This window comes from Nocardioides sp. (assembly GCF_036274455.1).
In the GTDB taxonomy this organism is placed as follows: domain Bacteria; phylum Actinomycetota; class Actinomycetes; order Propionibacteriales; family Nocardioidaceae; genus Nocardioides.
Genome location: NZ_DASUFR010000082.1, coordinates 1 through 56434, shown reverse-complemented (window position 1 = coordinate 56434; position 56434 = coordinate 1). Strand labels below are relative to the sequence as shown.

Below are 56434 nucleotides of genomic sequence, written 5' to 3'. Positions count from 1 at the left end.
GCCACCTCCTTCTCGAGGGGCACGTTGTCACTGAACAGGAGCACGCTGAGGTTCTCCGACAGGGCCTCGTGGGCCGCCAGGGCCGCGTAGTCCCCCGGCACCGAGACCACCGCGACGTTCGACCGTGGCTGTGCCAGCACCGCGTCCCGCAGCGACGATGGCGCATCCCGCCGACCGACCTCGCTGGGAGCCGAGCCTGTCGAAGCGGCTGCCGACTCGCCGGCGGCCAGCGCCTGGGCGGCGATCGAGTCCGTGGCGGCCCGGACGACGAGGACGAAGTCGTTGGCACCCGCATCGGCCAGCTGTGCCGGATCGACACCTTCGCCTCGAAGCGTCTCGACGTTCGCCGGCGTTGCCATGGTCGCGTTCGCCCAGTCGACACCGTCGACGTCGCGCATCGCTCGCATCCCGCGGAGCTGGACGACCGAGTCGACGTAGGTGTCGTGGAAGAGCCTGATGGCGACAGTCACGCGGACCCCTCCCTCCATGGATGTCGGGTCTCGCGAGCACGACCACGCTCGCAGTCAGACGTATCGCATACTCTGTTGTCGTATACTATACTAAACGTCAGGGCCCCGGTGAGGACGCCGGGCTCCGGGCCCGGATCGTCTTGTCGAGCAGATGCCGGAGGGCGCTATGAGCATGGGTGTTGGGTCGTCGGCTGTCACATCACTCGAGTCGCCCGCGACCCCGGGCGTGGCAGCCGAGGCGCTGGCAGCGCTGGTCGTGGACCTGCAGGCGCGTGGCCTTCGGGTCGAGGTCCCGCTCGAGCGTCGGATCGGGGGCGCCGGTCCATCCGACTCCGGCATGCTGTGGGTGGGCGGCTTCCCCCTGACGGTCCCGACCGACAATGCCGCCGCAGCCGACTCGCCCTATGCGCTGAGGGCCGAGGACGACGGCTACGCGATCTTCGAGGGCGATCGGAGACTGGCTGGCGCCTCCACCCAGCAGCGCCCTCGCTTCTACGACCTCAGCACGGCAGATGGGACTCCGTACTGGAAGATCGGGCTGATGCACCTGGACTCGTTCGCGAGCACCGTGGTCCAGACCTGCGCCTACTGGGGCAACGACGACCAGTGCAGGTTCTGTGGGATCGGGGTGTCGCTGGACTCCGGTCGCACGATCGTCAAGAAGAGCCCGGAGCAGCTCGCCGAGGTGGCGCTGGCTGCCAAGGAGCTCGACGGCGCAGTGGACGCGACACTCACCACTGGAAGCTCCAACGGAGTCGACCGTGGCGCTCGCTACGTCGCCCGATGCGGACATGCCGTGCGCGAGGCCACGGCGCTGCCCGTCGAGGTCCAGTTCGAGCCGCCGAGGAAGCTCGAGGTCATCGACGAGGTGGCCGACCTCGGCATCGACTCGGTCGGCATCCACGTCGAGTCCTTCGACCCCGACGTGCTCGCGCGCGTCGCGCCCGCAAAGGCTCGGACCGGTATCGACCAGTACTTCCGGGCCTGGGAGCGCGCCGTCGCACGATTCGGTGAAGGCCAGGTCTCCACCTACGTCATCCTCGGCATGGGTGAGGACCCGGAGATCACCGTCGAGGGCTGCCGGCGGGCGATCGACATCGGCGTGTTCCCGTTCGTCGTGCCCATCAGGCCGGTGGCGGGAAGCCTGATGGCCGACGTCGTTCCGCCGGACCGGCTGTACACCGAACGCATCTATCGCAAGGTGGCCGCTCACATGGCCAAGCGCGGCATGGGCTCCGACATCGCCAAGGCCGGCTGTGCCCGCTGCCAGGCGTGCTCGGGCCTGCAGAGCGTCCAGGCGCTCCTCCAGATCGGCAAGCCCCCCGCGCAGACGTCGCATGCAGGCTGACCGGGGGCTCGAAGCGCCCGCCCTCGCGGCCCGGACCGGGATCGTGTGCACACGCGCTCGAACGGCCAGCGAGCGCGCCGACCACCTCGCCATCCGTCACCAGGTCTTCGTCGACGAGCAGGGGGTGTTCGGCGACTCGGACCTCGACAAGCACGATCGGGACCGATCCACTGTCGCACTGATCGCCTACTGCGACGAAGTCGTCGTGGGCACCGTCCGGCTGTTCCAGCTCGACCCGGCTGCGGGCACGTGGCAGGGCGACCGGCTGGCTGTGCTCGCGCCGTACCGCACCCGCGGCGTGGGAGCTCCGCTGGTCCGATGCGCGGTTGCGACCGCGGCCACGCTCGGTGGCCGGGTCATGACCGCCCACATACAGCTCCCGAACGTCGACTTCTTCGAGCGGCTCGGCTGGACCCGCACGGGGGGGACCGAGCTCTATGCGGGACTCCCCCACCAGCCCATGCGCATCGTCCTGCCGAGCCGGAGCGAGGCCCTGGCGCTGGTGAAGAGGCTCGAGGATGGGGTCAACGAGCGAGGCCAGTGACCTCTCGGAGGCGGAGGTCGATCACGGTGGCCTGAGAGCGTCCCGAGCGCAACGCCAGCAGCCCGGACTCGTCGACCACACCCACCACCGCAGCCTCGAGGCCCCGGGTCTGGAACGCCGAGAGGCATTCGTCCTCGCGCCCCGGGGGCGCGCAGAGCAGGAATGCGTACGCCGGGAAGCAGGTCAGCCAGTCCTGCATCGACAGGCCGACCGGAGCCGGGAGCCGTTCCAGGTCCAGCGTCACCCCCAGCCGGCTCCACTCGAGCAACATCGCCAGCGAGCCGACGAGCCCGGCCATGCTGACGTCCTTCGCTGCGACACAGGCACCCGAGCCCGCAAGAGAGGCGAGGACGCGGACATCGCCGCCCATCCTGCCGACGCGCTCCTCGAAGGAGCGGAAGAACGGAAAGTCGGGACGCAACGTCCCCGTCGTGCAGGCGGCCGCGATCAGCGACTGACCCGGAGCGACGTTGGTGGTGGACAGGACTGCCGCGGCTCGACCCACCCCGAAGGCAGAGACTGCCGGAGCGCCGTCGTGCAAGGTCAGGTGCCCACCGGCCAGCACCACGTCGTACCACCCGCAAGCGTCGCTCATGCCGCGCAACGTCTCGCGGGCCAGCTCAGGGCTACCGACGATCGTGTCGACGATCGCTTGGGGAACGGCGCCCATCGCGGCCAGGTCGTTGACATTGGCCAGCACCGCTGCGATGCCGGCGCCGTAGGGGTCGGCGGCGACGAACGCCGGAAGCAGAGCCTCGCCGCAGGCGATGACGTGCTCGCCGTCCCCGCCGAGTGGCGAGGACCCGGCGGGGGGACCCACCACCGCGCCGTCGTCTCCTGGGCCGTGGACCCAGCTGGCAGCGCCCAGGACCTCGCTGACGAGCTTGATCTCGTTCTTCGCCCTCAGAGCCGGGTGCGACTGCAGGAAGCCCGCCAGCTCGGCCAGCTCGCGCTCGCCCATCCCACCGGTGCTCATGGACATCCTCCACAGGTTGGTGAGTGCCGACCCAACGGCCGACCTGTCGGAAAGTGAATGATCTGTATAGTATAGGCAATATGAGCTCTCCCGCGTTCCTCGCCCTGCCGGAGCGCAGCCCCAAGCCCAGAACGGTGGGCCTGACCCATGTGCTGGACAAGGGGCTGACCCTGGAGGCGGCTCGGTCGGCGCTGGCCGCGGGGGCACCCCACGTGGACATCTGGAAGTTCGGCTGGGGCACGGCCTACCTGGACAAGGCGCTGCCCGCGAAGCTGGAGCTGCTGAGGACCTACGGGATCCGCTCCTGCTTGGGCGGGACGCTCCTCGAGGTGTCCTGGGTCCAGGGCAAGGTGCAGCAGTGCCTGGACTGGGCTGCCGACGTCGGGATCGACAGCGTCGAGGTTTCTCGCGGTGTCGCCGCCATGACCCTGACCGAGAAGCACGAGCTTCTCCGACGGGCCGCGCAGCTTTTCGTCGTGATCTCGGAGGTCGGGAGGAAGAACCCCGAGCAGGTGCTCACCGCCGAGCAGTGGACCCATGAGGTGGCCGGTGACCTCGCCGCCGGAGCCCGCTGGGTGATCACCGAGGGCCGGGAGAGCGGGACGGCCGGGATCTACCGGAACGACGGCTCGATCCGCACCGACGCCGTCGCCGCCGCAGTCCGTGGCGGTGGAGTCGACCGGCTCCTCTTCGAGGCCCCCCGGAAGGACCAGCAGGCCTGGCTGATCCGCACGTTCGGTCCCGAGGTCAACCTCGCCAACATCGCGACTGACGACGCCCTGGCTCTGGAGACGTTGCGGCTGGGACTGCGCGCCGACACCTTCGACGGCGCCCGGCGACGGCTGCCGGCGTGACCGAGCGGAGGGAGGCGCTCAACGCGTCGGGGACGAACGTCGTTCCCGGCGCCTATCGGGGGGTCGCCGTGGCCTCGGTCGGCTGCGAGCTCGACGAAGCATCGCTCCGTCGGCACTTCCTCGGGCTCGAGGCCTACCGCCGCACCCGGTTCATCGTGGTCCGCAACGGTGCCGAGACGGCCCTCGTCGCCGTGCAGAAGGCGTCGTGGGACCCACTGTTCTCGCCCATCACGGCTCTTCGGCTCCTCGTCGACGCCTCCGAGTGCGTCTACCTCGAGGAGCCGGACGTGGACACGTCCATCCCGGGCGCCCTGGCCAGGGCAGCCAGGACCCATGCACCCGGCAAGCGGGGTGTCGTGGTGCAGGGCAGGTACAGCCACGTCAGCTTCATCATCGACCCCGCTCCGCTTCGGGTGACGGTTCGAGAGGTGGTGCCGCCGTACCCGCCGAAGCTCCTCGACCAGGCCCAGCACGTGCTGGACGTCGCCGAGCACCTACCGCCCATCGAGCTGGTTCCCGACGCCGTCGAGCTCGACCAGCTGGCGCGGTCCCGGACGTCTGCGAACTACCTCCTGCCCTGCCGTGGGGGTGGCGTCTCGATCCAGGGGGCGACCACCGACTACCTGGACGAACGTCCTGACCGGCGAGAGTGGACGCTGGTCGGATGTGAGCGGTCCCAGCAGATCCACGAGTGGTTCTACGGCGAGCGCGCCGAGCAGGTCGACATCTGCCCGCGCAAGAGGGTCGGTGGCACTGGGGCGGTCCTCGCCAAGTGCTGCCTGCTCGAGACCGACCTCGAGGTCGACGACGACCGCGTGATCGTGCCGTGGGGCGCCACCCTGAGCCAGGTCTCCGAGGCACTGACGATCCTGACCCGCGAGTGGGAGCCGATGTGGGCACCCGCCTGAGCGAGTCGCAGCAGTACGGCCACCTCTGGGGAACCCACGAGCTGGCCGAGGTCTTCGAGGAACGCGCACGACTGCAGAGCTGGCTCGACATCCTCGTCGCCCTCGCCGCGGCCCAGGCGCGACTCGGCATCATTCCCTCCGAGGCGGCGGCGCAGATCGCCCTCAACGCGCGCGCATCGCAGCTCGACCTGGAGCTCGTGGCCAGCGAGACCCGGCGCACCTCCCACTCGATGCTGGGCCTGATCCGCGCGCTCCAGCAGGTCCTCCCCGACGAGGCCCGAGAGCACGTCTTCGTGGGCGCCACGGTCCAGGACGTCACCGACACCTGGTTCGCCCTGGTGATGCGCGACGTCGGGTCAGTGCTGTGGAGAGACCTGCGCGCGATCGAGGACGTGCTGTTGGCCATGGCCGTCGAGCATCGCGACACGCTCATGGTCGGACGGACTCACGGCCAGCCGGGCTCGCCGATCACCTTCGGCTTCAAGGTCGCGTCCTGGGCCGACGAGGTCCGGCGCCATCTCCAGCGCCTCCTGGAGGGACGGCCGCGATGGCTGGTCGGCCAGCTCGGTGGAGCAGTGGGCACGTTGGGGTTCTTCGCGCCGTACGGCGTCCAGCTGCGCGCCGAGTTCTGTGCTGGGCTGGGACTCTCCGAGCCGCCCATCTCGTGGCTGACATCGAGGGATCGGATCGCGGAGTTCGGCGCGCTGCTGGCCACGATCTGCGCAACCTTGGCCCGGATCGGCAACGAGGTCTACGAGCTGCAACGTCCGGAGATCGGCGAGCTGCGCGAGCCGACCACGGAGGACACGGTCGGGAGCATCACGATGCCTCACAAGCGCAATCCCGAAGGCGGCGAACACCTTGACACCCTGGCGCGGCTGGTGAGGGCCAACGCCCAGGTGCTCACCGAAGGGATGGTCGTCGGGCACGAACGCGACGGGCGCGGGTGGAAGGCCGAGTGGATCGCCCTCCCCGAGGTCTGCCTACTGACCGGCGCTGCTCTCGAAACTGGCCTCCGTCTGCTGTCCGGTCTGATCGTCGATGTCGAAGCGATGCGGAGCAACCTGGACGGTCACGGCGACCAGCCGGCGTCCGAGCGCATCCTCGCCGGGTTGACCACGAGGATCGGCAAGCACAGTGCCCAGCGCCTCATGCACGATGTCCTTGCACCCGGATCACGCGACGTCCACCACGTGTTCGACGCATTGGTCGCCGCCGGTGAGGCCACGGAGCACGATCGAGATGCGTGGATCAGCTGGGAGGTCGGCGACGCCGGCATCATGGTCGACGCGGTGGTCGACCGCGCGCGGCAGGCCCGGTCGTCGGAGCCGGAGGCATGGGCATGAGCCTCCCTCGGATCGAGCTTGCACTCCTGCCGACGCCCTTGGTGCGCGCCACGCGGCTGGAGCGTGCTCTCGATGCCGGGCCGATCTTCATCAAGCGAGATGACCTGACTGGCTTCGGCATCGCCGGCAACAAGGCGCGGGCCCTGGAGTTCCTGATCGGCGCTGCCGTGGACGAGGGTGCCGACACATTCGTCGCGGCCGGCAGCCCGTCATCGAACTTCTGTGCAGCTGCGGCGATGGCTGCGCGTGTGGTCGGGATGGACTGTGAACTGCTCTTCCCCGGCGCCCCGCTCTCGGCTCCGGCACCGAACGTCGAGCTGGCGCGCGCGGCGGGTGCGCACCTGCTCTTCGGCGCCGTCGAGACGCGCGACCAGCTCGATGACGCCGTCCTCGAGCATGCAAGCCTGCTTCGCGCACGAGGACGGCGCCCTTACGCGGTCCCGCGGGGCGGTGCGACGGCGACTGGCGGCCTCGGGTACGCCCTGGCAGCGAGGGAGCTCGCCGAGCAGTGCCAGGCAGCCGACGTCTCCGCACGGACGGTGGTGCTGGCGACCGGCTCCGGCGGAACCCAAGCGGGGCTGGTCGCCGGCACAGTCGGGTTCGGGCAACGATGGCGGGTTGTCGGCGCCAGCGTGAGCAGGCCGGCTCAACCGATGGCGGAGCGGGTCCTCCGACTTGCGCGGGCATGTGCAGCGTCGATGGGTCTTGACGAGCCGTGCGGGGACCAGGTCGACGTCCGTGACTGTCGGGGCCCGGGTTTCGGTCTCACCTCGGACGAGGATCGGGTCAGCTCCCACCTGGCGCTGGCCCACGAGGGGCTGTTGCTCGACGACTACTACGGGGCGAAGGCCATGAGCCTGTTCCGGGCAATGCTGACCGCCGGCGCCGAGACCCCGGCGGTGTTCTGGCACACCGGAGGAGTTGCCGCAGCGCTCGCCGTCCTGATGGGAGGCAGCTCATGACGCCGCCGATCCGACGCAGCGGCCCACCTCAGGCTGGGCCGTCGCAGGAACTCATCGACAGCGGGTTCGCCCTGGAGAGTGCGGATGCACCCTTCCTCCATGGGGGCTTGAACCTCGCCGACCTGGCACACGTGCTGGACCTGCTGCGACGCGAGATCGTCCCGGCACCAGCGGCCCGTGACCTGCTGCGCCTGCTGCTCGAGGTGCAGCAGATGCCGGCCGAGGACTTCCCGTACGACCCCTCGTTCGGTGAGCCCTACAACTCCCGCGAGCACTTCTTCGTCCAGCGACTCGGCAAGGTTGCGGGGTGGCTCCATGCCGGCCGGCCACGACGGGAAGCAGCCCGGATCGCGTTGCGGATCCACGTCCGGGATCGGCTCCTCGAGCTCGTCGAGGCGGTGGTGCAGCTGGCCCGCCAGACCACTGCGCTCGCCGCCCGGAACATCGACACGTTGATGCCGGACCAGACCTACCTGCAACAGGCCCAGCCGTCGACCTTCGGCCACTACGTGTTGTCGTTCGTCTACCCCGTCATACGAGACGCCCATCGACTGCTGGGCGAGTTCGACGACATCAACCGCAGTCCCGCCGGGGCCGGCTGCGTCAACGGAACCCGTCTCCTCGACGATCGAGGGTTCGTCGCGGCTGCCCTGGGCTTCGACGAGGTCATCGAACACACGCGCGACGCGATGTGGGAGATCGACGGGTTCATCCACGTCCTGGCCAGCGCGGCCAGCCTGCTGTCCACGCAGAGCAAGCTCGCCGAAGACCTCGAGATCTGGTCGAGCAGCGAGTTCGACTTCGTGGATCTCGCGGACGCCTACACCCGGTCGAGCATCCTGATGCCGCAGAAGCGCAACCCATACTCGCTGTCGATCGTGCGTGGAGCATCGGGGGTGCTGATCGGGCGCCTGACCGGGTTCCTCGCGGTCGCCAAGAGCCCGTCCGCGCGGAGCGACAACCTGATCTTCGCCTACGGCGAGGTGCCGCGGGCGCTGGACCTCGCGATCCGTGTCACGCGTCTGATGACCGGGGTCGTGCGCACCCTGCACGTCAACGCGGAACGGATGGCCGACGGGCTCGACGCGGGCTATACCCAAGCCACCGACCTCAGCGAGTTCATCGTCCAGCGTTGCGGCGTCGACTATCGCAGCGCCTATGAGGTCGTCGGCAGGGCAGTGCGCGAAGCCAGCAGGCACGGCATCGCCGGCCGAGACATCACCGGCGTGATGCTCGATGAGGCTGCCACTGCCGAGACGGGGAAGCCCTGGGGACTCGCAGCCATGGACCTGACCTCGGCTCTCGACCCCCGCGTGATCATCGAGAGCCGCAAGGGCACAGGTGGTGCGGCCCCGAGCGCGGTCGCGTCGATGATCCGCCAGTGCGAGCAGGACGCCGATGACCTTGCCGACGTCGTGCGGCAGCGTCGTCAGGTGCTCGACCGGGCCGAGGAGGAACTGCTCGACCGAGCCAGGTGCACGACCGGAGAAGTGGAGGGTACCCATGGCTGATCCAACCCGCGCGATCGCGCTGCCGGACGAGGTGGCCGTGGTCAACGTGGGCCTTTCGTTGTTCGCCGACGCAGTGCGGGACCAGGCCGCCTCAGTGGAGAACGTCGACTGGCGGATACCGGCCGACGGACGGCTGGACCTCGTCGGCGACCTGGAACGGCTCTACGGGCCGCGCGCGGCCGGCATCGACAAGGCCAACAGCGAGGCAGTGCGGAGACTGGACGAGAGCGTCGCACTCCTGGTGGGCATCGGGCCGGCCGAGAGCCTGGTCCCGGGGCTGCCCGACCGAACACTGCTGCACTGCGGTCCAGCCGTCGAGTGGGCGGACGTCTGCGATCCCCTCCGCCGCTCGATGCGGGCCGCGACCGTTGCCGAAGGGTGGGCCGGGTCCGTGGAGGAGGCGGACCTGATCCTCTCCGACGGCGCGGTGACGCTCCGGCCGGCATACCAACACGACACCGTAATGCCCATGGCGAGTGCGATCGGTCCGTCGGCACCGGTGTTCGCAGTCGACAACCGCGACGGTGGGACTCGCGCCTTCGCACCGATCAACCAGGGACCAGGCGAGACGGCATGGTTCGGCCGCGATACGCCGGCGGCCATCGCCAGGCTCGAGTTCCTGCGTGCGGTCGCGGGGCCGATGCTGAGCAGCATCCTCGAATCCTCGGGCCCGATCGACATCTTCGCTCTCGCTGCCCAGGGGGTTCAGATCGGTGACGACGTGCACATGCGGACGCAGGGCACGACCAACCTGCTGATCCGCAACCTGCTCCCGCAGATCGCGGATCTCCCCGCCCCAGGACGGGTGGAGCTGGCGCACTACCTGTCAGGGAACCACCTGTTCTTCCTGAACCTGGCGATGGCAGCTGCGAAGGCCGCAGCGATGTGGGCTGAGCAGGTCGAGGGATCGAGCATCGTCACGATGATGTGCCGCAACGGAACGTCGTACGGCATCCGGCTGGCGGGCTCTGACGAGGTCTTCACCAGCGCGGCCCCGGCCGTCGAAGAAGCGATGTACTACCCCGACTTCGGACCCGAGACGAGCGCTCCCGACATCGGCGACAGCGCGATCCTCGAGCTGGTGGGGCTGGGCGGCGCGGCCGCGGCGGGCTCACCAGCGGTCGCCGGCTTCTTGCCCGGCGGGATGGCCGATGCGGTCAGGATGACCGATCGCATGGCGTCCATCTGCGTTGCGAGGAGCACACGCTTCAAGCTACCCACCTCGAACTACCGGGGAACCCCGGTCGGGGTCGACGTACGACGGGTGGTCGACCTGGACACGACGCCCAAGGTCACCACCGGAATCCTGCACGCGAGCTCGGGGGTCGGCCAGATCGGGGCCGGGGTGGCCACGGCTCCCGCCGGATGCTTCCGCGCGGCTGTGCGGGCCCTGGCAGCCGACCCGTCCACTTCATCCGACAGGGCGACGTGACAGGGGAACGCCTTGGCCGACCGCATGGTGACCACCCGGTGGACCGGTGGGATGCGAGCCGTCTCCGACATGAACGGCTTCGAGGTCGTCGTCGACGAACCAGAGGCCCACGGTGGCACCAACACCGGGCCACAGCCGACCGACCTCCTGCTGGCGTCGTTCGCCTCCTGCATCGCCCTGTCAATGGCGTTCGTCGCCAGGAAGCGTGGCATCGAGCTGCTCGACCTCGAGGTGAGGGTCGTCGGAAGCTACAAGGGCCTCGAGTTCGAACGAATCGCAGCAACGATCACATCGGACACCCCTCGTGCTGTGCTCGAAGGGCTGCTCTCAGAAGCCGAACCTCTCTGCTACGTGTCGAACACGCTGCGGCACCGCCCTGCGCTGGTGGTCGGCATCGACTGAGCCGGCCCGCCTGGGCGTACGCCCGACGTTCGTCGACGGTCGCGTCTGCGTTGCCCGTCTCCGGCAACCAATGCCGCACCTTGACAGCCGATCGGTGCCGGCGACTCGAGGAACCATCGCCCGGCATTCTGAGCGGAGGAGCTCGATCCTCGATGCGACGACACCTCGGTCAGGTGAAGCGATGACGATCTACGCGAAGCTGTGGCCGGCCATCTGCGTGCCGCTGACCGCGGTTGGCTCGGGTCCGACCTGCACTCTCCCCCTTCCGGAGGGTTGAGGTGGACTGGGCGGGCTGGGCGTTGTTCGGGCTGTTGGCCACCGCTGTCCTGACCGCAGTGATGATCGCAGCCCAGCTGGGCGGCCTCAGTCGCCTTGACCTGCCTCTGGTCCTCGGCACCGTGGTGACCCCGGATCCCGACAAAGCCCGTGTCGCGGGCTTCTTGATCCACCTTCTCGTAGGGCAGGCCTTCGCTCTCGGCTACGGCGCGGCCTTCGCACTCCTCGGAGAGGCGACCTGGTGGCTCGGTGGTCTCTTCGGTGCTGTGCACGGCGCAATCGCCCTGATGGTCCTCCTCCCCACGCTGGCGGGCATCCATCCGCGGATGGCCTCCACCCGCGCGGGTCCCGAGGCAACCGCCGTGCTGGAGCCGCCAGGACTTCTCGGTCTCAACTACGGCCCGCAGACGCCCCTCGTCGCCATGACCGCCCACCTCGCGTACGGCATCGCCCTGGGCCTGCTGCTGGACCCACACTGAGGCACTTGCAGATGGTCGCCGCGCCCCCTCCTTCCCCGGCATCGCCGACGTCTGGCGATGGTCGCGGTGCGGCCGACGTCCCGATCGAGGACTATGGCCTGCTCGGAGACACCCGAACAGCCGCGCTCGTCAGCTCCGACGGCTCCATCGACTGGTGGTGCATCCCCCGCTTCGACGGGCCGCCGGTGTTCGGTCGCCTGGTTGGCGGACCCAGTGCGGGCAGCTTCCGGCTGGCGCCTGCCGGCTCCGCCACCGTCATCTCTCGCAGGTACCGTCCCGACTCCGCCACCCTCGAGACGACCTGGCAGACCCACGACGGGCGGCTCACGCTCACCGAAGGCATGGTGGCCGACGTCGCTGGCCGGCTTCTCCCTTCCACCATGCTGGTGCGTCGGCTGACCGCCATCGACGGGCCGGTCGCGGCCATCGTCGAGTTCGATCCTCGCCTCGGCGAGCGGCGCCTCCGACCGCGGGCCGAACGCCGAGGCTGGCTTCTGGTCTGCAGCTGGTCCACCTCAGCCGTCGCCTTGAGCACGACCCCCGCCATCAATGTTGAGCCGGGCTGTTCCCAGGTGGTGGGCCTGACCCCGGGCCACCCGTTGACCGTCGTGGTCTCCGTCGCCGACCGCGAGCCGCTGGTGCACGTCAACCCGGCGTCGGCGTGGCAGGCTCTCTGCAACGACGAGCTGAAGTGGCAGGGATGGTGCACCGGCATCGACCAGGACCTGCCTCACCGTGACGCCGTCGTCCGGAGCCTGATCACCCTCCGGCTGCTGACCTACTCACCATCTGGCGCGCCCGTCGCCGCGCCGACCACATCACTCCCGGAGGTGCTCGGGGGCATGCGCAACTGGGACTACCGATACGCCTGGCCACGGGATGCCAGCATCGGCATCGCTTCGTTCCTGGGGGTCGGCAAACAGGACGAGGCCCGATCGTTCATGGCCTGGTTGCTCAGCGCCACCAGGCTCGATCGTCCGCGACTGCCGGTGCTGCTCACCCTCCACGGCAAGCACCCCGCGCGCGAACACGACCTTGACGGCTGGCCTGGCTACGCCCACAGCACACCGGTGCGCGCCGGCAACGCGGCTGCTGATCAGCACCAGCTTGACGGCTACGGCTGGGTTCTTGACGCCGCATGGCGTCTGACCGACGCCGGACACCGCCTGTACTCCGAGACATGGCGGACCATGTCGGGCCTCGCCGACACGGTCGCGAACCGATGGCGAGAGCCAGATGCCGGCATCTGGGAGGTACGTGCCGACACCGCACACCACGTGCACTCCAAGCTGATGGCTTGGCTCGCGCTCGATCGCGCGCTGCGGATCTCTGTCCATCACCGGACCCCGACGCGGCGCACACGCAGATGGACTGCCGAGCGGGCGGCGCTGCGCGAAGAGATCGAGAGGCTTGGCTTCGACACCGAGACGGGTAGCTACACACGCAGCTACGGCTCCCGGGACACCGACGCTGCCCTGTTGATCCTGTCCCGGCTCGGCTTCGAGTCCGCCGACTCGCCACGGCTCCAGGGAACGATCGACGCCATCGTCCGCGACCTTGGTGCCGGTCTCCCGTTGGTCTATCGCTACCCACCCGGTCACGACGGTCTTCCCGGCACCGAGGGTGCCTTCCTGCCGTGCTCATTCTGGCTCGTCGAAAGCCTTGCCCGCAGTGGACGAGCGAAGGAAGCCTCCGCACTGTTCCGCGATCTCCTCGCACTGGCCAGTCGGGTCGGGCTCTACGCCGAGGAGATGGACCCCGTCACCCGCCACCACCTCGGCAACTACCCCCAGGCCCTGACCCATGCCGCCCTCGTCCAAGCAGCCCTGGCGCTGCGGGACGCCGAGGTGACGTAGTCCACGCGGTCCCTGAGCTGCTCGCGCGCGCGGCCCGTGGCCACAGGCCGTCAGGCCGCTCCACCGGCTGCACACGGGACGCACACCGGCGTCCACGGACGCAGCTCGAGCCGTTCAAGCGGGATCGGAGTCCCGCAGGTCTGGCAGGTGCCGAAGCTGCCGGCGTCCAGTCTCTCTTGAGCCGCGCGGATCTCGGCGAGGATCTGCTCGAGACCTTGTCGCTGGGCGTCCGCGACCGGGTCAGTGTGGAAGGCAGGCATGTCATCCAGCTGCCGCTGACGCCTGGCTGCGGCACTCTCGAGCGAGATACGGATGCTGTCGAGCAGCTGCTCCTGGTGGAGTCGCGACTGGGTGGTGGTGTGCACGGTCATGTCAGATTCCTGTCGTGGTGTCTGTTGGATGAGGGAGCGGCGCTCACGCGCTTGCAGGCGACGCGGCGAAGTCACCGTCGCGTCGAGTGGGTCAGTGCGATCGGCATGCCGCAACCCGCGCAGGCGCCGTAGATGGCGTGGCCGCGGCGGTGCCTCGCTGAAGCGACGCCACTCGCATCTCGATGGGTGTCGAACCCGCGGTCGGTACTTGGGAACCGACGCCCCAGACCCCTCGCCGCACGGGGTGACTGCGACGGGTGCTTCGTCTTTCGCGCACGTCGCGAGAGACGGCTCACGAGGCCGGCCAGGGTCGCGTGGGCGACGACTGTGAAGAGAAGGACGACGAGCACAAGAGCGTGAACGCGAGTCATGGGATGCTCCTGATCCGAAAGGGGTGGGACGGCAGCGGAGGTCGGGACCGCCTGCAGGGTCGTCACGATCGGTCAGCGCGCTACGTCGCTGACCACCTGTCGACGGCGATTCGCGGCCGACGTGACTGCTAGGAGCAGGCGGAGGCCGGCATCGTCGCCGTCACGTGGCGCATCAGGGCTGGTCCGAGAGGAGTGAGCAATACGGACAGCGCAGCTCCTGGTTCAAGGCTGCGCAGAACCCACTCGTGCTCGAAGACCGCCACGTTGGCGACAGGCGGAACCTTGACCGATCCGGTTGCCGGGAGAACGGCCTGTCAGCTGAACGAGGGGGGAGCGCGGTCGACGCTGCGACGCAGCACGTCAAGACCACGGATGCCGCGCGCGATCTCACTCAGCTCCAGTGCCAGGAGGGCGGCACCCGAGGGCACGTGAGACGGCTCGCTCGTCACCGTCTGCGTCGCAGCCCGGTGCTCGTTCATGTGGTCACCATAGGCGACCGCTCAGAGGTTTCCCAGCCCGCCCACGGGGAGCTACCCGACCCGCGACGCGAGTTGCCCGCCACCGGCAACGAACTCCGGCTCCTGTTGGCTCACGGCTCACGATGACCTCGCAGAGGCTCCGCGGCATGATGAGGTCAGACCCACCTACCTGCAGACATAGGTATGCCTCGACCCCCCGTCTTCTCGCGTCGGGGCGTGTCGCAAGCGGTGGCCCGGCCCAACGAAGAGAGCTGTTTCCACGCGCTTGAACGCCGGGCCCTCGAGACCGAAGGCGGATGCACGTGGCGACCACCCCCAGGCACAGAGACCCCCTCAGCTCCACACACCGCCCGGACGACCGGCCCGCCGTTGCTGGGCGTGACTCACGGCCCAACGCACTGCAGCGTCTCCACGTCGAACGAGGACAGAGTGCTTGGCTGGATCTCCTGACTCGAGGAGCCCTCAAGGACGGCAGCCTGAGCCGACTGATCGCCGACGGCATCCGCGGTGTGACGGCCAACCCAGCGGCCCTCAACAACGCAATCGGCGACTCACCGGCCTACGACGAACAACTGTCCTGGCTCTTCTCGAGGGGTTGGTCGCCCGACAAGGCCTACCTGGAGCTGGCCGCGACCGACGTCCAGGCGGCGTGCGCCCTCCTGCTCTCGACGTACGACAGGTCTCGAGGCCTGGACGGCCTCGTTTCTCTAGGGTTGCCATCTGACCCGTCGCGACGCACGCAGGACGCCGTCGTGACTGCTTGCCGCTTCCACCGACGAGTCGACCGACCCAACTTCGTCCTTGCGATCCCCGCCACCTCGAACAGCATCCCCGTCATACGAGCGATGATCGCGGCCGGTCGCAGCGTGAACGTCACATCCATCTTCTCGATCGATCGCTACTCCACCGTGATCGAGGCCTATCTCTCGGGCCTGGAGACGTTCATCGGCCGCGACGGGGATCCCGCGTCCGTTCACAGCGTGGCCTCGTTCCCTCTCAGCATGGTGGATGCAGCGGTGGACCGACGGCTCGAGCGACTGGGAGACGTGCGCGCACTCGAGCTACGCGGCCTCAGTGCTGTGGCCCAGGCCAAGCTCGCCTATCGACAGTTCGAGGAATGGTTCGACAGCGATCGGTGGTCGCGACTCGCGCGCGCCGGCGCCAACCCTCAGCGGCCACTCTGGACCTCCTCTGCGCCAGGCCACGAGACCCGCTGCGTCAGTCCCTACGTCGAAGACCTGGCCGTGCCGAACTCGGTCCATGCACTCTCTGAGTCGACCGTGACCGCCCTGCTGGAGAACGGCAAGGCGCTGCCCTCGCTTGGCATCGACACGCGAGGTGCCGCAGGTGTCCTTTCGGAGCTCGCCGCCAAGGGTGTCGATCTGCGCTTGGTCGGCGCCGCGCTGGAGCAGAGTAGTGCTGCCACCAGCCGCGAGTCGTTCTCGCGCGTGCTGAGGCGGCTGGCCACGCGACGGCGAGACCGTTGAAGACCTATCGAGTCCTCCGCCTGTACCGCGGTGGGCGCCATCATCCGCGCAGCGCAGAGACACAGGGCCTCCCTCCACGTGTCGACGGACTAACGCGGCTGAGGGGCGGCGGACTTGGCCTCGAGGCTGCCCAGCACGTGGGCGACGGAGGCGTCGAAGGCGGCGACGCCCTGCACTTCCAGGGTCTGGCCGACATCATCCATGTCGACGCCCAGTGTTGCGAGCGCAACCATGACGTCGAGAGCGTCCTCGACGCCTGTGTCGATCGTCCTGGCCACGGTGCCGTGGTCAGCGAACGCCTCCAACGTGCTTTCGGGAAGCGTGTTGATCGTGTCCGGCCCGATGAGGCTGTCCACGTAGAGCGTGTCCGGATAGTTCGGGTTCTTGGTGGAGGTGGAAGCCCACAACGGCCGTTGCACGCGGGCGCCTTGGTGCGCGAGGTGTTCCCAACGTCGGCCCGAGTGGGCCTTTCGGAACAGCTGGTAGGCGAGCTTGGCTTGCGCAATCGCGGTCCGTCCCCGCAGGCCCAGCGCCGCTGAACTACCCGATGCGTCCAGCCGCCGATCCACCTCAGTGTCCACTCGGCTGACGAAGAAGGACGCCACGCTGTGCACCGCGGAGAGGTCACCACCGCGCCGGGACAAGGTTTCGAGGCCGGAAAGGTAGGCGTCGAGCACCTGGACGTAGCGGCGCAGGGAGAAGACAAGGGTGACGTTGATGCTTCGTCCTTCACCAATCATGGCTGCGATGGCGGGGACTCCCTCAGCGGTCGCGGGGATCTTGATGAGAAGGTTCGGTTCGCTGATGCGCTCGGCCAGGGCGCGGGCGGCCGCAGCGGTGGCTTCGGTGTCGTTCGCCCAGCGAGGTGCCACCTCGATGGAGACGAACCCGTCTCCGCCATGACTGCGGTCGAACGTGGGCCTCAGTACCTCGAGTGCTCGGACGACGTCGGAGATGACGAGCTCCCAGTAAGCGTCCTCGATCGTGTGGCCGGCGGAGAGTAGGGACTCGAACTGCTCGTCGTAGGCGTCTGAGGACTCGATGGCCCGCGCGACGATCGTGGGATTGGCGGTCACCCCCCGAATTCCAGCGGCGACCAGCCGGGACAATGTGCCGTCGCGCAGGTACGGGCGGGTGAGGTTGTCCAACCACGGGCTCTGGCCCTGCTCGTCGAAGATCCGCGCGAGTGTGTTCATCGGTCGGTGGCCTGACCGCCGATGAGCTCATGCCGGTCGATCTGCCGCTCGAGCCGAGATGCGGTCGCGAGCAGCAGCGCACTGTCCGGCGTCCCTGCATCACAGGCGAGCCATGCCCGTCTCCCACCCTCTCCAGCACCAGCCGAATCGATCCTCACGAGCCCAACCTGCCGCGCCGCCATGCACCTCGTCAGTGCGCCACATCGGTCGACATGTGCGACTTCCGGTTGCCGAGGCCCTGCAACTCAGATCCGAGCGCCGTCGGGCGGAGCCCGACGATGCAGTTGACCGGACTGGCTGGCCACCCGCAACGACGAGCTGCGCCTCGTGGTCCTCCCCATGGTTCTCGCAGCGGGCGAACGTCTCTTCGGCGACACGGTGGAGACCGTGACGATGCGACTCCTCGACGTGCGCGGGCTGGGGCACAACCTCGCCTTCGCGTCCTACGCCGTCACCCAGTGACGGTCGCTGATGGCTACGCTCCACCGATGGCTACGCTTCAGGACGTCGACCGGATCATGGACGAGATGCCCGAGGTGGCCGAGGGCGAGCACCACGGCCACACGACCTGGTCGGTGCGCGGCAAGGGCATCGCCTGGCTGCGCCCGTTCAGCAAGGCCGACCTCAAGCGCTTCGGTGACCAGACGCCGCCGGCCGGGCCGATCCTTGCGGTCAACACCAAGGACCTGCACCAGAAGGAAGGCGTGCTCGAGGCCGGTATCCGAGGCGTGTTCACCATCCAGCACTTCAACAACTACCCCGCCGTGCTCGTCGAGATCGGCGCTGTCGACGAGCGAGACCTACGCGACCTACTCGTTGACGCCTGGCTCACCATCGCGCCAGCCGAGCTGGTCGAGCGCTTCGAGGGCTGACCTTCAGACTCCCGAGGAGACCCTTGTCGAAAGGGCCGTGACCGTTGGTCTCGAGCGCCTCGATCGGGGTGTGGGAGCTCGGGCACCAGCAGCTCACCACCGCGTCGCGATGAGGGCCGACAAGGCTCGGGCTGATAGCGTCGCTGCGTTGGAGGAGCACTTGTTGCTCCCGGTCGCTCCCAGTTCGGTGGCGACCAGTCAGTTTGCTGGTTCTTGATCTTCGGTCCGCTGGACGTCAGGCATTTTGCTCGATGACTCCGGCTGGCAGCGCGGACGCAGTGTCACGCGCTGAAGAGAAGAAGGACAAGCAGATGGCACAGGGAACTGTGAAGTGGTTCAACGCCGAGAAGGGCTTCGGCTTCATCGCCCAGGACGGCGGTGGCGCTGACGTCTTCGTGCATTACTCGGCGATCCAGGCCAACGGCTACAAGTCACTGGAGGAGAACCAGAAGGTGGAGTTCGAGGCGAGCCAGGGCCCCAAGGGTCCCCAGGCGGACAGCGTCCGTCCGGTCTGAGCCGCACACCCGCGATCGGCCCGTCACCACTCACGCAGCGGTGACGGGCCGAGTACTTTCTGACCCGCACTTCACCGTTGTCGTCCCTGAACGCAGCCGGTGACATGCAGACGTCGGCTACTGTCAACTGCACCTCGCGCCCCGCCGTCTGCGCACCCGGCGCCGCTCGCCAGGCACGCTGGGAAAGGGGCAGCTGTGCATCCACCACCGAGGCATCAGCGCGACGAGGCCCAGCTCACCGCCCTGCTCCACGAGGTGAACCGCTGCCGGGCCCAGGTGCGGGCCGGGCGCAAGACGTCTTCGTCGTCGGTCAGCGTCGGCGAGCAGTCGCAGCGTTGCGCACGCCTCGCTGACGCAATGGAGGCCTACGCCGACGCGGCCGCGCTGTCGGGGGTCCCGCTGCCCTACCGCTACCGGGACGAGATGCGACTCTACCGGGCGATGGCTCGATGAGGTGTGCAGCGGGGACGGTGACGGTTCCCGACCACGGCGCAAGCTAGCCCACGAGGTACGCCGGAGGCCCCTCCGGCTCGAGCGCACCGCCGCTCAGCCAGTCAAGCATCGCCTGCGGCTCGCGGCGCTCGAGCTCGTCGAGCAGTGCGGCGCGCGCAGCCACGATCTCGGCGCGATCGGCGGGGCTGGCGGACGCCAGCAGGCCGGCCATGCTCTTGCGCCACAGGGCGCAGAGCTGGGCCATGCTGAGGTGCGCGAGCGGCGCCCGACGCTTGAACACTTCCCACCTGCCCGAGATCCGAGGGTCACTGCCGCCCACTGCGGCCGGGACAGACTAAGGAACAGGTAGCGGTCGAGGTCAATCCCGGTTGCAGCCCGAGATGGTGACGATTCGGCCAACTACCCGCGCGAGCCATAGACGAGAACACGTTCTAGTTGGCAGAGTGTCGGCGATCACACGGGCCGCGGAGCCGCCCCGGTGCTCTCGAGGAAGCACGGACTTTGGGAGAGGGACCTGATGACTTCTGTGCGCAAGCGCACCCGGGGGCTCGCCGTGGCCGCCGCCGTCACCCTGCTGCTCGGGCTGGCCGCGTGCGGCGGCGGGGACGACGACAAGAAGGAGAGCAGCTCCGGCCCGCCCACCCAGGACCCCAACATGAAGTTCACCGGCGACCCGGTCACGGTGATGACGATGTCGACCTACGACACCGACACGCTGAACGCGAAAGCCGTCCTCGACGTCGCCCAGGGTGCCGTCGTCCAGATCAACAACGCCGGCGGCCTCGGCGGCCACGAGCTCAAGCTGATCACCTGCAACGACAGCGCCGACCCCAACAAGGCGGCCGACTGCGCACGCCAGGCCGTCGACGAGGGCGTCGCGGCGATGGTGGGCGGGTTCACCGCGAACGGCGACGCCGTGATGCCGATCCTCGAGCAGGCCGGCATCCCGTGGTTCGGCCCGCCCGGCATCTCCGCGGCCGAGCTTTCCAGCGCCGACAGCTACCCGATCACCTCCGGCGTCCTCGGCCTGGCCGGTCTCGGCCAGATGGCTGCCGAGGACGGCTGCGACAAGGTCGCCTCGGTCAACTACGACCTGCCCTCGGCGGGCCAGATCGCCCAGCTCGTCGACCTCGCGCTGACCAACGCCGGCCACGACAAGTCCACGCTGATCAAGGTGCCGCCGACGACCACCGACTTCAGCACGATCGCCCAGGAGACCAGCGACTACGACTGCGCCGTGGTCGGCACCCCACCGCAGGCGTTCCTCGGCGTCGCCGCAGCGGGCGCCCAGCTCGGCAGCGCGACGACCTACTACGTGGTCCCGGGCGGCCTGACCGACTCGGTCGCGCGCGACGGCGGCGATGCGGTCGAGGGCACCAGGTCGCTCTCGAACTTCCCCGACATCGACGACCCGATCTGGGACGACGCCAAGAAGTACTCCGGCGTCACCTCGGAGGAGGAGAACGGCGGCCTGTCCGGGCTCTACTTCCAGAACACCTGGGTCGCCTACCGCACCTTCCTGTCGCTGATCAAGAACAACGACGACTTCAGCGCAGCCGGTGTCAAGGCCACGCTGGACGCGACGACGCAGGTCGACACCGACGGGTTCACGCCGCCGTTCAGCTTCGCCGAGGACTTCCCGGCGCCGGGGCTGAACCGCGTGTTCAACTACCAGGAGCTCACCTTCGAGATCAAGGACGGGAAGCTCCAGCAGGCCGGCACCGACTACAAGGACATGCGCCTGGCGCTCGTCCCCGCCTCGTAGCCGTGACCACGACTGCCACGCCCGGACCGGCCGACGCGCCGGTCCGGGGCGGCGAGGTCGTGGTGCAGGCGCACGGGCTGACCGCCGGGTACGGCGGCACGCCGGCCGTCCACGACATCGACCTCGAGGTGCGCGCCGGGGAGGTGGTGGCTCTGCTGGGCGCGAACGGCGCGGGCAAGACCACGACCCTCCTGGCGCTCGCCGGGGAGGTGCCGCCGATCTCGGGGACCATCACCTTCCATGGCGACAGTCGGCGACGCCGGCTGCACCAGCGGGCCCGGCGCGGGCTGGGCTTCGTCACCGAGGAGCGCTGCGTCTTCATGGAGCTCACCGGCTGGCAGAACCTCAAGCTCGGCCGGGGGCGTCCGGAGCGCGCGCTGGAGCTGTTCCCCGAGCTCGAGGACCACCTCGGCAAGAAGGTCGGCCTGCTCTCCGGCGGCCAGCAGCAGATGCTCGCCTTGGGCCGGGTGCTCGCGGCACGACCTCGCGTCCTGCTGGCCGACGAGCTCTCGTTGGGGCTGGCGCCGATGGTGGTCGAGCGGCTCCTGGCGGCCGTGCGCGCGGCCGCAGACGACGGCGTCGCGGTGGTCCTCGTCGAGCAGCACGTCCGGTCGGCGCTCGCGATCGCCGACCGCGTGCAGGTGCTGCGCCGCGGACGCGTCGTCCTCGACCGGGTAGCCGACGACCTGCGCGGTGACGCCGACGCGATCGCCGCCCACTACCTCACCGGTGACGAGACGTGACCGACCTCGTGCGCTTCGGGCTGCTCGGCCTCGGGACCGGCGGCATCTACGCCCTCCTCGGTCTCGGGCTGGTGGTGATCTACCGCGGGTCGGGTGTCATCAACTTCGCCCAGTCCGGTTTCGCCCTGGTCGGCGCCTACGTCACCTACCGGCTCCAGGTGCAGGACGGGCACGGGGCCGCGTTCTCCGTCGTGGCCTCCGTCGTGCTCTGCGCTGTGATCGGGGTGCTGGTGCACTTCCTCGTGATGCGCCCGCTCCGCTCGGCCAGCCCGCTGGCCAGGGTGATCGCGACCCTCGGCGTCCTCACCGTGCTCAGCCAGGCGGTGGTGCTGAAGTTCGGCGCGAAGCAGGTGATCACCGAGTCGCCCATCCCCACCGACGCCGTGCACCTGCCCGGCGACATCGTCGTGGGCCGCTACGGCTTCTACCTGGTCGCGATCGCCGCGGTGCTGGCCCTGCTGCTCACGGTGACCGCCGCGCGCACCCGGTTCGGCTACGCGGTCTCGGCGGCCGCGGAGAACGCCCGCGCGGCGTCCGCGCTCGGCTGGTCGCCGGACCTGCTCGCCGGCGTGACCTGGGCCGTGGGCGGCGGGCTCGCCGCGGTCGCCGGCTCGCTGATGCCCGCGACCACCGCCGGGTTCATCTCGCCCATCACCTTCAGCATCCTGATCATCGGCGGGCTGGCCACCGCGCTGCTCGGCGGCTTCAGGTCCTACCCGCTGGCCCTGGTCGGCGGCGTGTTCCTCGGCGTCGCCCAGTCGCTGGCGACGTACTGGAGCAACGAGCTCCTGGACGCCCCACACCGGCCGGGCATTCCCGACGCGGTCCCGTTCCTCGTGATCATCGTGGTGCTCGTCATCCGCGGGCGCGGGCTGCCGCTGCGCGGGAGCATCACCGACCGGCTCCCCCGGGTCGGCACCGGGCGGGTCCGGCCCGGCCTCGTGGTCGTCGTCGCCGGAGCCGCCCTGCTCTGGGTGGCCTTCGGGGCGTCGTCGGACTGGTACGCGCCGACCGTCATCAGCGCGACCTTCGCCATCGTCGGCCTCTCCGTCGTTGTCCTCACCGGCTACACCGGCCAGCTGTCCCTCGCGCAGTACGCGCTGGCCGGGATCGGCGCGTTCGCGGCGGCCAAGCTGGTGGCCGGGCACGGGTGGCGGTTCGAACCGGCGCTGCTGGTCGGCGTCCTGGTCGCCATGGCGACCGGCTTCCTGTTCGGCCTGCCCGCGCTGCGCACCCGAGGCGTCAACCTGGCCGTGGTCACCTTCGGCCTCGGTTTCGCGGTGCACCAGCTGGTCTTCAGCAACAGCGCCTACACCGAGGACGCGCGGGTGCAGCCGACGGACCTCTCGCTGCTCGGCTGGCCGATCGACCCGGTCGGGCACCCGCGCAACTACGCCGTGGTCTGCCTGGCGTTCCTGGTCCTGGCCGCGCTGGCCGTCGCCAACCTGCGCCGCGGTCGCGGTGGCCGGCGGCTGCTCGCCGTACGCACCAACGAGCGCGCGGCAGCCGCGATCGGCGTCAACGTCTTCGAGGCCAAGCTGTACGGCTTCACGCTGTCGGCAGGGATCGCCGGGCTGGCTGGTGTCCTGCTCGGGTTCGGGTACGGCGCGATCCTCTTCCAGGCCATCTTCCAGCCCGGCGCCTCGATCAGCGTCCTGACGCTGACGGTGATCGGCAGTGCCGGCTACGTGGCCGGCCCGATTCTCGGCTCGCTCCTCGCGTCGGGCGGCCTGGTCACGCTGACGTCGTCCGGCGGCCCGGTGAACGCCGCCGTGGAGGACACCTCCACCTGGCAGCAGTACCTGCCGCTGCTCACCGGCGTCCTCCTGCTCGTCGTGCTCATCCTCAACCAGAACGGCGTCGCCGAGCGGCTCGACGCCCTGACCCGCGGGTTGCGCTCCCGGATCCCGGGGCTGCGGGACGCCGCGCCGGAGCCCCTTCCGGCCGTGGTCCGCTCCACGGTGCCGGCCCGCACGCTCGCGGTGTCCGGGCTGACCCAGCGGTTCGGCGGGTTCGCCGCGCTCGAGGACGTCTCCCTGCGCGTCGAGCCCGGCGAGGTGGTGGGCCTGCTCGGCCCGAACGGCGCCGGCAAGACCACGCTCATCGACTGCGTGGCCGGCAACAACCGGCTGAGCGCGGGTTCTGTCACCTTGGACGGGCACGACATCACCCGCTGGGCGCCGTACCGCCGGGCCCGGGCCGGGCTGTCCCGATCGTTCCAGTCGCTGGAGCTCTTCGACGACCTGACCGTGCGTGAGAACCTGCTGGCCGCGGCCGACCCGCGCGACCGGCGGGCCTACGCCACCGACCTGGTCCGGCCCGGCCGCGCGCCCCTGCCGGCGCCGGTGGTCGCGGCGGTGGAGGAGCTCTCGCTCGCCCCGCTGCTGGACCGGCGCGCCGAGGACCTCTCCTACGGCCAGCGCCGGTTGGTGGCGATCGCCCGGGCGGTGGCCAGCAGCCCGTCGGTGCTCATGCTCGATGAGCCGGCAGCCGGGCTCGACGAGACGGAGAGCGCCGAGCTCGGCCGGCTGGTGCGCCGGCTCGCCGACGAGTGGGGCATGGGCGTACTGCTGATCGAGCACGACGTTGCGCTGGTGCTCGCGCATGCCGACCGGGTCGTCGTCCTCGACTTCGGCCACAAGATCGCCGAGGGTACGCCGACCGAGGTGCGCGACGACCCCGGCGTACGGAAGGCCTACCTCGGCGAGGAGGCCGAGGCCACCGCCTAGGAGACTGCTGAACGATCGCGCGGCGCCTGCGCCGCGCGATTGTTCAGCAGACTCCTGATAGCCGTCCCGGCGCCCGCGGTCAGTGCTGGATCATCGCGGCGGGGTCGACCGGCTTGGCCTGCGGCTTGCGCGGCAGGAACCAGACCGGTATCAGGCAGAGCGCGACGAGCACCACGCCGACCGTGAACGACGTGGCGAAGGCGTGCGACATGTCCGAGAACGCCTTGGCCAGCGCCTCGGGACCGCCGGTGAACTGGTTCCCGCTCTGGGCCGCGTCGCGCAGGGCGCTCGCCTCGGGGCTGTCATTGAACCCGTTGGTCAGCAGCACCGAGAACAGCGCGGTGCCGATCGAGGCCGCGACCTGCTGGTTGATGTTCATCAGCGTCGAGCCGCGCGCGATCTGGTGGTCCTTCAGCGTCGCGAGAGCCGAGGACATGATCGGCATCATCGTGGCGCCCATGCCGAGCCCCATGACGAACAGCGAGCCGAGCAGCCAGGGGTAGGACGGGGTGTCGATGCTCACGCCGGATTGGCTGACGGCGACGTCGCTCACGCCGACGCCGACCTGGGTGAAGCCGAGCATGCCGACCACGATCACCGCGATGCCGGTCAGCACGATCTTGCCGGGACCGATCCGGTCGGTGAGCGTGCCGGCCGCCGGCATCGTCAGCATCGCGCCGATGCCCTGCGGGGCGAGCAGCAGTCCGGCGGAGAGCGTGTCCTCGCCGCGGACCAGGAGGAAGTACTGGGGGAACAGCAGGCTGGCGCCGAAGAACGCGATCGCGAACAGCGCCATCGCCACCACCGCGATCGTGAGCCGGGCGTTGGTGAACAGGTGCAGGTCGACCAGCGGGTGGTCCCGCTTGGCCGACAGCTCGCGGAAGACGAACACGACGATCAGCGCAACACCGATGGCCGCGGAGACCAGCACCCGGGAGGCCCAGACCGTGCCCTCGCCCGGGATCGACGAGACACCGAACAGGAACAGCGCCAGACCCGGTGACAGCAGCAGCATCCCCGGCCAGTCGAAGGTCTCGCTGGGCGAAACGTGGTCCTTGGGCAGCACCCGCCACGCGTAGACCAGCGCCACGGCCCCGATCGGGATGTTGATGAGGAAGATCCAGTGCCAGCTGGCCGCGTCGATCAGCCAGCCACCGAGGATCGGGCCGAAGATCGGGCCGAGCAGCATCGGGATGCCGAGGACGGCCATCACCCGGCCGACGCGCTCCGGCCCGGCGGCACGGGTCATGATCGTCATGCCGACCGGCATCAGCATGCCGCCGCCGAGCCCCTGGATGACCCGGAAGGCGACCAGCATCTCGATGCTGGTCGCGAGCGCACAGAGCGCCGAGCCGGCGGCGAACATCAGCACGGCGAGCATGTAGAGCCGCTTGGTGCCGAACCGGTCGGCGGCCCAGCCGCTCAGCGGGATCACGCTGGCCAGCGCCAGCGTGTAGCCGGTCATCGTCCACGCAGCCTCGGCCGGAGAGGCGTCGAACTCCTCCTGGAACGTCGGCTGCGCGACGGAGACGACGGTGATGTCGAGGATCGACATGATCGCGCCGAGCACCACCACGCCCGCCACCAGCAGGACGCGGGCGTCGAGCTTGTCGTCGTTGGTCTGCGGTTGAGCCTGGGGGCCGGTCTCGGTCGTCACGCACTCCAAGGTAGGCGCAGGCACCGACCTGCTTCAGGTGGTTTTGCCCGGACGTCCTTGGCGGTGATCGCGGTCACACCGCCTCCGGACGCCCGCGGGCAGGCATGATGTGCGCCATGACGACCCCCGTCGAGAAGTCGTTCGCTGGTCAGGGCGGGACCACGATCGTGTACGACCACTACGAGCCGCCGTCTGCGCCGGTCGGGCTGGCCCTTGTCGCGCACGGCGTGGCCGAGCACGCCGGCCGCTACCACCACGTCGCCGACGTCCTGGCCGGCCTGGGGCTGCGGGTGGCGATCCCCGACCACCGCGGCCACGGACGCTCCGGCGGCAAGCGCCTGGTGGCGCGCGACCTGTCGGAGTTCACCGTGGACCTCGAGACGCTCCGGGGGCTCGAGCAGGTCGAGGGCCGGCCGACGTACCTCGTCGGGCACTCGATGGGCGGTGCGATCGCCCTCGACTACGCCCTCGACCACCAGTCGTCGCTGGCCGCGCTCGTCCTTTCTGCGCCCGCGGTGCTCCGGGGTGACGACATCAGCCCGGGGCTGGCGAAGCTCGCCAAGGTGATCGGGCGCTACGTCCCCTGGCTGCCGGGCCAGAAGCTCAGCTCGGCCTCGATCTCCCGCGACCCGGCCGTGGTCAAGGCCTACGACGAGGACCCGCTCAACTACCGCGGTGCGATCAAGGCAGGCGTGGGTGGCGCGCTGCTGCGCACGATGGACTCCTTCCCGTCGCGGCTACCGTCGCTCACGCTTCCGCTGCTCGTCATGAGCGGCACCGACGACAAGCTGGTCAACCCGGAGGGCGCAAGGATGGTCGACCGGCTCGCCGGCTCCACCGACAAGACGCTGAAGATGTACGACGGGCTCTACCACGAGGTCTTCAACGAGCCGGAGAAGGACCTCGTGCTCGGAGACCTCGCTGACTGGCTGAAGGCGCACCTGGCTGGTTAGGGCCCGCCTGGGTCCTTCGCGATGGGGAGGGATCCCACGTTCTGGTCGGTCGTCATCTCCACGACGACGAACTCCGGTCGGCCCTTGGGCGACATCCGTACGTCGAGCGCCCTGCCGACGAGCCGCTCGGCGACGACCGGGCCGCAGTAGAGCGCTCGGTCCTCGCCGTCCACCGGAAGGTCGTGCGGGCCGGGACGCTGCACGACCGCGACGGTGAGAGCGTCGGACCTCGGCCGTCTCGTGATCAGCAGCAGGACGTCGTCCCCCGTCCTGGTTCGCACGCCGGCGATCCCGGCGCGGGCTCGCTCGGTCATCGCCACCTGCACGGCTCCACGCTCCTCTCAGAGACGACACCGTTGACCCATTGACGTCACCTACAGCCGAGAGTACTCAGGTCTTGACGTCACGAGTGCCGAACGACGTCGGAGCGGGCCTCGTCGCGGAGCCCGCGCCAGCAGGGCCAGGCGGTCCCACAGACCGTGCAGAACCCCTGCGCCGAGTGGTGGCGGTGCTCGCCGGGTCGTGCGTTGCGAGTGGTGCGGGTGATGAAGGTGTCCATGATGGCTTCCTCCGGTCCGGCCGGCCCGACTGCCGACACCTCCCATCGTCGTCGTCCGGCCGGCGCCGAGCGATCGGGCTGACCGCTCGGAGGGCGGTGGAGACCCTCGACTCACGCGGGGTCGATTCCACCCCGGTGTGCGGTTCACCGCCCCCGGGGGTGTGGCTGGCCGCACCCCGCCGGTCACGGCCGGAGATCGGGCGATGATTCTGGTGCCGCCGGTCGGTCCGTACCTCGCACCGCTCCCTCGCACTCGACCAGGAGGCACCCCGTGAAGCTTCTTCTCACGTCCGGCGGCGTCACGAACGCGAGCATCCGCAGCGCGCTGGTCGGCCTCCTGGGCCGGCCGATCGCCGAGTGCAGCGCGCTCTGCATCCCGACCGCGGCATACGCGCACCCGATGGTCGGCCCCGGCGTCCGGCCGTGGCGCTTCATCGCCGGGCATGAGGGCGGCAACCCCATGGTCGAGCTGGGATGGCGCTCCGTGGGCGTGCTGGAGCTCACCGCGCTGCCCAGTCTCGACGAGCAACTATGGCTCCCTGTGGTGCAGGAGGCCGACGTGCTGCTGGTCGGCGGTGGCGACGTCCTCTACCTGTGCCACTGGATGCGGGAGTCCGGGCTGGCCGACCTGTTGCCGTCGCTGAGCGACACGGTGTGGGTGGGGCTGAGTGCCGGGAGCATGGTGATGACCCCGTGGGTCGGGGATGACTTCATCCAGTGGCGGCCGCCCTCGGGAGACGACTCCACTCTGGGCCTCGTCGACTTCTCGATCTGCCCGCACCTGGCGCCCGACGGCATGCCCGGCAACTCGATGGCCGAGGCGGAGGAGTGGGCGGCCGGCTGTCCCGGGCCGGCGTACGTCATCGACGACCAGACCGCGATCCAGGTGGTCGACGGCGTGGTCGACGTCGTATCCGAAGGGCAGTGGAAGCTGCTCGCCTAGCCTCGGGACAGCGACCCGTCAGTCCCGCTCGACGTCGAGGACCGGCGCCGGCTCGCCACGGGCGAGGACCTCACGCACCTCGTGCACCGGGCGCCAGCGGTCGTGCAACGTGGTGATCAGCGAGATCAGGGTCAGGAAGAACAGCGTGTCGTAGCCGTCCAGCCGGGCGTTGTGCCGGCCGAGCAGCGGGTCGGCGATGAGGACGAGGGCGACGTTCATCGCCAGCCGGGTCAAGAAGGCGAGCGCGGTGGAGCGGATCGTCCAGCGACGGCGGGCGGCGGCGAGGGTGATGCCGGCGTTGATGACGACGACCGCGGCGACGCCGATGAAGACATCGGTGGTCGAGCCGGTGAAGTCCGGGAGCATCTGGGAGAAGATCACCGAGACCAGACCCAGGAGCATCACCTTCTCGAGGGTGCCCGTGGACAGGATCGCGTCGAAGCGCATCCGCCACGCGGCCTGCTCCTCGGGCTCGTCGATCTCCACGGGGAGCGGTGCGGGCCGGAAGGTCCAGCTCCAGTCCGGGGGCCAGAGCCGGGGGCGGACCAGCCTCTGGAAGGCGAGATAGAGGCCCAGCAGCACGACGATGATGAGCCCGATCAGCCAGCGGTGCCTGCCGATCTCGTCGGTGACGTCGAGCTGCGCAACGTGCAGCCAGTACTCCTGCGGCAGCTTCACGACGACCCAGATGATCGCGGCGGCGCTGAGCCACCAGCCGACCAGGAGGTGCACCGGCTGCCAGCGCGAGCGGATGGTCTCGTAGGCGATGAAGAAGTACTCGAAGACGTTGGGGAAGACCAGCAGCACCCAGCGCGCGTGGGTGAGCTCGAAGACCAGCGCACCGACCAGCCGGTAGAAGTACAGGAACCACCCGATGCGGAACGCCGGCATGCTCTCCCAGTTGCGCAGCGTCGACAGGTAGGCGATGGACAGGTAGAAGACGTCCATCGCCTTGTCGTAGGACTGGTAGCTCGGCGGGTCGTGCCCGAACAGCTGGAAGATCGTCTGGTCGACGCCGTCGAGGATCAGGCAGGCGACGATCGCCGGCAGTGGGTAGTAGGGGATCAGCAGCGGCAGCAGGAAGCGGCCACCGACGACCGCGACGAACACGAGCGTCGTCGTGGTGTCCACGTCGCCATCCTGCCGTCCGGGACGGCGGGAGTGGTGGTACGGCGCTCAGTCGCGCCGGTCGGCGAGCCGGGCCTCGACCCGCGACGCAGCCGCGGCGTGCAGCCGGTCGCCGCTCATCGCGGCGGCCAGACGCAGGTGCGGCAGCGCCTCGGCGTACCGCGACTGACGCTCGAGCGCCCGGCCGAGCGCGTGCCGGGCCCACACGTCCGTCGGGTCTTCGTCGACGAGCCGCTCGAGCTCCTCCTCGGCGGGGCCGAGCTGGGCACGGAGGAGGTAGGCCCACGCGCGCAGCGTCCGCAGTCCGGTGTTGCGTGGGTCGTCTGCCAACGCAGGCTCGATGACCGCGAGCGCCTCGGCGGGAGCGCGGCGCTCGAGCAGGTCGAAGGCCACCCGGTAGGCCGACTCCGGGCCGGCCTGACCGGGGAACAGCACCGGTGGGGCGGTCAGGTCGTCGTTCACACCTCGCCAACACGCTGGCCCCGGCCGGCATTCCGCCGGCGGCGTGCCCCTCGACGTCAGTGGGTGTCAGCGGCCCTTCCAGACCGGAGGTCGCTTCTCGGCGAAGGCGCGGGCCCCCTCCTGGGCGTCCTCGGAGACGAAGACGGGACCCATCAGCTCGGCCTGCTTCTGCCAGCGCTCGGCGAAGCTCCAGTCCGGCGCGGAGACAGCGATCTGCTTGGTCGCCGCGACTGCGAGCGGCCCGTTGGCCGCGATCGCGCGGGCCAGCTCGACCGCGGCGTCGACGGCGGCGCCGTCGGCCACGACCCGGTTGACGAGGCCCAGCGCGGCCGCCCGCGAAGCCTCGATCGTCTCCCCCGTGAGCAGCAGCTCGAGCGCGATCGCCGGCGGGATCCGCTGCGGGAGGTGGATGGCGGCTCCGGCGCCCGCGACCAGGCCTCGCTTCACCTCCGGTACGCCGAAACGCGAGCCCTCGCCCGCCACCACCAGGTCGCACGCCAGCACCAGCTCGAAGCCACCCGCCACGGCGTACCCCTCCACCGCGGCGACCAGCGGCTTGCGCGGGGGCCTCTCCGTCAGCCCGCCCAGTCCACGCCCCTCGACGACCGGCACGTCGCCGGACAGGAACCCCTTCAGGTCCATCCCCGAGGAGAAGAACCCGCCACTGCCGGTCAGGACGCCGACCCGCAGGTCGTCCTCGCCGTCCAGCCGGTCGAGCGCGGCGGCGATGCCCCGGGCGACGTCACCGTTGATCGCGTTGCGGGCCTCGGGCCGGTTGATGCTGATCACCAGGACGCCGTCGCGCTCCTCGGTCAGGACTGCCTCGCTCATCGCTCTCCTCTCGCGCGGGGCCGATCCTCGCAGACAACCAACTGCGACGGGTTCGCGCATTCTCACCCGAAGGGATGGGGGCACGTGGGATCGTCTCGATCGTGACTAGGTTCGGCGGAACCCGTGCACTGACGGCTCTCCTCGTCGCGATGCTGCTCGCCCTCGGCACCGCGCAGCGCGCGAGCGCGCTGGTCCCCAACGGCGCGCCGGACATCGTGCTGCCGGGCGACGACGCCACGGACGAGGATGCGCCGTACAACTTCGTCGGCGACGCCATCACGCTGACCGACCCCGACGCCGGGACCGACGACGTCCGCCTGGACCTCATGGTCACCAGCGGCGTGCTGCACGTCGCGGTGCCGGACGGGCTCACCTTCGTCGACGGCACGTCCAACGACACCGACACGCTGGCGATGACCGGCACGCTGGCCGCCTTCGACGCGGCGCTGGACACCCTCCAGCTCATGCCGGCCCAGGACGACACCGAGACCGTGACCCTGACCGCTCTCGCAGACGACCTCGGCCACAACGGCGACGACGGACCCCAGACCGACTCGGCCACGATGGACATCACCGTCAACCCGGTCAACGACGCGCCCGTCGTCGACGTGCCGGTCACCCAGTCGGTCGACGAGGACGCGGTCGCCACCTTCTCGACGGCCACGCTGAACCCGATCACGATCAGCGACGTCGACGCCGGCACGGCAGACGTCGAGGTCACCCTGGACGCCAGCTCCGGCACGGCCTCGCTCTCCACCACGTCCGGCCTCACCTTCTCCAGCGGCGACGGCACCGGCGACGCGTCGATGACGTTCACCGCCGCACTGGCCGACGCCAACACCGCTCTGGACGGGCTCACCTTCGCGCCCGACGCCGACTTCGCGGGTGCCGCGAGCCTCGAGGTCACCGCGGACGACCAGGGCAGCAGCGGGGCCGGCGGGGCACTCTCCGACCAGCAGACCGTCGGCATCACCGTCGCCCCGGTCAACGACGCACCGGTCAACGTGGTCCCGTCGGGCGTCGGCACCACCACCGGCGTCCCGGTCGTCCTCTCCACGGCCAACGGCCACGCCGTGTCGGTGAACGACGTGGACAGCGCCGGGTCCGAGATCGAGGTCGCCCTGACCGCCACCCACGGCACGCTGACGCTCGCCTCGACGGCCGGCGTGACGATCACCGGCGGTGCCAACGGCAGTGGCTCGCTCACCTTCCACGCCACGAAGGCCAACGCGAACACGGCGCTCGACGGCCTGACGTTCGCGCCCGCGGCGGGCTTCACCGGCCAGGCGGACATCACGGTCCACACCGACGACCTGGGCAACACCGGAGCGGGCGGTCCGCTGACGGACAGCGACGCCTTCGTGGTCACTGTCACCGACATCACGCCCAAGCTGGCGATCGGGGCGACCAGCGTCGCGGTGTCGAGCACCGGGCGGGTCGTGGTCCCGGTGTCGTGCACCACCGCACAGTGCACCGGGACGGTGGCCCTCCGTTCGGGCGGCACCCTCCTGGGCTCGGGCGGCTTCGACGTCGCCGCGGGCGGCAGCGGCTCGGTGCAGATCGACCTCACCGCGGCCGGCCGGGCGCTGGTGTCGGGCCGGGCGTCGGTCGACGTCACCGCGGTCGTGACGATGACGGGCTCGTCGACGAAGGCGTCGGTCCTTACGCTGACGGCGGCGCACGCCCCCTCGGTGAAGCTGCTCACCGGCAAGGCGCACGTGCGGGGCGGGAAGGCCAAGGTCAAGCTGAGCTGCGGCGCCGACGGCCCCTGCGTCGGAACCTATGTGCTCACGGCCACGATCGACGGCAAGGTCAAGACCCTGGCGAAGGCCCAGGTGACAGTGGCGGCCGGCAGCACGAAGACCCTCAAGCTCACGCTGTCGAAGGCGGCGAAGGCTGCGGTGCGCAAGGGAGCGGTGACCGCGACCCAGACGGTGACCTCGGACGTCGCGGTCGGGCTCGACACCACGACGACAGGGTCGCTCAAGCTGGTCGTCTGAAAGGCCTGGCCCCTCAGAACGTCCGGCAGTCGTAGGGCGCCCTGCCCTTGCTTCCGGCGTCCACCCAGGCCCGGTAGTCCTCGAGCTTCTGCCCGGTGCAGTCCTTGCCGGACGAAGCCAGGCCGCCGTACGCCGCAACGGGCAGCAGCGCCGGCGTCACGAACAGCAGCGCGAGCAGCAACGCCTTGAGCCGGCCGCCGCCCCACCTGAGCAGGGCGAGCGTGGCGAGCCCCAGCCCGGCCAGCCACCCGAGCGGGACCAGCAGGCCGGCGGCTCCGTGGGCGGAGCTGCACAGCGCGCCGCGCGGCGAGTCACCGGCGTAGGTCGTGGCGCGGCCGGTGTTGCTGTTGGCGCTGCAGTCGCTGAACCAGGTCGTGGTCAGCCAGACGGCGATCACGAAGCCGACAGCCACGAGCAGGACGTAGGCCGCCACGACGTACCAGCGCAGCGGCTCGTCCCCCTCGAGCCCAACGTCGTCCTCGGCACCGACCACGATCGTCCAGACTAGATCGTGTCGATGCAAGGACATCCAACTACGGTGGGGACATGACCGCGCGCCGCGTGCTGCCGACCGAGGAGACCGCCGAGCTGGTGCGGCTGGTCCGGCAGATCGCGGCTGACGAGCTCGCCGAGCGCTCGGTGGCGGCGGAGGCGGACGGCACCTTCCCGCGCGACATCTTCCTCAAGCTCGGCCGGGCCGGGCTGCTGGGGCTCCCCTACCCGGAGGAGTACGGCGGCGGGGCCGTGCCCTACGAGGTCTACCTGCAGGTGCTCGAGGAGATCGGCGCGGTCTGGGCATCGGTCGGCGTCGGCGTCTCGGTGCACGCGCTCTCCTGCTACGGCCTGGCCACGCGCGGCACCGAGGAGCAGAGGCAGCGGTGGCTCCCGGAGATGCTGGGCGGCGAGCTGCTCGGGGCCTACTGCCTCTCCGAGCCCCACGCCGGCTCCGACCCCGCCGCGATGCGCACCACCGCCCGCCGCGACGGTGACGAGTGGGTGATCAAGGGCACCAAGGCATGGACCACCCATGGCGGCTTCGCGGACTTCTACAAGGTCATGGCCCGCACGGGAGAGGGCCGCAACGGGATCTCCTGCTTCCTGGTCCCCGCCGCCGCGCCCGGGCTGTCTGCGAACCCGCCGGAGAAGAAGATGGGGCTCACCGGCTCCACCACCACCGCGATGAACTTCGACGACGTCCGCATCCCGGCGGACCGGCTGATCGGTGCGGAGGGCGAGGGGCTGCGGATCGCGTTCGCCGCCCTCGACTCCGGCCGGCTCGGCATCGCCGCGGTCGCGACCGGCCTCGCGCAGGGCGCCCTCGACGCCGCTGTCGCCTACGCCAGGGAGAGGGAGACGTTCGGCAAGCGGATCATCGACCACCAGGGGCTGGCGTTCGTGCTGGCCGACATGGAGGCCGCGACCCAGTCATCGCGCGCGGTCACGCTGCACGCGGCCCGGCTCCGCGACCGCGGGCTGCCCTTCAGCCGCGAGGCGTCGATCGCCAAGCTGGTGGCCACCGACAACGCGATGAAGGTCACCACCGACGCGGTCCAGGTCTTCGGGGGCTATGGCTACACCCGCGACTTCCCGGTCGAGCGCTACATGCGCGAGGCGAAGGTCATGCAGATCTTCGAGGGGACCAACCAGATCCAGCGGATGGTGATCTCCCGCTCGCTCGACGCCGACAACAAGGGCTCGATCGAGTGGAACGATCCGTCTGCGGACTGACCGGCCGGCCCCTCGCTCGGCCACAGTGTGAATCGTGTCCGGCACGCGGGTTACCGGTATCCGTATGACGCACCTAGGCCTTCAGCCGAAGCCCGACCCCAACGACCCTGAGGACAAGCTTGGTTTCCGTCCGCCGTCGGAGACCGACGCCCTCCCGGACGAGGAGAACGTGGACCCCGCCACCGCCGAAGACGACCTGGAGAAGTCGCCGGAGGAGAAGGAGAACGCCACCGACGGCTACGCGCCGGCTGACGACGAGTGAGGTCAGCTTCCGGGGTGATGCGGTCACCGGCCAGCCCCATTGGTGGGTTTGGGGAGGGAAATCGGCACCTGGTGCCCGAGATCCTCGGCAAAGCCGGGTCCGGCGCAGGCGCCGCGCAGCGGTGCCGAAGGCGTCCTTGACGGCGGGTTGCGGCGTGCTACGCGCGCGGCCGCCCCCCACGGATCCGTCGGAGCTCAGTGCACCGACGAGATCGGCGCCGACGCACCGGCGTAGGAGTGCTGGCTGGAGGTCGAGAAGTAGTTGATCCCGATGAAGTTGAACCAGAGGGTCAGCGTGCCGACCAGCGCCAGGATCGCGGCGTTGCGGCCGCGCCAGCCGGCGGTCGTGCGGGCGTGGAGGTAGGCCGCGTAGACGACCCAGGTGATGAACGCCCACACCTCCTTGGGGTCCCAGTTCCAGTACGACGACCACGCCTGGTGGGCCCAGATCGGGCCGGTGATCAGCACCGCGAAGGTCCACACCGGGAACGCGAACGCGTGGATCCGGTAGGAGATCAGGTCGAGCTTCTCCAGCGAGGGCACCCGCCCCCAGAAGCCGGTCTCGGGTGCCGACGCGCGGCGCTTGAGCAGGTAGGCCGCTGAGGTCATCCCGCCCAGCGTGAAGGCGCCGGTCGCGAGGATGGCGGAGACCACGTGGATCACGAGCCAGTAGCTGTTGAGCGCTTCCGGGAGCGGGCCGGTCGCGTCGTAGAGCCACAGCACCGCGACCATCAGCAGCGTCAGCACGAACGCGACCACCAGCGGGGCCAGCCAGTCCAGCGGCCAGCGCCGGCTCAGGACGAGGTAGAAGAAGCCGACCACGAAGGTGCCGGTGAGGGTGAACTCGTACATGTTGCCCCACGGCACCCGGTTGGGGTCCGCGCTCATGCCCCGGGCGAAGATCGCGAGGAAGTGCACCGCCACGGCGATGCAGGTCAGAAGCAGCCCGAGCCGCCCGAAGATCGCCACCCGGTCGCTCGCGCGCTCGACGTCGGGGGCAGGCTCCGACGCCGGGCCGCCCGCACCGACCAGCACCTGCGACCTGTCGACCTGGCGCATCGACGACCACTCGACGACGTAGGCGATCAGGGCGAGGAAGTAGACCACCCCGGCGGCCGCGACCGCCTGGTTGCTCAGCGTCCCCCACGCGGCGTCGGTCATGCCTTCTCCTTGCGATCCGGTGACGGCTCCTGCAACGCCGATACCAGGGACGACAGTACGGCGTCGGTGTCGGCGCCGCCCGAGCGGTCCAGTGCCGCGATCTCGACCAGGGTGCCGTCGTCGCCCTCGGTGACCCGCAGCCAGACCCGGCGCGAGCGGATGAACAGCGACCCCATCAGCCCCAGCAGGGCGAGCACCACGCCGAGCAGCGCGATGTCCTTGCCGGGGGTGTGGCTGATCTGGATCCGCTGCCAGGACACGACCTTGTCGAAGGTGACGCTGCCCAGCCCGTCGGGCAGCTGCACGGTGTCGCCGGGCGCGAGGCTGAGGCGCAGGGGCTTGCCGTCGTCGCCCGAAACCGCGGTCGCCTTCGACTTGTCGAGGGTGTAGACCGACTGCGCGGCGCCGGAGTCGAGGTTGAGGTCGCCGGTGTAGACGTTGAGCGAGAGCAGGGGGTTGACGTCGTTGCCGCCGAGGTTGACCGGGTCGCCGTCGACGTTGGCGAACGTCGGGTAGAAGTAGCCCTCCAGCCCGATCTGGCCGGGCTTGGCGTCCGGTGCCTTGATCACGCCGAACGAGAACAGGTCCGGTCCCATCGGCAGGAACACCACCGGCCCCGACGCCGCGACGTTCCCCTGGCCGTCGCGCACCGTCACCACCGGTGCGTAGCCGTGGCCGATCAGGAACAGCTCCGTGCCACCGATCGTGAGCGGGTGGTTGACGCGGAGGTCGTACTGCTTGTCGGGCCCACCCGGCTGCTCGGTGTAGCTCAGGTCGGCGTTGAAGCCCCGGGCCATCCCGGCACGCGGGCCGGACGTCAGCCAGTCGACGTCGAAGTGGTTGACGGTGAAGCTGAACGGGTCCATCCCGTCGGGGTCGAAGAGGCTGCCGGGCACGAAGTCGTCGTACTGCGTCAGGTTGTTGGCGAAGGGCTGGCCCTGCACCAGGATGACGCCACCCTTGAAGCCGAACAGTGAGCCCAGCGCGAAGCCGACGAGCACCACCAGCACCGCGAGGTGGAAGACGAGGTTGCCGAGCTCGCGCAGGTAGCCGCGCTCGGCGCTGACGGTGGTGCCGTCGGACTCCCGTCGCAGCCGGTAACGCTTCCGCGCCAGGACCGTCCGCGCGCGCTCGAGCACGACCTCGGCCGGCTCGGTCGTGGCGTACGACGCGTGGCTGGGCATCCGGGCCAGGTTGCGCGGGGCCGCCGGCGGCTGCGCCCGAAGCGCGCGGAGGTAGACGAGGCTGCGGGGAATGATGCAGCCCAGCAGCGAGACGACCAGCAGGACGTAGATGGCCGCGAACCACGGCGAGCCGTAGACGTTGAAGATTCCCAGCTTCTCGTAGACCGGGGTGAGCGTCTCGTGCGCCTTCTTCCACTCGCCTGCCTTGAGCGAGTCGACCCGCTCCTGGGGGACGAGCGAGCCGGGCACGGCGGCGAGGGCGAGCAGCAGGAGCAGGATCAGGGCGATCCGCATCGAGGTGAGCTGCCGCCACATCCACCGGAGCAGCTCGCGCAGGGTGAGCTCGCCGGAGCGGCGCTCGGGCGCCGGGGCGGTCGGCTTGGTCTCGGTGGCGGTCATGGCGCTACACGCTCGTCTGGAAGTCGTTGACGAGATGGATCTGGAGCCACTGGACCGACTGCTCCCACCAGCCGGTCAGGAGCATGACGCCGATCGCGACGAGCATGACGCCACCGGCCACGCTGACCCAGCGCTGGTGGCGGCGTACGACGGAGAACGCGCCGAGCGCGTGCCGCCAGGCGAGCGCCGCGACGATGAACGGCACCCCGAGCCCGATCGAGTAGAAGGCCAGGAGAACGCCGCCCCTGGTCACGCTCTCGCCGTAGGCCAGGGTCAGGATCACGCCGAGGGTCGGGCCGATGCACGGCGTCCAGCCGAGGCCGAACAGGAAGCCGAGCAGCGGCGCCGCCGCCAGCCCGACCGCAGGCACCTTGTGCACCCTGACGTCGCGCTGGAACAGCGGCACCAGCCCCATGAAGACCAGCCCGAGGACGACCGCCACGACGCCCAGGACGATCGTGAACGTGCGCGAGTACTCGAAGAACCAGCGGCTCACGCCGGCCGACAGCACGCCGAGCGCGACGAAGACGGTCGAGAAACCGAGCACGAACAGGACCGAGCCGGCCAGCATCCGCCCACGGTGCGGCGCGGCCTCGGAGTCAGCGAGGTCGGCGCCGGACAGGCCGGTGGTGTAGGAGAGATAGCCGGGCAGCAGCGGGATGACGCACGGGGAGAAGAACGACACCAGCCCGGCGAGCACCGCGATCGGTACGGCGAGCAGCATCGACCCGGAGAACGCCGTGTCGCGCAGCCAGTCAGCCATGTTCTGCCGCCACCTGGTCGACGACGTCGAGCAGCGTGCGCGTCGAGGGGAGCTGGCCGCGGATCAGCGCAGCCAGCCGGCCCTCGCGGTCGAGCACCATCGTGCTCGGTGTCTCGCGCGGGTTGTACGGCGGTGGGAAGCTCAGCAGCGTCTTGCTGCCCGGGTCGTAGATCGAGGGCCAGGTGACTCCGAAGGTGCGCTCGAAGGCGAGCGGGTTGTCCTTGCTCGTCTCCCGGATGTCGACCCCGACAACCTGTGCGTCGTCCGGAAGGTCCGACTCCGCCTGCACCAGCGACGGTGCCTCCGCCCGGCACTCAGGACACCAGGCGCCCCAGACGTTCACGACCACGACCTGCCCGCGGAGGTCCGCCAGGTCGAGGTGGTCGCCGTCCAGCGTCTCCCCCGACACCTCGACCGGCCGGCCGCGGTCGGAGGCGTCGACGACGGTCACCAGCCCGTCGCCGCTGACGTAGTTCTTGCCCTCGGTGCCGTTGGCCTCGGTGCACGCGGTCGCCATCGCGGCCGTCGCCGCGAGGGCGGCGACGACCAGGGGAAGACGGCTGCGGAGGTGCATCTCAGACTGGCCCGGAGTCCTCCGGCGCAGCCTCCTCGGGGGCGTTGCCCGCGGAGAACGGCATCTTCTTGTCCTTGGCCGGGATCAGGTCGCCGGCCGGCTCGCTGTAGGAGACCTGGGTGATCGCGTCTCCGACGAAGTGGAACGACGTGATCGAGCAGAGGGTGCACTGACGCCGCCGCGGGTCGTGCACGAACGAGCGGTGTTCGACGTGCAGCCGGGTGATCCAGATCGGCAGCTGGTGGGAGACGATGACCGCCTCGTGGCCGCTCGCCTCGGCGCGGGCGTCGTGGACGGCGGACATCATCCGCACCACGACGTCCTTGTAGGGCTCGCCCCACGACGGCTTGAACGGGTTCCACAGGTGGCGCCAGGCCGACGGCTTGAGCAGCGCGTTGCTGCCGTTGGCGAACCGCTTGCCCTCGAAGACGTTGGTGGACTCGATCACCCGCTCGTCGGAGACGATCTCGACGCCGTGCGCCTTCGCGAGTGGGGTCGCGGTCTCCTGCGCCCGCTCGAGCGGGGAGGAGCGCACGTGGGTGATGTCGCGGTGGGCGGTCGCCTCGGCGACCCGCTCGGCCATCCGGCGGCCGAGGTCGGAGAGGTGGTAGCCGTCGCGGCGGCCGTAGAGGACGCCCTCGGGGTTGTGCACCTCGCCGTGCCGGACCAGGTGGACGACGGTGTCGGGGGTCAAGCTCTCGTCACCTTTCACTGGGTCATTCACTGGGTCATTCACTGGGTCTTCTGGGCGGCAGCGGCGGCGCGCGCCGCCTCGGGCAGCGCGTCGAGCACGGTCTGCACGGCGCGGTCGTCGTGGGCGGCAGAGAGGAACCACGCTTCGTACGCCGACGGGGGCAGGTGGACACCGCGGTCGAGCATCGCGTGGAAGAACGCGGCGTACGCCGCCGAGTCGGTGCGCTGCGCGTCGGTGAAGTCGCGCACCGGCCCCTCGGCGAAGAAGACCGAGAACATCGTCCCGGTGGCCTTGACGGTGTGCACGACCCCGGCACTCGAGAGCGCGTCGGAGACCGCGGTCCTGATCACCTCGCCGATCTTGCTCAGGTGGTCGTAGACGTCGTCGGTGGCGAGCCGCAGCGTGGCCAGCCCGGCGGTCGTGGCCACCGGGTTCCCGGACAGCGTGCCGGCCTGGTAGACCGGCCCCTCCGGCGCGAGGTGGTGCATCACGTCGGCCCGGCCCCCGAACGCCGCGGCCGGGAAGCCGCCGCCCATCACCTTCCCGAAGGTCATCAGGTCCGGCTGCCAGCCCTCCCGGGCCCCGTCGAGCCCCCACTGCCCGCGCTTGGAGGCCCGGAACCCGGTCATCACCTCGTCGCTGACGAACAGCGCGCCGTGGGTCCGGCAGGTCTCGGCGAGGAGCTGGTTGAAGCCGGGCTCCGGCGGGACCACGCCCATGTTGCCGGGGGCTGCCTCGGTGATCAGGCAGGCGATCCGGTCGCCGAGCTCGGCGAAGGCCTTCTCGACGGCGGCGCGGTCGTTGTAGGGCAGCACCACGGTGAGCTCGGTCGAGGAGGCCGGGACGCCGGGGGTGCCCGGCAGCGCGAACGTCGCGACCCCGGAGCCCGCCGAGGCCAGCAGCGAGTCGACGTGGCCGTGGTAGCAGCCGGCGAACTTCACGACCACGTCGCGGCCGGTGAACCCGCGCGCCAGCCGGATCGCCGACATGGTGGCCTCGGTGCCCGATGAGACGAACCGGACCCGCTCGACCGGCGTGCGGGCCACGATCTCCTCGGCCAGCTCGACCTCGGGCCGGGTGGGCGTGCCGTACGACGTACCGCGGCCCACCGCGTCACGGACCGCTGCCTCGACCTCCGGATGGGCGTGGCCGAGCAGCATCGGCCCCCAGGAGCAGATCAGGTCGACGTAGTCGTTGCCGTCGACGTCGGTCAGCCAAGCGCCCTTGGCGGAGGCGATGAACCGCGGAGTGCCGCCGACGGCGTTGAAGGCCCGGACCGGGGAGTTCACGCCGCCGGGGGTGACCGCCAGTCCGCGCTCGTAGAGCGCGGCGGACTCGCTGGTCTCCCGGGGCACGCTTCATTGTCCCCGAGCCGCCTGAGAGAGCCGCATCCGCCTCGGTTTCGGCGTCCGGACAGCGGGAACCGTCGTACAAACGGGTGATGTGACGTGCACGGAGGTCACATGTTGCGGACGGGCGCGTAACTTGTTGGTCAGAGCAGTCGTTGGGTGACTGGTACGTCTGGAGGGGACGTCCGGTGACGGGAGAGAGCAGCCAAATGTCCGCTGAGCGATTCGGGCGCCTGCACAAGGCGACGGCGCTGGTCCCGCTGGCGCTGCTGTCTGCCGCCTGGACCGCCAACCTGCTCGGCGTGAGCACCCCCACCGCGGCCGCCGGCGAGCGGCCCGACCCGACCCTGCCCGACGGCAGCAGCGTGCCCGCCCAAGCCATCCAGGCTCCGGCCAGCGTCTCCGACGGCAGCCTGATCGCGCCGGGCATCGGCGCCGGCGATGTCCAGCAGATCGTCGCCGACGCGGCCAGCTCCGGTATCCCGTCCGCGGCCCTCGCCGCCTACCAGCGCGCCGAGACCGTGATCAACGCCGCCGACCCCTCCTGCCACCTCGACTGGCAGCTGCTCGCCGCGATCGGGCGGGTGGAGTCCAACCACGGTCGCGCCGACGGCAACACCCTCGACGACAACGGTCTGGCGACCCCGGGGATCTACGGCGTCGCGCTCAACGGCTCCAACAACACCACCGAGATCGTCGACACCGACGCCGGTGCCTTCGACAACGACGCGACCTACGACCGCGCGGTCGGCCCGATGCAGTTCATCCCCTCGACCTGGGCGGTCGTGGGGGTCGACGCCGACGGCGACGGCGTGCGCAACCCGCAGGACATCGACGACGCGGCTCTCGGCACCGCGGTCTACCTCTGCTCCGGCCCCGACGACCTCGGCACCGACGCCGGCCGCCGGGCTGCGGTCTACCGCTACAACCACAGCCAGCCCTACGTCGACCTCGTGCTCCAGATCATGGAGGCCTACGAGCAGGGCGACTTCACCTCGATCCCCAACGGCACCATGCTGGCGGGCAGCCCCCTGACCAAGACGCCCCCGCCGCTGCACGTGCCCGGCACACCCGCGCAGCCCGACCAGCAGATCACGATCACTCACTCCGGCTCGACCGGCGAGACCTCGGACGACCCAACGCCCGGCACCGGCGGGACGCCCACGGCCGGCCCCACCACGCCGACCGGTGGCGGCGGCAGCGGCGGCGGAGGCGGTGGCGGCACCGGCAGTGGTGGCGGTGGTGGCGGCGGCGTCCACGTCGGCACCGTGACCGTCCCGCCACTCCCCACGACGGGGCTGCCGCCCGTCGATCAGACCCTGACGCTGGCCCAGGCCACCCTCCAGTGCACCCTCGACGGCATCAGCCAGCTGCTGCAGCCGCAGGCCTTCCAGCAGTGCCTCGACCACTACATGAACCCCTGAGCTACCTCACCTCGTGCTCTAATCCCTCGCATGCGACTGGTGCAGGTGGCCCAGCGGGCCGAGGACCTCGCGCGGGCGAGCGCGTTCTACGCCGACCTGCTCGGAGTGCCCGCCTCGGCGACGTACGACCCGCCCGGGCTGGTCTTCTTCGACCTGGCGGGCACCCGGCTGATGCTCGAGGGCAACGCTCCCTCGGCGATGCTCTACCTGTCCGTCCCGGACATCGAGGCCACCATCGAGCGGCTGCGTGCCGCCGGCGTCACGATCGAGTCCGAGCCGCACGTCATCTTCAGCCACGAGGACGACACCCTCGGCCCAGCCGGGACCGACGAGTGGCAGGCCTTCATCCGGGACTCGGAAGGAAATCTGGTAGGCCTCGTCGAGCACCGTTGAATCGGGACTTCTGCCGGTTGAATCGGTAGCGCACGTGCTCGAGCCGTCCGAATCTGCGGATTCAACCGGCAGAAGTCCCGATTCAACGCCTCAACAACCTCGCGGCCTCGACGGCCCAATAGGTGAGCACCACGTCGGCGCCCGCGCGGCGGATGGAGGTGAGCACCTCGAGGATGGCCGGCTCGCGGTCGATCCAGCCATTTGCGGCGGCGGCCTCGACCATGGCGTACTCGCCCGAGACGTTGTAGGCCGCCACGGGGACGTCGACGGCGTCGCGGACCCGGCGGACCACGTCGAGGTAGCCCAGGGCCGGTTTCACCATCACGATGTCGGCGCCCTGCTCGACGTCGAGCAGGGCCTCGCGGACGCCCTCGACGGCGTTGGCGGAGTCCTGCTGGTAGGTCCGCCGGTCGCCCTCGAGCGAGGACGAGACCGCCTCGCGGAAGGGACCGAAGAACGCGGAGGCGTACTTGGCCGAGTAGGCCAGGATCGAGACGTCGGCGTGGCCGTTGGCGTCGAGCGCGTCGCGGACCACGCGGACCTGGCCGTCCATCATCCCGCTGGGGCCGACCATGTCGACGCCCGCGTCGGCCTGGGCCTGCGCCATCTCCGCGTAGGCCACGAGGGTCCGGTCGTTGTCGACCCGGCCGTCCGGCGTGAGGAGCCCGCAGTGGCCGTGGTCGGTGAACTCGTCGAGGCACAGGTCGCTCATCACCGTGAGCGCGTCGCCGACCTCGCCCACGGCGTCGTTGATCGCGAGGTTGAGGATCCCCGACGGGTCCACGGCGCCCGAGCCCACGGCGTCCTTGCGCTCCGGGATCCCGAACAGCATCACGCCGCCGAGGCCGAGGTCGGCCGCCTCTGCGACCGCCTTGAGCATGGTGTCGCGCGTGTGCTGGACGACCCCCGGCATCGAGGCGACCGGCACCGGTTCGGAGATCCCCTCGCGCACGAACAGCGGCAGCACCAGCTGTCCCGGCGACACGGTCGTCTCGGCGACGAGCCGGCGCAGCCCGGGCGTACGACGCAGCCGCCTCGGCCGGATCAGGGGCCCGACCGCTGAACCGGTGGCTGAGGGCGGCGAGGAACGAGCCGCGTCACGAAGCCCGTCGTCGGTCATCAGCTTCCGTCCCAGCCCGGGCTGCGGATGGTCCTGACAGGCTCGACCTCCGGGTCGCTGAGCACCCGGCTCGCAGCGCTCGCGGTGCTCATCAGCCCCGGACCTTGCTCCTGCGCGCCGCGGGCTTCCGCTCGGACGGACGCGTGACCGGCTCGCCGGCCTCCAGCATCGCGGTCCGGCGGGCGGCACCGAAGTCGGCCAGCGCGTCGACGAGCTCGTCCACGTCGGGCTTCGGCGCGAGGACGTCGACCCGCAGGCCGTGCTCCTCGGCGGTCTTGGCCGTGGCCGGGCCGATCACCGCGATCACCGTCGACGGGTGCGGCTTGCCGGCGATGCCGACCAGGTTGCGCACCGTCGAGGACGAGGTGAAGACCACCGCGTCGAACCTGCCGGACTTGATCGCGTCACGGGTGGCCGCCGGCGGCGGGGCCGCCCGGACGGTCCGGTAGGCCGTGACGTCGTCCACCTCCCAGCCGAGGTCGACCAGGCCCGCGACGAGAGTCTCGGTGGCGATGTCGGCCCGCGGCAGGAACACCCGGTTGATCGGGTCGAGCAGGTCGTCGAACTCCGGCCAGTCCGCGAGCAGGCCGGCCGCGGACTGTTCGCCTGAAGGCACGAGATCTGCGCGCAGCCCCCAGTCCGCGATCGCCTGCGCGGTCTTGTCACCCACCGCGGCGATCTTGAGACCGGAGAAGGCGCGGGCGTCGAGGCCGTACTCCTCGAACTTCTCGCGCACCGCCTTGACCGCGTTGACCGAGGTGAAGGCGATCCACTCGTAGCGGCCCTCGACCAGGCCCCGGAGCGCCTTGTCCATCTGCAGCGGGTTGCGCGGCGGCTCGACGGAGATCGTCGGCACCTCCTCGGGCACCGCGCCGTAGCCACGCAGCCGGGCGACGAGCGGGCCGGCCTGGTCCTTGGTGCGGGGCACCAGGACCCGCCAGCCGAACAACGGCTTGGTCTCGAACCAGGACAGCGCCTCGCGCAGGTCGACGACCCGGCCGATCACGATCACCGCCGGCGGGGCCATCCGCGCGGACCGCGCGTCGGCGGCGATCCCGGACAGTGTCGAGGTGACGGTGGCCTGCTCGGTGGTGGTGCCCACGCGGGTCATCGCGACCGGCGTCTCCGGGTCACGGCCCGCGGCCACCAGCGCCTTGGCGATGTCGCCGACCATGTTGACGCCGGAGAGGACCACGAGCGTGCGGTCGTCGGCGTAGGCCGACCAGTCGACCTTCTCGTGCGCGGTCACGACCGCGACCTCGCGGTGGTCCTTGGTGGTCAGCGGGATGCCGGCGTACGCCGGGACCGCCGACACCGACGAGACGCCGGGCACGATCTCGAACCCGACCCCGGCCTTGGCGCAGGCCTGCGCCTCCTCGGGTCCGGACGCGTAGACGAACGGGTCGCCGGTCATCAGCCGGACGACGCGCTGGCCCTTCTTGGCGTGCTTGACCACGACCTTGGCGCGGGCGGCGTGGGTCAGCGGCTGTCCGTCCTCGCCGAAGCCGCCGTCGACGAACACGGGGCTCTCGCACTCGGCCGGGAGCGAGAGGAGCTGCCGGACCAGGTCGATGTGCTCGGGGGACTCGGTGACGACGACCTCGGCCTGTGAGAGGAGCGTCACCGCCCGCACGGTCAGCAGGTCGGGATCGCCCGGCCCGCTGCCCACGAAGGACACCCAGCCCCGGCCCCCGCTGCCACGACTGGGAGCGGTGGCGGAGCGGTCGTTGACGATGGTCTTGCCTCGCGTCATGCGTCGTGCACCCTGTCTTCTGCTTCTGGTCCTGCTTCGAGATCGCCCGCTCCGTCCGCGAGCATCTCCTTGGCCAGCCGGGCACCGAGCCCGGCCGCGTCCTGTGGGTCGCCGGTGGCCGACATCCGCACGGACAGCTCGCCGTCGGTGGACAGCGCTATCGCGCGCACCCACAGCTCCTCGCCGTCCTCGCCCTCGACCAGCTCGGCCAGTACGCCGATCGGCGCCGAGCACCCGCCCTCGAGCGTGGCCAGCACGGCCCGCTCGGCCTCGACGGCGGCCCGGCTGCCACGGTCGTCGAGCGTCGCCAGCGCGGCCAGCAGGTCGTCGTCGGCCCGGCACTCCACCGCCAGCGCACCCTGACCGGGGGCGGGCAGCATCTGCAGCGGGTCGAGCACCTCGGTGACCTCCTCGAGCCGGCCGATCCGGGCCAGCCCGGCGCGTGCGAGGAGTACGGCGTCGTACTCCCCGGACCGGACCTTGCCGATCCGGGTGTCGACGTTGCCACGAACGCCCACCACGTCCAAACCGAGACCGAGGGCACGCAGCTGGGCGACCCGCCGCGGCGAGCCCGTCCCGACCCGGGCGCCCTGCGGGAGCTCGCCCAGGGTGAGCCCGTCGCGGGCGACGACCACGTCGCGCGGGTCCTCCCGCGTGGGCACCGCGGCCAGCGCGATGCCCTCGGGAGCGGCGGTGGGGAGGTCCTTGAGGGAGTGGACCGCGACGTCCACCTCACCGCGGAGCAGTGCGTCGCGGAGGGCACTGACGAAGACGCCGGTGCCGCCGATCTGCTCCATCGGCGTGCCCGCCCGCTGGGTGCGGTCACCCTCGGTCGTGATCTCGACCAGCTCGGTCTCGCGACCCAGGCGGTCTCGGATCAGCCCGGCGACCAGCCCGGACTGGGTCGTGGCCAGCACCGACCCGCGGGTCCCGATCCGTACGGCGCTCACGAGAGCCCCTCGGGCCGGGTGACGGCGTCGACCGCTTCGGGGTCGAGCGCGAAGAGCTCGGCCAGGGCGGCGGCGTAGGACACCGCACCGGTCTCGTTGGCGAGCTCCTTGATCCGGACCGTCGGCTCGTGGAGGAGCTTGTCGGCGACGCGGCGCACGGTCTGCAGGACCTCGGCGCGCTCCTCGGGTGACAGCGCGGGCAGGCGGTGGTCGAGCCGCTCCATCTCGGCGTCCACGACCGAGGTGGCCATCGAGCGGAGCGCGACGACGGTCGGCGTGACGCTGGCGGAGCGGCGGGCGGCGAGGAACGCCGCAACCTCCTCGGTCACGATCCTGCGCACCTCGGCGACCTCGCGACCGGCGGCGGACGTCTCGAGCTCCTCGGCCAGGTCGACGAGGTCGATCCGGGTCACGCCCGGGAGCTCGGTGACGGCCGGGTCGACGTCGTGCGGCAGCGCCAGGTCGACGAAGACGAGCGGCCGGTCGTCGGTGCGCGCCGACTCGACCATGGCGCGCGGGACGAGGAGCCCGGCGGCGCCGGCACAGGCGATGACCACGTCGGCCTCGGCCAGCACGGCCGGCAGGTCGGGCAGCGCGACGGCCCGGCCGGCGTACTCCCGCGCCAGCCGCTCGGCGCGCTCCGGGGTGCGGTTGACCACGACGACCTCGGCCGCACCACGGCGGGACACGGTGGCGGTGGCGAGCCCGGCCATCGTGCCGGCGCCGACGACCACGACCCGCTGTCCACCGACGTCGCCACCGTGGCGCGCCGCGCGGTCGAGCGCGGTGCCGACCAGGGTCGGGGCGGCGCTGTCGATGTCGGTCTCGGCGCGCGACCGCTTCCCGACGCGCAGCGCCTGCTGGAACAAGACGTTGAGGGCCGGCCCGACAGTGCCGAGCTCCTGCCCGAGCCGGAGCGCCTCGCGCGTCTGGCCCAGGATCTGGCCCTCGCCCACCGCCATCGAGTCGAGCCCGGCGGCCACCTGGAACAGGTGCGAGACCGCGCCGTCGTCGTAGTGGACGTAGAGGTGGCGCAACATCGCCTCCGCCGACTCGCCGGACCGCTCGACGAGCAGCCGGGACAGCTCCTCGACCGAGCCGTGGAACCGGTCGACATCGGCGTAGACCTCGACCCGGTTGCAGGTCGCGATCACCGTCGCCTCGGTGACGTGCTCGCACGCCGCCACGGCCTGCACCAGCTTGGGGACCGCCTCGGCCTCGGGGGCCACCCGCTCCAGCAGCCAGACCGGAGCAGAGTTGTGGGAGACGCCGACGACCAGCACGCTCACGAGACGGCCTCCGCCTGCTTGCGCTGCTCGTGGTAGGCGAGGATCTGCAGCTCGATGGAGAGGTCGACCTTGCGCACGTCGACGCCGTCGGGCACCGCGATGACGGTGGGCGCGAAGTTGAGGATGCTGCTGATCCCGGCCTCGACCATCGAGTCGGCGACGTCCTGCGCGGCGCTCGCCGGGGTGGCGATGACGCCGATGGCTACGCCGTGCTCGCGCACGATGCTGCCGAGGTCGGCGAAATCGCGGACGTCGATCCCGGCCACCACCTCGCCGTGCCGGCGCGGGTCGGCGTCGAGGAGCGCGACGACCCGGAACCCGCGGCTGCGGAAGCCGGAGAAGTTGGCGAGCGCGTGGCCGAGGTTGCCGATGCCGACGATGACCACGGGCCAGTCCTGGGTCACGCCGATCTCGCGGGCGATCTGGTAGCGCAGGTAGTCGACGTCGTAGCCGACCCCGCGGGTGCCGTAGCTCCCGAGGTAGGAGAGGTCCTTGCGGAGCTTGGCGCTGTTGACGCCGGCGGCCGCGGCCAGCTCCTCGCTGGAGCAGGTGGCGGTGCCCTGGTCGGCCAGCGTGATCAGGGCGCGGAGGTAGACGGGCAGGCGCGCGACCGTGGCCTCGGGGATGTCCCGGGCGCTGTCGGTCGTGCGTGCGCTCACCAGACCTTCTCTCCAGCCACTGGTCCGGCGGCTCGCAGGGTCCGCGCCACCAGCGGCCGTTCCACTCTAGGAGTTTGTGAACGCGGGAACAAAACGAGTAATAGGTGGCCTGCGCCACTCCTATGCGCGCGTGGTCGGTCGGCCCGCGGTCGGCATGTAACTCCGTGTTACGTCCACCAGGTCCGTGTCAGAACACCGATCCAGTTGCACGAACACAGAGTTACAAGCCGGGCCGGCCGGCGAGCGCGGCCCGCAGCCGCCCTTCGTCGACCCGCCAGAAGTCGTGCTGGCGCCCGTCGACGAGGGTCACCGGGATCTCCTCGGCGTACCGCTCCTGGAGCTCGGGGGCGGACAGGATCGAGATCTCCTCGTAGGACTCCCCGAGGTCGGCACAGACCCGGTCGATGACCGCGCGGGCGTCGTCGCACAGGTGGCAGCCGGGCTTGGAGTAGAGGGTGACGCGGGCGGTCATGGCGGGCTCACTCGAGCAGGCCGAGCGCGCGGCGGCGCTCGATGCCGCGCAGCCGCCCCTTCTGGACCTTGCCGGTGACGCCCACCGGGAGCTCGGGCACGATCTCGATCCGGCTGGGCTGCTTGAACCTGGCCAGCCGCTCCTCGCAGCGGGCGCGTACGGCGTCGGCCAGCGACTCCCCCGAGCCGACGACGTAGGCCACCACTGCCTCGCCGGTCTGCGGGTCGTCCACCCCGATCACCGCGACCTCGGTGACCCCGGGGACCTCCCGGATCACGTCCTCGACCTCGACCGGGTAGACGTTGAAGCCGGAGACGATCACCAGCTCCTTGAGCCGGTCGACGAGGAACAGGTCGCCGCGGTCGTCGAGGAAGCCGACGTCACCGGTCGACCACCAGCCGTCCGCGTCGGGGCCGTCAGCGCCGTCGGGCCAGTAGCCGCTGAACAGGTTGGCACCCTTGATCTGGATCTCGCCCGGGTCGTCGCCCTCGGGAGGCCGGCCGAGCTCGTCGACCAGGCGGACGTCGATGCCGGGCAGGGCCGCACCCACCGACCCCGGCTGGAGCTGCTTGCTGCACAGCGTGCTCGTCACCACCGGCGAGGCCTCGGTCAGGCCGTAGCCCTGGTGGATCGGGATGCCGGTGCGCTCGGTGAACTCCTGGCCGAGCTCCGGCGACAGCGGCGCCGAGCCGGACAGCATCAGCCGCACCGGGCCCAGCCGCTCCTCGAGCGCGTCGACGTCACGCCAGTAGGCGAAGACCGGCGGCGCCACGGGGACCACGCTGCACGCCTCGTCCTCGATCAGGTCGAGCGTGCCCTGGGGGTCGAACCGCGCCGTCAGCACCAGCTTGGCGCGGTGCCGCGTCACGACGCCGAGGACGGCGTTGAGGCCGTAGACGTGGAACAGCGGGAGGACGCCGAGCACCACGTCGTCACCGTGGATCATCGGCGGGTCCACGGCCGCGACCTGCTCGATGTTCGCCAGCAGCGCACGGTGGGAGAGCATCGCGGCGCGCGGGCGGCCGGACGTGCCGCTGGTGTAGAGGAGCGCGGCCAGCCGCTCGGGGTCCTGGAGGGGCGGTACGGCGCGCGCGGCCTCGGCCCGCAGCTCGTCGTAGGACCGCTCGCCCGGCTCGGGCGCCCCGTCGACCACGACCAGCCGCGGGATGACCAGACGGGCGAGGAGCTCCTCGTCGATCGACGCCTCGGGGCGACCCTCGGCCGCCTCCTGGAGCTGGCGCACGGCGTCCCGGACCGTGGCGACCGTGTCCGCCTCGGCGACGACCATCCGGGCCCCGGAGTCGGCGATCATCCGGGCCAGCTCACCGACCTGCGAGCTCGGGTTGACCGGGACCGCGACCGCCTGGGTGCGCAGCACTGCGAGATAGGTCACGACGAACTCGATCCGGTTGCCGAGCACCAGCATCACCCGGTGGCCGGCCACGATGCCGGCGACACCGAGACCGGTGGCCAGGCGGCCGGCCTCGTCCTCCAGCTCCCGCCACGTGACCCGCCGGCCCCCCGACTCGACGATCGCGAACCGGTCGGGATCCTCGGCGGCGGCCCTGGTCAGCAGGTCCGGGACGGCGGTCGCAGCTCCGTCGGCCATGCACACGGATACTTCCACACCGTCCTGGTGGCTAGGTTGGGAGCGTGGCGCCCAACGACCGTTCCCGCACGCCGCTCAACCTGCAGCAGCGGTCGATCCTCGCCGGCGAGGCGGCGGCCGCCGAGGCGTTCGTCGAGTCCGCCCTCGACTACCCGTCCGACCCGTCGGCGGCGGCGTTCTTCGACGTCGACAACACGATCATGCAGGGCGCGAGCATCTTCCACCTGGTGCGCGGCCTCTACCGGCGGGAGTTCTTCACCACGCGGGAGCTGCTGAGCGCCGGCTGGAAGCAGGCCTACTTCCGCATCGTGGGCGTGGAGGACCCCGACCACGTCGCGGAGGCACGCAACTCGGCCCTCGCCTTCATCGCCGGGCACACGGTCAAGGAGCTCCAGGATCTCGGGGAGGAGATCTTCGACGAGGCGATGGCGCACCGGATCTGGCCGGGCACCCGGGCGCTGGCCCAGCTCCACCTCGACCAGGGCCAGCAGGTCTGGCTGGTCACCGCGGCGCCGGTCGAGATCGCCCAGATCATCGCCCGCCGGCTCGGGCTGACCGGTGCCTTGGGCACGGTGGCCGAGAGCGAGGACGGCGTCTACACGGGCAAGCTGGTCGGTGACATGCTGCACGGCCCGGCCAAGGCCGAGGCCATCAAGGCGCTGGCCGCCCGCGAGTCGCTCGACCTGAGCCGGTGCTCGGCGTACTCCGACTCCTACAACGACCTGCCGATGCTCAGCCTCGTCGGCGACCCGTGCGCGATCAACCCGGACGCGAAGCTGCGCGCCTACGCGCGCGAGAAGGGCTGGCGGATCCGCGACTACCGCACCGGACGCAAGGCGGCCCGGGCCGGCCTCATCGTCGGCGCCGCCGCGGGGGCGGTCACCGGGGCGGTCGCCGCCGGAGTCTCGCTGCGCGGCCGCCGGCGCTGAGCGCTGAGCAGTGAGCGCTGAGCGCTGCGGTGTGGCGAAGCCAACGATTCGTGTCCGGGTCGTGATTGACACACCTACTATCGGGTAAGGATCGGGGGGAGGGAGGAGGGAGGACTCCGCGGTGCCCGGAGGGAGTCGTGACGCCGCGCGAGGGCTCGAGGCCCTGCGCGAGGCGGTCGCCCATGCCCTCCTCGGCACGCTCGGGGAGCCCGAGCTCGCGCTCGTCCTGGCCGAGGGCGGACGGCGTACGCCGGGCCGCACCCCCGAGCCGCAGGGCTGGGCGCTCAGCGAGGCAGCCGCCACGGAGCTCTCCGACGGCGGGCCGGACCGCCCCGGCCAGGTCTTCGGCGACGCCGACCTGGCCACGTCGTCGGAGGAGACCGAGGAGGAGCGCCGCCGCCTGATCGCCCTCGTCGAGCTGGCCCGCACGGGCGACGCCGACGCCTTCGGCATGCTCTACGACCACTACCAGGGGTCGGTCCACCGCTTCCTCTTCTACCGGACCCGGTCCAGCACGCTGGCCGAGGACCTCACCTCCGAGACGTTCTTCCGGGCCCTGCGGAACATGCAGAACTTCCGCTGGCAGGGCAAGGACTTCGGCGCCTGGCTGATGACCATCGCGCGCAACCTCGCCACCGACCACTTCAAGGCCGGCCGCACCCGCCTCGAGCTCGCGACCGAGGACATGGGCATCCACGACGACGCCACCGAGGGGCCTGAGCAGGCGGTGCTGGCGGGCCTGACCAACCAGATCCTGCTCAAGGCGCTCACCGAGCTGCCCAGCGAGCAGAAGGACTGCCTGATCATGCGGTTCCTCCAGGGCATGAGCATCGCCGAGACCGCGGGCGTCCTGGGTCGCAGTGAGGGTGCCGTCAAGCAGCTCCAGCTGCGCGGGGTGCGCAACCTCGCGAAGCTGATGCCGGAGGGGATCCGCTGATGACGGACCACCTCCTCACCCGCGTAACCCGGGCCGAGACCGCGTCGTTGTGTCGTACGTCGGCGTCTCATCACGGGGACGACGCCGGCACACACACGAACGGAACGCAGCGATGAACCCCCTCTTCCCGGCACGACGGCGTGCCGAGAGATTCGACTCCCTGGTCGAGGGCGGGCGACCGGATGACGTCGACCCCGCCACCTCCGACCTGCTCGAGCTCGTGGGCGCCCTGCGCTCGATGCCGCAGCCGCAGGCTCGGCCCGAGTTCGTCGCCGACCTCCGCGAGCGGCTGATGGTGGCGGCCGCGACCGAGCTGCAGCCGGACCGGAGTGCTCGCGAGCGCGACGAGGTCGCGCGGCTGACGGTCAAGCCCGCCCGCACCCGCCGCGAGCGCCGGGTCGCGGTGGCACTGGCCACGGTGGCGATCGTCGGCGCCACCACCTCGATGGCGGTGGCCTCGCAGAGCGCGATCCCCGGCGACGCCCTCTACCCGCTCAAGCGGGCCATCGAGAACACCGAGACCGGGTTCCACCGGGGAGACGAGGCCAAGGGCCGGGCCAACCTCGGCAACGCCTCCACCCGCCTCGACGAGGTCGGCAAGCTCAGCCGCGAGAAGACCCCCGACGTCACGCTGGTCACCCAGACGCTCAACACCTTCGCCCAGCAGTTCACCGACGGCAGCAACGCCCTGCTCGAGGACTACGAGTCCACCGGCGACCAGGGCTCGATCAAGCAGATCCACACCAACGCCGAGCACAGCATCACCACGCTGGCGAGCCTCGACGGCGTCGTGCCGGCCGCGGCTCACGACGCGCTGGTCAAGGCCGCCGGCACCGTCCTGGCCATCGACGCGGAGGCCCACAACGCGTGTCCCGACTGCGGGACCGGGATCCTGGAGGCACCGGCCCAGCTGCTGGCGGACGCCGCCCAGAGCCTCACCGGTGGCACCAGCACCCAGGCCGGCGGTGAGCTGCCCGCCACCACGCCCGGCTCCGGCCGGCCCGGGCTCGACGGCATCAAGGGCTCCAACGACCCGAGCGGGCTGAACCCGCCCGAGACGCCGATCCAGGTGCCCCCGCAGACGACCGCGTCCAGCGACCCCCTCGGCGGCCTGCTGCCGACCCCCGGCGGCACCCAGGGCTCGGGCGGCGGCACCAGCGGCAGCACGGGCGGCTCCGGCGGTTCCGGCGGCTCAGGGAACGGCGGCGGTGGCGGCAGCGGCGGCAAGGGCCACACCCCCGTCGACCTGACCCCGGTCACCCAGCCGGTGGGCGAGACGGTCGACCAGGTGGTCACCGGCGTCGTCGACGGCGTGACCGGGCTGCTCACCGGCCTGACCGGCGGCGGCAAGTAGCCGCGACCCGGCGCGGGCTGCGGCGGTCCGACGCGACCGGCTAGCGGAAGACCGACTGCCGCTGCATCAGCAGCGAGTAGAGCGTCGACTGGATCGTCTCGCGCACCTCGTCGGTGACGTTGAAGACGAGCATCGGGTCCTCGGCCGCACCGGCGTCGAACTCGTCGGTGCGGATCGGCTCACCGAACTCCAGCAGCCACTTCGACGGCAGCGGCACCAGTCCGAGCGGGCCGAGCCACGGGAACAGCGGCGTGATCGGGATGTAGGGCAGCCCCAGGATCCGCGCCAGCGAGGGCAGGTTGGCCACCAGGGGGTAGATCTCCTCGGCTCCCACCACCGACAGCGGGATGATCGGCACCTGCGTGCGCAGTGCGGCCGAGACGAACCCGCCGCGGCCGAACCGCTGGAGCTTGTAGCGCTCGGCGTAGGGCTTGCCGATGCCCTTGAACCCCTCCGGCCAGACGCCCACGAGCTCACCCCCGCGAAGCATCCGCTCGGCGTCCTCGTTGCACGCCAGCGTGGTGCCGCCCTTGCGGGCCAGCGTGCTGACCACGGGCATCCGGAAGACCAGGTCGGCCCCGAGCGGGCGGAGGAACCGGCCGGTCAGGTCGTGGACCATGACCATCGTCATCAGCCCGTCGACCGGGATGGTGCCCGAATGGTTGGACACCACGAGCGCGCCGCCCTCCGCGGGGATGTTCTCGACGCCGCGGACCTCGATGCGGAACCACTTCTGCGCGATCGGGCGCAGCGCCGCCATGAAGAACCGCTCGGTGACCTCCTGGTCGAAGCCGTACTCGTCGACGACGTAGTCGCCGGTCACCCGCCGCCGCAGGAAGGCGAGGAACCGGGCGAGCTGCGGCTCCCACTGGTCGCCGAACAGCTCGCGGGCGGCGTGCTGGAACGCCACCAGCCAGTCGCCGGCCGGGATGCCTCCGGCGGGGACCTGCTCATCGGCGTACGCCGGGGCGCGCTCCTTCGCCGGAGGAGTCGTGTCCGCCGGCTCTCTCGGCTCGGGCTCGGTCGCCTCGACCGGCTCGGTCACCGCCGCATCGTCGGCCTCGGGCCGCGGCGCCGGCCGCTCCTTCCTGACCGCGGCCTTGCGGGCCGCGGGGGCCAGACTGCGCGATGCGGCGGACGGCTTGCCGCTCCCCTGGCCGCGACCCGGGCGCCCGCGGGTGCCGATCGGGATGATCTCCGCGTCACCCACGCTCGCCACCGCCCGCCGGGGCTCCGACCGCACTGAGGGCCACCGGCGCGTCGGGCGGAGGCAGCCGGTCGATCGCCGCCGTGAGCAGCCGCTCGATCCTGCCGCCGGTCGGCATCAGGCCGGAGGCGAGGTCGGCGAACGCCTCCTCGGTCGTGAACGACGGCTCGAAGCCGAGCTGCTCGCGCATCCGGGTGGTGTCCACACCGCGACCGTAGGTGAGGAAGCTGAGCTGTTCGGGAGAGAAGTCCGCCAGCCGGGCACTGCGCAGCACGGACCCGACGCCGCCGACCGCGAAGCCGGGCAGCGGCACCGTGGGCCGGCGCAGCCGGCGCAGCGCCTGGGAGAGCATGAGGATGCCGTCACCGGCGATGTTGAAGGTGCCCGGCAGGTCGGTCCGGATGGCGTGGACGAGCACGTCCATGAGGTCCTGCTCGTGGAGGAACTGCATCCGGGCGTCGAAGCCGAGCACGGTGGGGATCACCGGGAGGCGGAAGTAGGACATCAGCGGGCTGGCGACGTGCGGCCCGATGACGTTGGCGCAGCGGAGGGTGGTGACCCGGACGTCGGGGCGGCGCCGGGCCAGCCCCCGGACGTAGCCCTCGATCTCGGCGACGTCCTTGGCGTAGCCGGACCGGGGCTGGCGCCGCGGCTCCATGTCCTCGGTGAACATGGCGGGGTCGCGGTTGCTGGCCCCGTAGATCGTGGTCGTGGACTTCACGATGAGGTGCTGGACGCTCGGCGCCTTCTGGCAGGCAGCGAGGAGCTGCATCGTGCCGATGACGTTGAGCTCCTTCATCGTGCCGCGTCCACCGGCGCTGCCGGGCGTCGAGATGACGCTCATGTGGACGACGGTGTCGACGTTCTCCTTGGCGATGACCTTGGCGATCACCGGGTTGCGGATGTCGGCACGCACGAACGAGACGTCGCCGATGTCACCGCGGGGCGGGACGACATCGACGCCGATGACGCGGGCGACGGTCGGGTCGGTGGCGATCTGACGCGCCGAACGGCGACCGAGGTCCCGGGAGACCCCGGTCACGAGGACGACCCTGTCCGGGCTGCTGCCCGGGGAGCTGCTCGCCATCTCGGACCCTGATCCGTCGTCGAAGGGGTGGGTGGGTGCCTACTTGCCGAGCTTGCGCCGCTGGACGCGCGTCTTCTTCAGGAGCTTGCGATGCTTCTTCTTCGCCATGCGCTTGCGCCGCTTCTTGATGACCGAACCCACGAACTGACCTTTCGACGGAAGGCTGACGTGGCCCGTCGAAAGCCACCTCAGCGCCCCGCGGTTGGGCCCGCAGGACCGGGCAAGCCTATCCGTCGTACGTCAACGCGCCGAACCCGCGA

The 56434-nt window shown here is 70.7% G+C and carries 58 protein-coding genes (1 of these 58 cut by a window edge); 29 read left to right on the top strand and 29 right to left on the bottom strand.

Annotation, left to right across the window (positions count from 1 at the left end):
* Positions 1-470, bottom strand: partial view of a hypothetical protein gene (locus tag VFV89_RS08170; RefSeq protein ID WP_329705428.1) — the 5' portion only. 1069 nt of this gene lie to the left of the window's left edge; only the first 470 of its 1539 coding nucleotides appear in the window; it begins with the start codon at positions 468-470; its stop codon lies off the left edge, out of view.
* A gap of 226 nt (positions 471-696) precedes the next feature.
* Between VFV89_RS08170 and VFV89_RS08165 the strand changes: the two genes are divergently transcribed.
* The gene (locus VFV89_RS08165; RefSeq protein ID WP_329705427.1) at positions 697-1818 is read left to right on the top strand and encodes an MSMEG_0568 family radical SAM protein; all 1122 of its coding nucleotides are present in this window, start codon (positions 697-699) and stop codon (positions 1816-1818) included.
* Positions 1808-2362: an MSMEG_0567/Sll0786 family nitrogen starvation N-acetyltransferase gene (locus tag VFV89_RS08160; RefSeq protein WP_329705426.1), complete on the top strand. Its 555-nt coding sequence runs from the start codon at positions 1808-1810 to the stop codon at positions 2360-2362. Before VFV89_RS08165 ends, VFV89_RS08160 begins: the two co-directional genes overlap by 11 nt.
* On the opposite strand, the gene VFV89_RS08155 is transcribed toward VFV89_RS08160, so the two are convergent.
* Positions 2343-3338: an AIR synthase related protein gene (locus tag VFV89_RS08155; protein ID WP_329705425.1), complete on the bottom strand. Its 996-nt coding sequence runs from the start codon at positions 3336-3338 to the stop codon at positions 2343-2345. The genes VFV89_RS08160 and VFV89_RS08155 overlap by 20 nt on opposite strands.
* 80 nt (positions 3339-3418) lie before the next feature.
* On the opposite strand from VFV89_RS08155, the gene VFV89_RS08150 reads away from it, so the two are divergent.
* The 9 genes from VFV89_RS08150 (at position 3419) to VFV89_RS08110 (ending at position 13364) form a co-directional block, all read left to right on the top strand.
* Positions 3419-4192, top strand: a complete 774-nt coding sequence (locus VFV89_RS08150) for a phosphosulfolactate synthase (RefSeq protein ID WP_329705424.1) — start codon at positions 3419-3421, stop codon at positions 4190-4192.
* Positions 4189-5100, top strand: coding sequence for a DUF7714 family protein (locus VFV89_RS08145; protein ID WP_329705423.1), 912 nt, complete (start codon positions 4189-4191; stop codon positions 5098-5100). Before VFV89_RS08150 ends, VFV89_RS08145 begins: the two co-directional genes overlap by 4 nt.
* Positions 5085-6446, top strand: coding sequence for an adenylosuccinate lyase family protein (locus VFV89_RS08140; protein ID WP_329705422.1), 1362 nt, complete (start codon positions 5085-5087; stop codon positions 6444-6446). The genes VFV89_RS08145 and VFV89_RS08140 overlap by 16 nt, the downstream gene beginning before the upstream one ends.
* Positions 6443-7408, top strand: coding sequence for a 1-aminocyclopropane-1-carboxylate deaminase/D-cysteine desulfhydrase (locus VFV89_RS08135; RefSeq protein WP_329705421.1), 966 nt, complete (start codon positions 6443-6445; stop codon positions 7406-7408). Before VFV89_RS08140 ends, VFV89_RS08135 begins: the two co-directional genes overlap by 4 nt.
* A complete protein-coding gene (locus VFV89_RS08130) occupies positions 7405-8919 on the top strand; it encodes an argininosuccinate lyase (protein WP_329705420.1) in 1515 nt (504 codons plus the stop codon). The genes VFV89_RS08135 and VFV89_RS08130 overlap by 4 nt, the downstream gene beginning before the upstream one ends.
* Positions 8912-10351 (top strand): DUF1116 domain-containing protein, encoded by a 1440-nt coding sequence (locus VFV89_RS08125; protein ID WP_329705419.1) that lies wholly within the window; start codon positions 8912-8914, stop codon positions 10349-10351. Before VFV89_RS08130 ends, VFV89_RS08125 begins: the two co-directional genes overlap by 8 nt.
* Before the next feature lie 12 nt (positions 10352-10363).
* On the top strand, positions 10364-10753 hold the full coding sequence (locus tag VFV89_RS08120) for an OsmC family protein (protein ID WP_329705418.1): 390 nt from the start codon (positions 10364-10366) through the stop codon (positions 10751-10753).
* A 278-nt stretch (positions 10754-11031) separates the two neighbouring features.
* The gene (locus VFV89_RS08115) at positions 11032-11508 is read left to right on the top strand and encodes a hypothetical protein (protein ID WP_329705417.1); all 477 of its coding nucleotides are present in this window, start codon (positions 11032-11034) and stop codon (positions 11506-11508) included.
* A gap of 11 nt (positions 11509-11519) precedes the next feature.
* Positions 11520-13364: a glycoside hydrolase family 15 protein gene (locus VFV89_RS08110; RefSeq protein ID WP_329705437.1), complete on the top strand. Its 1845-nt coding sequence runs from the start codon at positions 11520-11522 to the stop codon at positions 13362-13364.
* Between the two features lie 50 nt (positions 13365-13414).
* Here VFV89_RS08110 and VFV89_RS08105 read toward each other — a convergent pair whose 3' ends face one another.
* Both VFV89_RS08105 and VFV89_RS08100 read right to left on the bottom strand, forming a co-directional pair.
* Positions 13415-13735 (bottom strand): TraR/DksA family transcriptional regulator, encoded by a 321-nt coding sequence (locus VFV89_RS08105; RefSeq protein ID WP_329705416.1) that lies wholly within the window; start codon positions 13733-13735, stop codon positions 13415-13417.
* Positions 13736-14420: 685 nt separating this feature from the next.
* Positions 14421-14585, bottom strand: coding sequence for a hypothetical protein (locus VFV89_RS08100; RefSeq protein ID WP_329705415.1), 165 nt, complete (start codon positions 14583-14585; stop codon positions 14421-14423).
* 302 nt (positions 14586-14887) lie between these two features.
* Between VFV89_RS08100 and VFV89_RS08095 the strand changes: the two genes are divergently transcribed.
* Positions 14888-16072: a transaldolase family protein gene (locus VFV89_RS08095; protein WP_329705414.1), complete on the top strand. Its 1185-nt coding sequence runs from the start codon at positions 14888-14890 to the stop codon at positions 16070-16072.
* Between the two features lie 89 nt (positions 16073-16161).
* Here VFV89_RS08095 and tal read toward each other — a convergent pair whose 3' ends face one another.
* A complete protein-coding gene (gene tal, locus VFV89_RS08090; RefSeq protein ID WP_329705413.1) occupies positions 16162-17268 on the bottom strand; it encodes a transaldolase in 1107 nt (368 codons plus the stop codon).
* Positions 17269-17607: 339 nt separating this feature from the next.
* Here tal and VFV89_RS08085 point away from each other — a divergent pair, with 339 nt between their 5' ends.
* From VFV89_RS08085 to VFV89_RS08070, 4 genes are all read left to right on the top strand, one after another.
* On the top strand, positions 17608-17730 hold the full coding sequence (locus VFV89_RS08085; protein ID WP_329705412.1) for a hypothetical protein: 123 nt from the start codon (positions 17608-17610) through the stop codon (positions 17728-17730).
* Between the two features lie 26 nt (positions 17731-17756).
* Positions 17757-18140 carry a hypothetical protein gene (locus VFV89_RS08080; RefSeq protein WP_329705411.1) on the top strand — a complete coding sequence of 128 codons (384 nt, stop codon included), beginning with the start codon at positions 17757-17759 and terminating at the stop codon, positions 18138-18140.
* Between the two features lie 311 nt (positions 18141-18451).
* Positions 18452-18655, top strand: a complete 204-nt coding sequence (locus VFV89_RS08075; protein WP_329705410.1) for a cold-shock protein — start codon at positions 18452-18454, stop codon at positions 18653-18655.
* A gap of 195 nt (positions 18656-18850) precedes the next feature.
* Positions 18851-19108 (top strand): hypothetical protein, encoded by a 258-nt coding sequence (locus tag VFV89_RS08070; protein ID WP_329705409.1) that lies wholly within the window; start codon positions 18851-18853, stop codon positions 19106-19108.
* A gap of 43 nt (positions 19109-19151) precedes the next feature.
* On the opposite strand, the gene VFV89_RS08065 is transcribed toward VFV89_RS08070, so the two are convergent.
* Entirely contained in the window at positions 19152-19388 is a 237-nt protein-coding gene (locus VFV89_RS08065; RefSeq protein ID WP_329705408.1) for a hypothetical protein, read from the bottom strand.
* 237 nt (positions 19389-19625) lie between these two features.
* On the opposite strand from VFV89_RS08065, the gene VFV89_RS08060 reads away from it, so the two are divergent.
* The 3 genes from VFV89_RS08060 to VFV89_RS08050 are packed head-to-tail and all read left to right on the top strand — an operon-like array spanning position 19626 to position 24345.
* On the top strand, positions 19626-20873 hold the full coding sequence (locus VFV89_RS08060) for an ABC transporter substrate-binding protein (protein WP_329705407.1): 1248 nt from the start codon (positions 19626-19628) through the stop codon (positions 20871-20873).
* A gap of 2 nt (positions 20874-20875) precedes the next feature.
* Positions 20876-21616 (top strand): ABC transporter ATP-binding protein, encoded by a 741-nt coding sequence (locus VFV89_RS08055; protein ID WP_329705406.1) that lies wholly within the window; start codon positions 20876-20878, stop codon positions 21614-21616.
* On the top strand, positions 21613-24345 hold the full coding sequence (locus VFV89_RS08050) for a branched-chain amino acid ABC transporter permease/ATP-binding protein (protein ID WP_329705405.1): 2733 nt from the start codon (positions 21613-21615) through the stop codon (positions 24343-24345). The genes VFV89_RS08055 and VFV89_RS08050 overlap by 4 nt, the downstream gene beginning before the upstream one ends.
* 79 nt (positions 24346-24424) lie before the next feature.
* Here VFV89_RS08050 and VFV89_RS08045 read toward each other — a convergent pair whose 3' ends face one another.
* A complete protein-coding gene (locus VFV89_RS08045) occupies positions 24425-26002 on the bottom strand; it encodes a DHA2 family efflux MFS transporter permease subunit (RefSeq protein ID WP_329705404.1) in 1578 nt (525 codons plus the stop codon).
* 116 nt (positions 26003-26118) lie between these two features.
* Between VFV89_RS08045 and VFV89_RS08040 the strand changes: the two genes are divergently transcribed.
* A complete protein-coding gene (locus tag VFV89_RS08040) occupies positions 26119-26955 on the top strand; it encodes a lysophospholipase (RefSeq protein ID WP_329705403.1) in 837 nt (278 codons plus the stop codon).
* Here the strand turns inward: VFV89_RS08040 and VFV89_RS08035 are convergent.
* Both VFV89_RS08035 and VFV89_RS08030 read right to left on the bottom strand, forming a co-directional pair.
* Entirely contained in the window at positions 26952-27269 is a 318-nt protein-coding gene (locus tag VFV89_RS08035; RefSeq protein ID WP_329705402.1) for a hypothetical protein, read from the bottom strand. The genes VFV89_RS08040 and VFV89_RS08035 overlap by 4 nt on opposite strands.
* A gap of 89 nt (positions 27270-27358) precedes the next feature.
* Positions 27359-27514: a hypothetical protein gene (locus VFV89_RS08030; RefSeq protein WP_329705401.1), complete on the bottom strand. Its 156-nt coding sequence runs from the start codon at positions 27512-27514 to the stop codon at positions 27359-27361.
* A gap of 271 nt (positions 27515-27785) precedes the next feature.
* Between VFV89_RS08030 and VFV89_RS08025 the strand changes: the two genes are divergently transcribed.
* The gene (locus VFV89_RS08025; RefSeq protein ID WP_329705400.1) at positions 27786-28457 is read left to right on the top strand and encodes a Type 1 glutamine amidotransferase-like domain-containing protein; all 672 of its coding nucleotides are present in this window, start codon (positions 27786-27788) and stop codon (positions 28455-28457) included.
* Positions 28458-28475: 18 nt separating this feature from the next.
* Here the strand turns inward: VFV89_RS08025 and VFV89_RS08020 are convergent, their stop codons facing one another.
* The 3 genes from VFV89_RS08020 to VFV89_RS08010 form a co-directional block, all read right to left on the bottom strand.
* Positions 28476-29588, bottom strand: coding sequence for a hypothetical protein (locus VFV89_RS08020; protein WP_329705399.1), 1113 nt, complete (start codon positions 29586-29588; stop codon positions 28476-28478).
* A 45-nt stretch (positions 29589-29633) separates the two neighbouring features.
* Positions 29634-30047: a tetratricopeptide repeat protein gene (locus VFV89_RS08015; protein WP_329705398.1), complete on the bottom strand. Its 414-nt coding sequence runs from the start codon at positions 30045-30047 to the stop codon at positions 29634-29636.
* 66 nt (positions 30048-30113) lie between these two features.
* Positions 30114-30878, bottom strand: a complete 765-nt coding sequence (locus VFV89_RS08010) for a crotonase/enoyl-CoA hydratase family protein (protein ID WP_329705397.1) — start codon at positions 30876-30878, stop codon at positions 30114-30116.
* 101 nt (positions 30879-30979) lie between these two features.
* On the opposite strand from VFV89_RS08010, the gene VFV89_RS08005 reads away from it, so the two are divergent.
* Entirely contained in the window at positions 30980-32878 is a 1899-nt protein-coding gene (locus tag VFV89_RS08005; protein ID WP_329705396.1) for a hypothetical protein, read from the top strand.
* 13 nt (positions 32879-32891) lie between these two features.
* On the opposite strand, the gene VFV89_RS08000 is transcribed toward VFV89_RS08005, so the two are convergent.
* Complete coding sequence (locus tag VFV89_RS08000; RefSeq protein ID WP_329705395.1) at positions 32892-33371, bottom strand: hypothetical protein; 480 nt, start codon at positions 33369-33371, stop codon at positions 32892-32894.
* 53 nt (positions 33372-33424) lie between these two features.
* Here VFV89_RS08000 and VFV89_RS07995 point away from each other — a divergent pair, with 53 nt between their 5' ends.
* Positions 33425-34606: an acyl-CoA dehydrogenase family protein gene (locus tag VFV89_RS07995; RefSeq protein ID WP_329705394.1), complete on the top strand. Its 1182-nt coding sequence runs from the start codon at positions 33425-33427 to the stop codon at positions 34604-34606.
* A gap of 34 nt (positions 34607-34640) precedes the next feature.
* Entirely contained in the window at positions 34641-34868 is a 228-nt protein-coding gene (locus VFV89_RS07990) for a hypothetical protein (protein ID WP_329705393.1), read from the top strand.
* A gap of 194 nt (positions 34869-35062) precedes the next feature.
* On the opposite strand, the gene ccsB is transcribed toward VFV89_RS07990, so the two are convergent.
* From ccsB to hemL, 6 genes are read right to left on the bottom strand one after another with little or no spacing between them, the layout of a single operon-like run.
* Entirely contained in the window at positions 35063-36028 is a 966-nt protein-coding gene (gene ccsB / locus VFV89_RS07985; protein WP_329705392.1) for a c-type cytochrome biogenesis protein CcsB, read from the bottom strand.
* Complete coding sequence (gene resB / locus VFV89_RS07980) at positions 36025-37611, bottom strand: cytochrome c biogenesis protein ResB (protein ID WP_329705391.1); 1587 nt, start codon at positions 37609-37611, stop codon at positions 36025-36027. The genes ccsB and resB overlap by 4 nt, the downstream gene beginning before the upstream one ends.
* A gap of 4 nt (positions 37612-37615) precedes the next feature.
* The gene (locus tag VFV89_RS07975; protein ID WP_329705390.1) at positions 37616-38374 is read right to left on the bottom strand and encodes a cytochrome c biogenesis CcdA family protein; all 759 of its coding nucleotides are present in this window, start codon (positions 38372-38374) and stop codon (positions 37616-37618) included.
* Positions 38367-38948, bottom strand: coding sequence for a TlpA disulfide reductase family protein (locus VFV89_RS07970; RefSeq protein ID WP_329705389.1), 582 nt, complete (start codon positions 38946-38948; stop codon positions 38367-38369). The genes VFV89_RS07975 and VFV89_RS07970 overlap by 8 nt, the downstream gene beginning before the upstream one ends.
* Before the next feature lies 1 nt (position 38949).
* A complete protein-coding gene (locus tag VFV89_RS07965; RefSeq protein ID WP_329705388.1) occupies positions 38950-39642 on the bottom strand; it encodes a histidine phosphatase family protein in 693 nt (230 codons plus the stop codon).
* A gap of 38 nt (positions 39643-39680) precedes the next feature.
* Positions 39681-40997 (bottom strand): glutamate-1-semialdehyde 2,1-aminomutase, encoded by a 1317-nt coding sequence (hemL, locus tag VFV89_RS07960; RefSeq protein ID WP_329705387.1) that lies wholly within the window; start codon positions 40995-40997, stop codon positions 39681-39683.
* Positions 40998-41200: 203 nt separating this feature from the next.
* On the opposite strand from hemL, the gene VFV89_RS07955 reads away from it, so the two are divergent.
* A complete protein-coding gene (locus tag VFV89_RS07955) occupies positions 41201-42415 on the top strand; it encodes a lytic murein transglycosylase (protein WP_329705386.1) in 1215 nt (404 codons plus the stop codon).
* 30 nt (positions 42416-42445) lie between these two features.
* Positions 42446-42808, top strand: a complete 363-nt coding sequence (locus VFV89_RS07950; RefSeq protein WP_329705385.1) for a VOC family protein — start codon at positions 42446-42448, stop codon at positions 42806-42808.
* A gap of 82 nt (positions 42809-42890) precedes the next feature.
* On the opposite strand, the gene hemB is transcribed toward VFV89_RS07950, so the two are convergent.
* From hemB to VFV89_RS07915, 7 genes are all read right to left on the bottom strand, one after another.
* Positions 42891-43928, bottom strand: coding sequence for a porphobilinogen synthase (gene hemB / locus VFV89_RS07945; protein ID WP_329705384.1), 1038 nt, complete (start codon positions 43926-43928; stop codon positions 42891-42893).
* Positions 43929-44019: 91 nt separating this feature from the next.
* Positions 44020-45681: a uroporphyrinogen-III C-methyltransferase gene (gene cobA, locus VFV89_RS07940; protein WP_329705383.1), complete on the bottom strand. Its 1662-nt coding sequence runs from the start codon at positions 45679-45681 to the stop codon at positions 44020-44022.
* Positions 45678-46631, bottom strand: a complete 954-nt coding sequence (hemC, locus tag VFV89_RS07935; protein ID WP_329705382.1) for a hydroxymethylbilane synthase — start codon at positions 46629-46631, stop codon at positions 45678-45680. The genes cobA and hemC overlap by 4 nt, the downstream gene beginning before the upstream one ends.
* A complete protein-coding gene (locus VFV89_RS07930; RefSeq protein ID WP_329705381.1) occupies positions 46628-47920 on the bottom strand; it encodes a glutamyl-tRNA reductase in 1293 nt (430 codons plus the stop codon). Before VFV89_RS07930 ends, hemC begins: the two co-directional genes overlap by 4 nt.
* Positions 47917-48579: a redox-sensing transcriptional repressor Rex gene (locus VFV89_RS07925; protein ID WP_329705380.1), complete on the bottom strand. Its 663-nt coding sequence runs from the start codon at positions 48577-48579 to the stop codon at positions 47917-47919. The genes VFV89_RS07930 and VFV89_RS07925 overlap by 4 nt, the downstream gene beginning before the upstream one ends.
* A gap of 220 nt (positions 48580-48799) precedes the next feature.
* Positions 48800-49051: a glutaredoxin family protein gene (locus VFV89_RS07920; protein ID WP_329705379.1), complete on the bottom strand. Its 252-nt coding sequence runs from the start codon at positions 49049-49051 to the stop codon at positions 48800-48802.
* 7 nt (positions 49052-49058) lie between these two features.
* Entirely contained in the window at positions 49059-50660 is a 1602-nt protein-coding gene (locus tag VFV89_RS07915) for a class I adenylate-forming enzyme family protein (RefSeq protein WP_329705378.1), read from the bottom strand.
* Between the two features lie 44 nt (positions 50661-50704).
* Between VFV89_RS07915 and VFV89_RS07910 the strand changes: the two genes are divergently transcribed.
* The 3 genes from VFV89_RS07910 (at position 50705) to VFV89_RS07900 (ending at position 53880) form a co-directional block, all read left to right on the top strand.
* Positions 50705-51589, top strand: coding sequence for an HAD-IB family hydrolase (locus VFV89_RS07910; RefSeq protein WP_329705377.1), 885 nt, complete (start codon positions 50705-50707; stop codon positions 51587-51589).
* Between the two features lie 121 nt (positions 51590-51710).
* On the top strand, positions 51711-52526 hold the full coding sequence (locus VFV89_RS07905; RefSeq protein ID WP_329705376.1) for a sigma-70 family RNA polymerase sigma factor: 816 nt from the start codon (positions 51711-51713) through the stop codon (positions 52524-52526).
* A 112-nt stretch (positions 52527-52638) separates the two neighbouring features.
* Entirely contained in the window at positions 52639-53880 is a 1242-nt protein-coding gene (locus VFV89_RS07900) for a DUF5667 domain-containing protein (RefSeq protein WP_329705375.1), read from the top strand.
* Between the two features lie 40 nt (positions 53881-53920).
* Here the strand turns inward: VFV89_RS07900 and VFV89_RS07895 are convergent, their stop codons facing one another.
* The 3 genes from VFV89_RS07895 to VFV89_RS07885 are packed head-to-tail and all read right to left on the bottom strand — an operon-like array spanning position 53921 to position 56315.
* On the bottom strand, positions 53921-55090 hold the full coding sequence (locus VFV89_RS07895; RefSeq protein ID WP_329705374.1) for a lysophospholipid acyltransferase family protein: 1170 nt from the start codon (positions 55088-55090) through the stop codon (positions 53921-53923).
* Positions 55083-56174 carry an NAD-dependent epimerase/dehydratase family protein gene (locus VFV89_RS07890; RefSeq protein WP_329705373.1) on the bottom strand — a complete coding sequence of 364 codons (1092 nt, stop codon included), beginning with the start codon at positions 56172-56174 and terminating at the stop codon, positions 55083-55085. The genes VFV89_RS07895 and VFV89_RS07890 overlap by 8 nt, the downstream gene beginning before the upstream one ends.
* A 39-nt stretch (positions 56175-56213) precedes the next feature.
* Positions 56214-56315 carry a 30S ribosomal protein bS22 gene (locus VFV89_RS07885; RefSeq protein WP_008356322.1) on the bottom strand — a complete coding sequence of 34 codons (102 nt, stop codon included), beginning with the start codon at positions 56313-56315 and terminating at the stop codon, positions 56214-56216.
* Between the last annotated feature and the right edge of the window lie 119 nt (positions 56316-56434).

Excerpts from the sequence above, each read along its gene's own strand:
- cobA (WP_329705383.1), bottom strand. The coding sequence starts at position 45,681 with ATGACGCGAGGCAAGACCATCGTCAACGACCGCTCCGCCACCGCTCCC.
- VFV89_RS08035 (WP_329705402.1), bottom strand. The coding sequence starts at position 27,269 with ATGACCGAGCGAGCCCGCGCCGGGATCGCCGGCGTGCGAACCAGGACG.
- ccsB (WP_329705392.1), bottom strand. The coding sequence starts at position 36,028 with ATGACCGACGCCGCGTGGGGGACGCTGAGCAACCAGGCGGTCGCGGCC.
- VFV89_RS08155 (WP_329705425.1), bottom strand. The coding sequence starts at position 3,338 with ATGAGCACCGGTGGGATGGGCGAGCGCGAGCTGGCCGAGCTGGCGGGC.
- VFV89_RS08080 (WP_329705411.1), top strand. The coding sequence starts at position 17,757 with ATGGCTACGCTTCAGGACGTCGACCGGATCATGGACGAGATGCCCGAG.
- VFV89_RS07950 (WP_329705385.1), top strand. The coding sequence starts at position 42,446 with ATGCGACTGGTGCAGGTGGCCCAGCGGGCCGAGGACCTCGCGCGGGCG.
- VFV89_RS08150 (WP_329705424.1), top strand. The coding sequence starts at position 3,419 with ATGAGCTCTCCCGCGTTCCTCGCCCTGCCGGAGCGCAGCCCCAAGCCC.
- VFV89_RS08030 (WP_329705401.1), bottom strand. The coding sequence starts at position 27,514 with ATGGACACCTTCATCACCCGCACCACTCGCAACGCACGACCCGGCGAG.
- VFV89_RS08010 (WP_329705397.1), bottom strand. The coding sequence starts at position 30,878 with ATGAGCGAGGCAGTCCTGACCGAGGAGCGCGACGGCGTCCTGGTGATC.
- VFV89_RS08125 (WP_329705419.1), top strand. The coding sequence starts at position 8,912 with ATGGCTGATCCAACCCGCGCGATCGCGCTGCCGGACGAGGTGGCCGTG.
- VFV89_RS08160 (WP_329705426.1), top strand. The coding sequence starts at position 1,808 with ATGCAGGCTGACCGGGGGCTCGAAGCGCCCGCCCTCGCGGCCCGGACC.
- VFV89_RS08135 (WP_329705421.1), top strand. The coding sequence starts at position 6,443 with ATGAGCCTCCCTCGGATCGAGCTTGCACTCCTGCCGACGCCCTTGGTG.
- VFV89_RS07915 (WP_329705378.1), bottom strand. The coding sequence starts at position 50,660 with ATGGCCGACGGAGCTGCGACCGCCGTCCCGGACCTGCTGACCAGGGCC.
- VFV89_RS08130 (WP_329705420.1), top strand. The coding sequence starts at position 7,405 with ATGACGCCGCCGATCCGACGCAGCGGCCCACCTCAGGCTGGGCCGTCG.
- VFV89_RS08100 (WP_329705415.1), bottom strand. The coding sequence starts at position 14,585 with ATGAACGAGCACCGGGCTGCGACGCAGACGGTGACGAGCGAGCCGTCT.
- VFV89_RS07995 (WP_329705394.1), top strand. The coding sequence starts at position 33,425 with ATGACCGCGCGCCGCGTGCTGCCGACCGAGGAGACCGCCGAGCTGGTG.
- hemB (WP_329705384.1), bottom strand. The coding sequence starts at position 43,928 with ATGACCGACGACGGGCTTCGTGACGCGGCTCGTTCCTCGCCGCCCTCA.
- VFV89_RS08075 (WP_329705410.1), top strand. The coding sequence starts at position 18,452 with ATGGCACAGGGAACTGTGAAGTGGTTCAACGCCGAGAAGGGCTTCGGC.
- VFV89_RS07890 (WP_329705373.1), bottom strand. The coding sequence starts at position 56,174 with ATGGCGAGCAGCTCCCCGGGCAGCAGCCCGGACAGGGTCGTCCTCGTG.
- VFV89_RS07900 (WP_329705375.1), top strand. The coding sequence starts at position 52,639 with ATGAACCCCCTCTTCCCGGCACGACGGCGTGCCGAGAGATTCGACTCC.
- VFV89_RS07970 (WP_329705389.1), bottom strand. The coding sequence starts at position 38,948 with ATGCACCTCCGCAGCCGTCTTCCCCTGGTCGTCGCCGCCCTCGCGGCG.
- VFV89_RS08040 (WP_329705403.1), top strand. The coding sequence starts at position 26,119 with ATGACGACCCCCGTCGAGAAGTCGTTCGCTGGTCAGGGCGGGACCACG.
- VFV89_RS08110 (WP_329705437.1), top strand. The coding sequence starts at position 11,520 with ATGGTCGCCGCGCCCCCTCCTTCCCCGGCATCGCCGACGTCTGGCGAT.
- VFV89_RS08105 (WP_329705416.1), bottom strand. The coding sequence starts at position 13,735 with ATGACCGTGCACACCACCACCCAGTCGCGACTCCACCAGGAGCAGCTG.
- resB (WP_329705391.1), bottom strand. The coding sequence starts at position 37,611 with ATGACCGCCACCGAGACCAAGCCGACCGCCCCGGCGCCCGAGCGCCGC.
- VFV89_RS07975 (WP_329705390.1), bottom strand. The coding sequence starts at position 38,374 with ATGGCTGACTGGCTGCGCGACACGGCGTTCTCCGGGTCGATGCTGCTC.
- tal (WP_329705413.1), bottom strand. The coding sequence starts at position 17,268 with ATGAACACACTCGCGCGGATCTTCGACGAGCAGGGCCAGAGCCCGTGG.
- VFV89_RS07955 (WP_329705386.1), top strand. The coding sequence starts at position 41,201 with ATGTCCGCTGAGCGATTCGGGCGCCTGCACAAGGCGACGGCGCTGGTC.
- VFV89_RS07920 (WP_329705379.1), bottom strand. The coding sequence starts at position 49,051 with ATGACCGCCCGCGTCACCCTCTACTCCAAGCCCGGCTGCCACCTGTGC.
- VFV89_RS08060 (WP_329705407.1), top strand. The coding sequence starts at position 19,626 with ATGACTTCTGTGCGCAAGCGCACCCGGGGGCTCGCCGTGGCCGCCGCC.
- VFV89_RS08085 (WP_329705412.1), top strand. The coding sequence starts at position 17,608 with ATGGTTCTCGCAGCGGGCGAACGTCTCTTCGGCGACACGGTGGAGACC.